We start from the raw sequence: 57,671 nt of genomic DNA, 5'->3' as shown, positions 1-57,671 counted from the left end.
GAAATGACGCTGGGCCTCATGGTACTCGGCGTTCCCCGCGTCATGACGAGCGAGCATTGCATCCTGCAGGTCGCCGGCGCCTGCATCCACGATTGCGCGAGCTGCCGCCTGCGCGCCCGCGACTTCAAGCTCAAGAACATCGACGGGCGCATGCTGCCCGTCCGAACGGGCCTCAACGGCCGTAGCCACCTCTACGACGGCGTTCAGCTCGATGCCACCCCACAGATTCCGCAGCTGCTTCGCGCCGGCGTTACGCGCTTCCTCGTTGACGGCACATTGATGAATATCGATATGTTATCGCGCTCTGTTGCGCGGACCAATCGCGCCCTGGAAGCCGCTCGATCCGGGCGCACGCCCGACAAGCGTCTTCCTGGTACAAGCTCTGGCTGCCTGTTCCAAGGCGTTGAATAGGAGCACCTCGATCGCATGTCAAAGGGGAGCGGGACTTCACACCCCGCTCCCCTGTTTTTGTAGCTGCCTGTATTTGACCTATATGCAGCGGTCGGTTTGGACCACATATCGATACTTGTCGATATGTTTTGATTGCCCTCTGAGTCGCTGCTCGAAGCACGATGACATCCTGCTCGCACGCCCTTCAGCACAAGGCTCAACCCGTGTGGCAGCCCATGCGAACAGCGCATTCCCCCGCACTACTCCTCCTCGGGGTACACAACGCCCCAATCACGGCGCAGACGGGTCATCGTCTCCATCACGTCCGAAGCGCAATCGATAAGCTTCAGCTTTGACTCATCCCCGGCAACTGCCTTCTCCAGGTCGGCGATCTCGTAGCACAGCGCATAAGCCTCAACACCAGCCGTGACCTCCTCGCGGCGACCGTCGGCCGTCCAAGTGATCGTCGCTCGGTCCGCGCGCGGGTATGCCATGATCTCAACGTAGCAATCGTCGAAGCACAGGTCGGCGCGCTTGGGCTGCTTGGCGTGCATGGTGAGGGAGAACACGCCGAGCTGTCCCTGCGCATTGCGCGTGATAAAGCCGCTCTCTTCATCCACCCCCGTCTTGAAGAGGTTGGCGAGCGATACGACCTCATCAGGTTGGCTCTCCATGAACAGTCGGGCGACCGAGAGCGCATATACACCAATATCCAGCATGGCGCCGCCCGCAAGAGAGCGATTCCAAAAGCGGCTCTGCACGTCCTCATAGTCGTGAAAACTACCGAAGTTGACCTGCGCAAGACGAAGTCGGCCAAACTCTCCGGAGCGCGCACGACGCATAAGCTCGACATAGAGGGGCATGTGCAGGACCGTCGTTGCGTCCATAAGCACAACGTGATGCTCATCGGCAATAGCACGCGCCTCGACCAGCTCATCAGAATTAAGGGTGATCGCCTTTTCGCAAAGCACGTGCTTTCCAGCCGCGAGCGCCCCGCGTAGGTACTCGATATGTGTGTTGTGAGGCGTGGTGATGTAGATGGCATCGACCGCAGGGTCCGCATACAGCTCTTCGACCGTGCGATACACGCGCGCAACGCCATATTCGGCCGCGAAGGCCTCGGCCTTTGCAAACGTGCGATTTGCCACGCCGTAAACCTTGCGCCCCGCGAGCGCAAGGGATTGGGCCATCTGATTTGCAATTACGCCACAACCAATAACCGCCCACCTCAGCTCAGGTGCGGTGAAGATATCATCTGGGAACGGCAATCCCTCAACAGCGGCAAACGCGGCCTTTGCTGCCGCAGCGGCGTCCAAGGGCGCAGCATTGAGAGTGTTCTGTGTATCCATGTGTACCCCATTTCCATAATTGATCACTACGATGCAATTTTGGCACAAGGAGCAAGTCTCAACACGGTCTATGTAAGAAGAAGCTCTTAGTGAACCCTCTCGTTAGAAGGGTCGATTCATTTTTGTAAAAGTGTACGTTTTGGGGGAGGTTTTACCCTTAAATCAGAGATTGGGATCGGATCACTTGATGTTTGCCCAGGATAGGATTTGGCATCGACCCTGATTTCGACCGAACAGCCCCAAAACTTCCCCCAAAACGTACACTTATCAATTTCAGGCATAAAAAACGAAATACCCCCTGAACTGCCCGAGGCAGTCCAGGGGGTACGAAGGCGCTCTAGATGCTAGATCTTAGAACTTGTGACCGCACTTCTTGCAAATGCGGAGCTTGGTCTTGTGACCGTCGAGCTCGCCAGCCTCGTGGCCAACACGGGTGCGCTTGCCGCACTCGGGGCAGATAAGCTGGACGTTGGAGACGTCGATCGGCATCTCCTTGTCGACGATGCCGCCCTGCTGACCGGCAGCGTTGGGCTTGACGGCCTTCTTGGCGACGGCGACGCCCTCGACGATGACCTTGCCCTCGGAAGGCAGCGCGCGCAGGACGACGCCCTGCTTGCCGCGATCCTTGCCGGAGAGCACCTCGACCTTGTCGCCCTTCTTGATGGACATAGACATAGTGGTCTCTCCCTTACGTTAGAGGGTCTCGGGTGCGAGCGAGACGATCTTCATGTACTTCTTGTCACGAAGCTCGCGAGCGACGGGCCCGAAGATACGGGTGCCGACAGGCGAACCATCCTTGTTGATGACGACGGCAGCGTTGTCATCGAAGCGGATGTAGGAACCGTCCTTGCGGCGGACCTCCTTCACGGTGCGCACGATAACGCAGCGGACAACATCCTTCTTCTTGACGTTCGCGCCAGGCGTGGCCTCCTGGACGGCGGCCATGACGACGTCACCGATGCCGGCGTAACGGCGCTTAGAGCCGCCCAGCACCTTAATGCAACGAACCTTGCGCGCACCGGAGTTGTCGGCAACGTTCAGCATGGTTTGCATCTGAATCATGGTTGGAACCTTTCCGAACCTAGGCCAGTGAGAGGTGCGACCGCCCTTGGTGAATACCCGAGGCATCCAAGCGGGCGCACATCACCGGAAAACTTACATCGACAAGCTTACTTGGCGCGCTCGATGATCTCGACGAGACGCCAACGCTTGGTGGCGGACAGCGGACGGGTCTCCATGATACGGACGGTATCGCCGACACCAGCGGTGTTCTCCTCGTCGTGGACGTGGAACTTCTTGGTGCTGGTCATCATCTTGCCGTACTTGGGGTGACGCTTGCGCTCCGTGGTGGTCACAACAATGCTCTTGTTGCCCATGATGGAGGAAACGATACCCTGGCGGACCTTGCGCGCGTTGCGCTCAGTTGCTTCAGCCATTATCTACTCCTGTGCTACTCGGTGGCAGCGGACTTCTCCGCTGCGATCTGACGGGCACGCTGCTCGGTGAGGACACGAGCGATGTCCTTCTTCACGGTGGTCACGCGAGCGGTGTTGTCCAGCTGGCTGGTGGCCATCTGGAAACGAAGGTTGAAGAGCTCGGCGCGGCAATCCTTCAGCTTCTCAGCCAGGGCCTCGTCGGAAAGCTCACGAATCTCTGCGGGCTTCATTACTTGTCCTCCCCGTTCTTAGCGCGGGTAATGATCTTGGTCTTGATCGGCAGCTTGTGCTGGGCAAGACGCAGGGCCTCGCGTGCGATCTCCTCGGACACGCCGGCGATCTCGAACATAACGCGACCCGGCTTGACGACGGCCACCCACTCCTCGGGGTTACCCTTACCGGAGCCCATGCGGGTCTCCGCGGGCTTCTTGGTGATGGGCTTGTCGGGGAAGATGGTGATGTAGACCTTACCGCCACGCTTCATGTAGCGGGTCATGGCGATACGAGCGGCCTCGATCTGACGGTTGGTGATCCAGTGACGATCGAGAGCGACGATGCCGTACTCACCGAAATGGAGCTCGGTGTTGCCCTTGGCCTGGCCCTTCATGGAGCCACGCTGCACCTTGCGGTGAAGAATACGCTTAGGAGCGAGCATTACTGATTCCTCCTATCGTTGTTGCGACGACGCGGACGGGAGGTACCCTCGAGAGCCATGTTGGGAACAGGCTGGCCCGGGAGCTTCTCGCCCTGGTAGATCCAGACCTTGACGCCGCAGGAGCCCATGGTGGTGCGGGCGGTGGCGGTGCCGTAGTCGATCTTGGCGCGGAGGGTGTGCAGCGGCACGCGACCCTCGCGGTACCACTCGCGGCGACCCATCTCAGCGCCGCCGAGACGACCGGAGCACTGGATACGGATGCCCTTGGCACCGGCCTTGCGAGCGGACTGAACGGCCTTGCGCATGGCGCGACGGAAGGCGACGCGGCCCTCGAGCTGCTCGGCGATGGACTGAGCCACCAGCACGGCGTCGAGCTCGGGACGCTTGACCTCGATCACGTCGACGGACAGGTTGCCCTTGGAGACGCCGGCGACACGCTCGAGCTCGGTGCGGAGACCGTCGATCTCGGAGCCCTTCTTGCCGATGACGACGCCAGGACGAGCGGTGAGGATGATGACCTTCACCTTATCGCCGGCGCGCTCGATCTCAACGCGGGAGACGGCGGCGCGGGCGAGACGCTTCTCGAGGAAGCGACGGATCTCGATATCGTTGCCGAGAGTCTTAGCGTAATCCTTCTCAGCGAACCAGCGGGAGCGCCAGTTCTCGGTGATGCCGAGGCGGAAGCCAGTGGGATAGACTTTCTGACCCATGACGCTTAAGCCTCCTTTCGAGGAGCAACGATGACGGTGATGTGGCTCGTGCGCTTCAGGATGCGGGAAGCGGAGCCCTTGGCGCGAGGACGGATGCGCTTGAGCGTCGGGCCCTCGTCGACATAAGCGGCCTTGACGACCAGGTCGTCGGCGCGCATCTGGTTGTTGTGCTCGGCGTTGGCGACGGCGGAGCGCAGGACCTTCTCCACGTCCACGGCGACGGAGCGCGTGCAGAAGTGGAGGATATCGAAGGCCTGAGCGACGTTCTTGCCGCGGATCAGGTCGATCACGAGGCGAGCCTTGCCGGGGGAAACGCGCACGTACTTAGCCGTGGCGCGGACCTCGCGGGTCTCGGTGGAAGTAGTAGCCATTTACCTAAACCCCCTATTTGGCCTTGTGCGCACGGAAGGTACGGGTGGGCGCGAACTCGCCCAGCTTGTGACCAACCATGGACTCGGTGACGTACACGGGAACATGCTTGCGGCCGTCGTGAACGGCGATGGTGTGACCGACCATCTCGGGGAAGATGGTGGACGCGCGGGACCAGGTCTTCACGACGTCCTTCTTGCCAGCCTCGTTCATCGCGATGATACGCGAGAGGAGGCGCGCCTCTACGAACGGGCCCTTTTTGAGACTTCTGCTCATAAGTGCTTTCTCCTAACGGGTATCGATTACTTCTTGCGACGACGGATGATGAGGTCGTTAGACGTCTTCTTCTTGTTGCGGGTACGGTAGCCCTTGGACGGGGTGCCCCACGGAGAGACGGACGGACGACCGGAGGTGTGCGAGCGACCCTCGCCACCGCCGTGCGGGTGATCGACCGGGTTCATGACGGTACCACGGACGGTCGGGCGGACGCCCATCTTGCGATGACGGCCGGCCTTACCGATCACGATGTTGGCGTGCTCGGAGTTGCCGACCTCACCGATGGAGGCGCGGCAGGTCACGAGAACACGACGCATCTCGGAGGAAGGCATGCGGATGATCGCGTACTTGCCCTCCTTACCCATGAGCTGGCAGGCGGTACCAGCGGAACGGGCGATAGCAGCGCCCTTGCCAGGCTGAAACTCGATGGCGTGGATGAGGGTACCCACGGGAATCTCGGACAGCGGCATGGCGTTGCCCGGCTTGATGTCGGCGCCGGCACCGGAGATGACGGTGTCGCCGACCTTGAGGCCCTTGGGGGCCAGGATGTAGCGCTTCTCGCCGTCCACGTAGTGGAGCAGGGCGATGCGAGCGGAGCGGTTCGGGTCGTACTCGATGGTAGCGACCTTGGCCGGCACGCCGTCCTTGTTGCGCTTGAAGTCGATAACGCGGTACTGGCGCTTCACGCGGCCACCCTGGTGGCGCATGGTGATGCGACCGGCGTTGTTACGACCGGCCTTGACCGGCAGCGGCTCGAGAAGAGACTTCTCGGGCGTGGTGCAGGTGATCTCGGAGAAGTCCGCGATCGTCTGCCAGCGACGGCCGGCGCTGGTCGGCTTAAGGTGCTTTACAGCCATTCCTTATCCCTTTCATATCGGTCCGTTGGCCACTGCAAGCCGGGATCGTGGATGCAGTGACACCGGATTACCACGGCTCCGGGCGTTTCCTTTTAATACGCACGGAGCACTTGAGCTTGCCTCCCCTATTCGAAGAGGCAAGCGTCAAGAACTAACAGAGGCGTGAATTACGCCTGAGTGCCGAAGACCTCGATGGTCTGACCCTCGGCCACGGTGACGATGGCCTTCTTCCAAGAACGGGTCTTGCCAGCGACATAGCGAACGCGCTTGGTCTTGGGCTTGACGTTCAGGGTGTTAACGCGAACAACCTTCACGCCAAAGATCTCCTCGACGGCGTCCTTGATCTGGAACTTGTTGGCGTCCTTGGCAACCTCGAAGGTGTACTTGTTCTCCTCCATGGCGGAGTAGGAACGCTCGGACACGATCGGGCGGATGATGATCTCGTGAGCGGTCATTTAGGCGAGCACCTCCCCGAAGTGAGCGGCGATGTCGGCGGGCATCAGCAGAGCGCCGTTGTTGACGAGGTCATAGGTGTTGGCCTCGGCAGGCGTGATGATGAACGTCTTGGGGATGTTGCGGAAGGAGAGGTAAGCGTTGATGTCATCCTCGCGAACGATGATGGTCAGACGCTTGCCCTCGATGCCCAGAGCCTTGAGCATGGCAACGGCGGCCTTGGTGGAAGGCTTCTCGAAGCCGTAGTCGTCAACGAGAACGAGCTCGTTGTCGCGAAGCTTGGCGGACAGGGCGGAGCGCATGGCGAGCTTGACCTCTTTGTTGTTCATGCGCTTCACGTAGGTGCGGGGCTTGGGCCCGAAGATCACACCGCCACCACGCCACTGAGCGGCGCGGATGGAGCCCTGACGGGCACGGCCGGTGCCCTTCTGACGCCAAGGCTTCTTGCCGCCACCGGAGACCTCGGAACGGCCCTTGGTGGACTGGGTGCCCTGACGCCAGCAGGCCTGCTGGCACTTGACGATGTGGTGCATGACGTGGATGTTCGGCTCGATGCCGTACACGGCGTCGGCGAGCTCGGCCTCGGCGACCTGCTTGCCCTCGGCGTTCTTCACTTCAAACTTAGACATAGCGACGGTCCTCCTTTACGCCATGCGGATGGCGACCAGACCGTTCTTGCCACCGGGCACAGCGCCCTTGACAAGCATGAGGTTCTGCTCAGCATCAATGCGGACAACGGAGAGGTTCTTCACGGTCACGCGGGCGTTGCCCATGTGGCCGGCCATCTTGACGCCCTTGAGGACGCGGGCCGGGTAAGCGCACTGGCCGATGGAGCCGGGGTGACGCTGGATGTGGGAACCGTGGGTCATGGGACCGCGGCGCTGGTTCCAGCGCTTAATGCGACCCTGGAAGCCCTTACCCTTGGAGGTGCCGATGACGTCGACCTTGGCGACGTTCTCGAAATCAGCGACGGTGACGACGTCGCCGACCTTGTGCTCCTCGCCGTTCTCGACGCGGACCTCACGAAGGTAACGGACGGGCTCGACGCCAGCCTTAGCGAAGTGACCAGCCATGGGCTTGTTCACGTGCTTGGACTTGATGTCGCCGAAGCCGATCTGGACAGCGTTGTAGCCGTCGGTCGCCTCAGTTTTAACCTGCGAGACGGTGCAGGGGCCAGCCTGGATGACCGTGACGGGGACGACGTTATCGTCCTCGTCCCAAACCTGGGTCATGCCGATCTTGCGGCCGAGAATCATGTTGATCATTCGATCTCCAACTCTCGGTGGTCTTGGGACATTGCACGCGCCCCTTGCGCGTGCCCCTAGAGGACCACATACGGACTTGCGTGCCACTCCTTGCATTCGCTTTGACCTCTTGTGCGCGGCAACCCATTTGCGCAGGTAGATGGCCTAGGCAGAATCCTCCTAGTGAACACAGCTTGATTAGTATACACGCCCGCGGGCGTCTCCATATTGTCTTCGCAATGTTTTTGCAGGTGAAGGGCGTTGCCCGCTCCGCCGAGGGGCAGCGTCGGATTTCGCTCGGTCAAGTCCTGCTCGCGACGAAGCGTCCGCTGGACGCTTCTGCTCGTGCGGAATCTACGAAATCCGACGCCGCCCCTCGCGGAACCCAAGCTGCCATCCCCTTGCCGAACCTCAATTTAGGGACTGTCCCTAAATTGAGGCTACTCGCTGCGGAGAGCCTCCACGGGGTCGCGGCGGGCGGCACTGCGACTGGGAATGAGCCCGGCCATGACGGTGAGGGCCACGCTGATGAAGATGAGGATGAGAGCCGATGAGATGGGCAGGCGCATCACGTTCTCCACGTGGTGCACGGCCAAGGCCCACGCGTTCACGGGGAATGAGACGGCCACGACCACCGCTATGGCGAGCACGCCCGCGATGAGGCCCTCGATGAAGGTCTCGGCGTTGAAGACGTTGGCGATATTGCGCTTGGAGGCGCCCATCGCGCGCAGGATACCGATCTCCTTCTTACGCTCGAGCACGCTGATGTAGGTGATGATGCCGATCATGATGGAGCTCACCACGAGCGAGATGCTCACAAAAGCGATGAGCACGAGCGAGATCATGTTGACGATGCTCGTCACGCTGCCCATGAGCACGCCCATGTAATCCGTGTAGACGATGACCTTATCGTCCTCCCCCGCGGCGCGCATATCCTCGTTGTAACGGTCGATCGCCCCGAGCACCGCGTCTTTGGCCTCGAAGTCAACGGGATAGATGCTGACCGCCTGCGGGTCGGCCGCATCGGCGTAGCCGAGCGTCGAAAGGTTATTGTCGTAGGTGAGCCTGCTGGCGTTGGCGTAGCTCCCCATGAGGGACGCAAGATCCTCCGCATCCATGTTGAAATGGATGGCACGCGCAAAGGCCCCGCCGTCGACCGAGAACGCCTGCTGCATGTTGGCAGCAAGACGCTGGGCGAGCTGAGGCGCGGCCGCGGCGAAGGTGCGGCCGAGACCTTCCTGAAGCTGCGTGCCAATCGCGGCAGCGAGCTGGTTGGAAACCTGACCCGCCACGTCCTTGAGCGCGCTTGCCATGTAGGGAGCCAAATCGTCACGCACATAGGCGCGCACGATCTTGTCCAGGCGCTCGGCCACAGGCTTGCCCGCCACGGCCGCCACCTCGTCAAGCAGGGCTGCGCCACCTTCCGGCGCCGTGGATCCGGCATATGCGACGAACTGCTCGACGAGCTTTTCGCCAAAATCGGGCTCACTTGGGCGCAACCCCTCGCCATGTGCGGGCAACCACGCTGTGAGGAAGCGCTCGACAAAGGCGCCCGAGAGTTTTGACACCTGTTCGAGCTGTGCCTTGTCGAGCACGGGATCGCTCGCAAGATCGCCCAGGATGCCCTTGAAATCCGGCATCGGCGCGCCCGAGAGGATACCGGCAAGGTCCACTCCCTCAAGAGCGCTCGATATGTCTATGTCTACCCCGCCCATGTCGAGCCCCGCAAAATCGAAGCCCGAAAGATCGAGCCCTGCACCGAGTTTGGACGCATCGACCTTGAACGCCGCACGCAACGCCGCCTCGTCCACGGAGAACAGGCTCGCCAAATCAACGCCGCGCTTGGCCTCCTCCTGCAACGTTGCGAACGGTTTCCCGGTGAAGACATCAACCTCGGGCTCGGCGAGCTGTGCCCGCACGATCTCCGAATTCGCAGCGCGCTTCATGAGCTCGTCGGTCAGGCCGCTGGTATAGGCGATGCCCTGCGAGAGCGCGGCGGACTTTGCCGTGGGACTCGGCTGGACGATACCCACGATCTTGAGGTCCAGGCCCTGGCTCACCTGGTCCGCCATGAACGAGGCGTCGTCGGACATGTCGGTCCAACCACCCGTCTCGGCGTTGCGGCGATACGAGTCGGAAGCGGCGAGAACCTTGAACGTCGTGCCGAGCGCGTCGTCGTAGGTGAAATCCGCATCGACCTCGGGGACATGCACCTCCCCCGAGCCGCTCATGGTGCGCTCGACCATGCGATCGAGGGCGGCGGGGTCGAGCACGCCCATGCTGTACAACGTGAAGTCCGATATCTTGCCACGAGGCGAAAGCACGAGGACGCACTCATCGGCCGCCTTGGCCCATCGGCCGGCGACCACGTCGTACTGCTCGTCGAGCAGCTTGGGATTGTCGATCATCTCGTTGAACGCCGTAGTGCCCGTCATCATGGTGCCCGCCATCGCGGCGCTCGACGCCCCGCCGGTCATGGCGGTCGTCATTGCGTTGGGCGACAGGCGCACCGGCCCCTCCGAGGTATCGGATCGATACACGAGCGGTGTGATGCCGTAGTCATACTGGATGGCCGAAACCTCGCCATCGAGTTCCTTGGCGTCCTTATCCAAAAAGCCCTTGAAACTCGCCATATCGTTGGATTTCACGCTCGCGAACATATCGGAGAGCATCGTGAATATCGGAATAGGCTCCTTCAGGTCGACTTTGCGGCCTCCGTCGGCGTCGGCAGACGGCGCCTCGGAGCCGTCGGCCCCATCCCCGGACACCTCTTCCTCAGGTGTGCCGGCATCCCCCGTCATCATGCTCGTGAGGTCGTAGCTCTGCCGCGCGATCGTGAGCGGATAACTCGACAATGTGTCTTGCTCGACCTTGGCGATGTAGCCGTTCACACCGTTGGAGAGCGCCAAAATCGCCGCGATGCCGATGATGCCGATCGACCCGGCGAAGGCCGTCATGATGGTGCGGCCCTTCTTGGTCATGAGGTTGTTGAAGGACAGGGAGAGCGCCGTGAGCAGACCCATCGACGAGCGGTGCGCGGGACCCTCGTCGGGATGGGCGACGGCGGCCGCACGCACGACCTCGACCTCATCCTCCGGCACGGGGCACGTGTCCCCGGCAAGACGCCCGTCCTTGATGCGCACGATGCGCGTCGCGTAATCTTCGGCGAGCTGCGGGTTGTGCGTGACCATGATCACGAGCCGCTCGCGCGCGACCTCCGCGAGCAGATCCATCACCTGGATGCCCGTCTCGGTATCGAGGGCGCCCGTGGGCTCATCGGCGAGCACGATCTCGGGGTCGTTCACCAGCGCGCGTGCGATGGCGACACGCTGCATCTGGCCGCCCGAGAGCTGCGATGGCTTCTTGTTCACATGCGCGCCCAGGCCCACGCGCTCGAGCGCGGCACGGGCGCGACGCTCCCGCTCAGCGCGGTCCACGCCCGCCAACGTGAGCGCGAGCTCCACGTTGGCCAGAATCGTCTGATGCGGAATGAGGTTGTAGCTCTGGAAGATGAAGCCCACACGGTGGTTGCGGTATGTGTCCCATTCCGCATCCGTATAGTCACGAGTCGAGGTTCCGTTCACCACGATGTCGCCCGAGTCGGCGTGGTCGAAGCCGCCCAATATGTTCAAGAACGTGGTCTTGCCGGAACCCGATGGGCCCAGAACCGCCACGAACTCGCTCTCCCTGAAGGTGACGGAGACGCCGTCCAGGGCGCGCTGGACCAGGTCCCCGGTCTTATATGTCTTGGTGATGTCGCGAATCTCGATCATGCGCAGCCTATCCACGTGATGTCATATTCGCTTTTCGTACCCACATTCCCCGCGTTTAGGCGAACGTGGGGACGCGATACAAAGACCTTATGTGGCATCGGCGAGACGGGCCGCCAGGAGATCGCGAACCGCTGCACCGGTAGTGCCAGCGGGCGAATCAGCCCAAAGGCCTATTCCGAGAGCTCGCCCGCGGCCATGCGCTCGGCGAGGCGGGTGTTGGTCCACTGGCGGACGAGCTCGTAGAGCACCGCCACGATGGGAATGAAGAATACGATGCCCACGATGCCGAAGAGCTTGCCGCCCACGAGCGCGGCGATGAGGGTCCACAGCGCGGAGAGGCCCACGGAGGAACCCACCACATGGGGATAGATAAACTGATTCTCGACGAACTGGACGGCCAGGTACACGATCACGCAGATGATCGCCTGACCGGGCGAAGCGAGCAGGGTGAGGAACGCGCCGATGGCGCACGACGCGAAGGCGCCCACATACGGCACGAAGGCGAAGACCGCGGTGAGGAAGCCGATGAGCCCGGCATACGGCAGGCGGAAGAGGGAGAACGCGATGAAGATAAGCGTGCCCAAGATGCACGCCTCCAGGCACTGCCCCGAGAGGAACTTGGAGTACGTATCGGTTGCCAACGCCGCGACGTGGCGGATGCGCGATGCGTGTCGCGGGGCGAGATGGGCATCCATCATACGGTTGACCTGACGGCCGAGCACGCGCTTGCTCGCCAGAACGTACACGGCGATGACGAAGGCGAACACCGTGCTCGAGACAACCGAGACGGTGGAGCGCGCAGCGGCGAACACCGAGGTGGCGATGGAGCCGAGTCCGAAGTTCATCAGGCCCTGCAGGCCCTGCGAGCGGGAGGCAGAACCGGCGGCGGGCTGTAGCCAGGCCATGAGCTTGTCCACGTCCACGCCCTCGGCCGCCAGGACGCGCTCGATCTCGGGCAGGCGCTCGGCGAGCAGGGGCGCGACGGTGCGAGCGGAGGCGATGAGCTCGGGCACGAGCATCGTGACGGCCATGACGGCCACACCAGCGATGGCGATGAGCACCAGCACGATGCTCACCACGGTCACAAGACCAGGCTGAGGACGCTTCTCCTTTGGAAGGCGCTCGACCAGGCGGCCGAGCATGCGCTCCATGCCCGAAACGGGCACGTTCAGCACGAAGGCGAATCCAAGGCCGAGCAGCACCGGGAAGAAGATGTTGATGACGGCGGACAAGGCGCCGATCACCACGTCGAGGTGCATGACGGCGGCATAGAGACAAACGCCGAACGCGATCAGCGAGGCGGCGCGGCGCGATTTCTCGTCGAACATGGGCATCCTTACATGAGGGCGGCACCCGCGGTCCATCGAGACCTCGGGTGCCACACGGTTTTGGGCCTTATACCCAATCTTTTGAACCCATCACACGGCCGCTCGCCCTCCCGTGCACGCTCAAACACCCGCCAACAGGACGTCTCCGGACGGGCTGGTGTCGGCATAACCGGTTTTCAGGAAGGTGTAAATGGCCTTCGAATAGTACGCCGACCCGAGCTCCGAGGGATGGGAGTAATCGCGTAGGAAATATCGGTCGTACTCATGGCCGGAGAAATCCGCGACCTGAAATCCCGCATCGGCGGCCGCATCGCGCACCATGCGATAGTACTGCTGACGGACCTCACACGTGTAAACGGTCTGGTCGTAGGCCGCTCCCTTGACGGGTTGGATCACGATGAGCGGTTCGACCCCCGTCTCGCGGCACACATCGAGAACCATCTTGAAGTCCTCGAACTCCTGCGAGCTGAAGTACTCGTCACCCCGCACCTTCCAGCTCTTGTTCGCGCCCTCCAGCCACGTCTTGAAATGCTTGCCGTACCAGGCGTCGCTCATTCCAAGGTCGTTGCCCGTCGCCTGGGCCCGGGCGGCGCGATCGGCCTCGGTGAACACCGCGTCCCAATCGGGACCGCCGGTCGCGCGGGGCGGACGCGGGGCGGTCGCGTCGCCTGCAACACCAGAACCCCGACCGTCGAGGGCCAGGTCGTGAGCGAGGCGTACATCGGATGCAAGGGTTTTCGCCGCCTCATCCACATCGCGCACGATGCGCTCGACGGACCCCTCGTTCGCCGGCTCTCCGGCGCCGTACTCGGCCGCGCGCTGAGCCACGCGACGCTTCAACCCGTCGGATATATCGCCATTCGCCATGAACGCCTCGAAAGCCCCGGATGAATATACGTCGGGAAAATCACGCGCGGGGCGGCGGTACGTCATGAACCATTGGATGCTCGGGAAAAGCACCACGCGGCGCGGGGCATCCGCCACCGAGGCAAAGGCACCGATCTCGATTGCCTGCCACAGGTCCGCACAACCCGCGCGGCCCGCCATCAGCGCGCCCACATCGTAGGTACCGGGAGCAAGCAGGTTGCCCGGATGAGAGAAGCCCGCCGGCCCCGGGTTGAGCTCCGAAGACCCGAACACCGGGGCGACCGACTCGCCGCGGTCGACGCTGCGTTCGTATTGACCCCGCATGAGCTGCCAGCTCGACACCTCTTGCGCCGTGGGATAGCCCACGAAAGGCGCATCTTCATCTGTCAGCCGACTCTCCCAGGCATACGCGCCGCCGCCGCCGACGGCGAGCGTCGCAGCCAGGGCCAGGGCGATGATGCGTCTTCTCATGACAACCCCCTAGAACTCCGCATACACCGGGCTTGCCGGTGCCCCATACGGGGAGAGCACGAAAAACCACCCGAGCACTGCCACGAGCACCACGACGGCCGCAAACCAAGCGACGGCCGCCGAAGTCGCGTCCGAGTAGAACCATGTGCGCACGCGCTCGGGCGTCAAGGCACGCAGGCGCGCAAACGCAGACGCGCTATGCCCCGCGGCGCGCACGGCCTCGCCCGGACGGCCCTCGGCGCTCATCACAGTCTCACCGCGATCTGCTCGATGATCTTGTTCACCGTGTTCATTTCCGAGCGCTCGACCGCGGTGGGCGCGATGTCCACACCGAAGCGCTCCTCGATCTCGACGAGCACTTCGATAGCGGCGAGGGAGTCGAGCAGACCCGCCGCGAACAGATCGATGTCGCGCTCCTCGCGCACGGCCTCGTCGTCGCAGATGTCTTCCAGCATGTCGAGGACCTCTGCCTCGAGTTCGTTCCTATCCATTGATGATCCTTTCGATGATGTGGGTGAGCTGACCGGAGAAGAGCGCGAAGCCGATGACCACGAGCTGCATCGTGACGAACCACGACAGCGCCTGGTACCAACGCTTGCGCTTGTTCCGCTTGTAGAAGGCCGACCGCTTTTGGTAGACCTCGGTGAGCGCGAGCAACACGCCGTGATACAGGCCGTACGCGAGGTAGTCGAGGGTCAGTCCATGCCACGCGCCCATGAGCAGCATGTCGACCAGGTAGGCCGCGCACGCCGTGTGCAGGCGGCTCGAGAAGAGCTTTCGCTTGGAGGCCATGCGCACGAACCTCATGAAGACGAAGTCGCGCAGCCACGTGGACAACGTGATGTGCCAACGGTTCCAAAAGTCCTTCATGTCCTGCGCCGCAAACGGGGCGCGGAAATTCTTGGGCGTGGCGATGCCGAAGCAGTAGCTCGCCCCCACCGCCATGAGCGAATAGCCGGCAAAGTCGAAGAAGAGGTACAGGGCGTAGACGTACGCGCGGGCGATGGTGCGCACCGGCGCCGGCCCGGGAATCGAAATCACCGCCGGCACGCCCGCAAGCTGCGCGGTGGCGGAAGGGTCGAGGGCCGTCTGCGCAATCGTTGCCAGCACCAGTTGCGACACGGCTCCGGCGAGCAGGAACAAGATGCCCCGACTGAAGAGGTCGGCGTACTCGGATCGGGAAAGCCGTCTGTCGGCGTCTTCTCGGAACCGACGCGACCGATCGATCGGCCCCGAGGTGAACGTCGCGAAAAACGTCAGGAAGTACAGGTAGTCGACGACACCGAGGTCGTCGATGAGGCCATCGCGGATTTCGATGAGCACCTGCACCGCCTTGAAGGTGAGGTAACTGATGCCGATGAAGCCCAGCAGGTTCGCATCGAACACCGCCCCCACCTTGTAGATGACGAGCGGGGCGATGGTCGCGACAAGCGATGCGCGGTACACCGTCATGCTCTTGCAGCCGCTCTTCCAGCTGGCGAGCGTCGCGCGCATGGACGCGAACGCCACCGTGAGAAACACCGCGAACGCGACGGCACCGGCGGGGCTGCCCGCGAAGAGCAGACCGACCATCACGCATGAGGCCGCGAAGCCGTAATACTTGATACGCCTCTCCATGAAGCCGAGCACTGCGGCGGGAACCACCGCCGCGGCGAGCGCCATGAAAAACGACGGGGAGGTATAAAAGCCCATCGGTGCCTATTTCTTCTCGGTGAGGGCACGGCGGTCGAGTTTGCCATTGCCGGTCATGGGCAAGGACTCATGGAACGCGACCTTCTTCGGAACCATGTAATGGGGCAGGAACTCGGCCAGGCGCTCCTTAAGCACGAGACCCGCGCGAAACGGCGTGTCCCCAAGCGGTTCGGACGGCACGACATGCGCCACGAGGTGCGAGATCTTCCCGTCCCGATACACCGGGGCGACCGCGGCGGCGGCGATCTCGGGCAGGCGACGCAAATGACCCTCGATCTCGCCGAGCTCGATGCGAAAGCCGTTGAGTTTGACCTGCAGATCGAGGCGGCCGCGGAAATGCAGCATGCCCTCGGCGTCGAGATAGCCCTCATCGCCGGTTCGATAGGCACGCACGGGGGCGCCGTCGAGCACAGCATTGTCGAAGACGCGCGTCGTGAGGTCGGGCCGCCCAAAGTAGCCGCGGGCGACCGTATCGCCCTCGATAACGACCTCGCCGAAGGTGCCGGCGGGAACGGAACGCCCCTCCTCATCGACGATACGGAGACGCGTGCCGAGGCGCGGGGCGCCCACGGGCAAGGGCTCGGGGCTCGCCGCCATCTCGGCCGTCACCTCAACCGAGGTGACGGCGACGGTCGACTCGGTCGGACCGTAGGTGTTGACTACGCGAGCCCGCGGGAAGCGCTCGAGCAGGCGCGCGGCCGTCGCGTTCGGTAGCGTCTCGCCGCAGAACAAGAAGAGCCTGAGCTCGGGCATGGCGCTCTGGTCGAAATCGGCATTCGCAAGGCAAAGCTCGGCAAACGACGGGGTCGAGACCCAGATATCCGCGCCGCTCTCCTTGAGCGCGGCGAACTGAGCCGCCATGCTGAGCTGCGTCTCGGCGGCCAGCGAGTACAACGTGCCGCCACCGCCGAGAGCGCCGGCGAGCTCGAACACCGACAGGTCGAACGAGAAGGGCGCCTGATCGAGCCACACGCGACCATCCGAGCGCTCAGGGGTGTTGCCGTGGGCGAGTTCGAGGTCCCATGCGCAGAAGTTGTCAAAGCAGGCCGCCGTGACCTCGACGCCCTTGGGCGCACCGGTCGAACCGGAGGTGAACAGGATGTACGCAAGGTCCTCCCCATCGATCCAGCGATTGCGGTCGGAGTGGCCCGTGGCCGCCACGAGGTCGCCAATGGTGCGATGCTCGATAACGGTGACGGGCGGCATGTCGTCGCATGTGGGGAAGCTTCCCACCGCCAGCACGAGCGGGGCCTCAATGCCCGCGTCGCCCGTCATGGAGGCACGGATCTGCGTGGCGATCGACGCGGTGCGCTGCGGCGGCACGGAGTTGCCGTCGATGGGAACGTAGGGGCACCCGGCCTTCATGCAGGCGAGAAAGCATACGACCATGAACGGGTCCTTGTTGCCGTACACGATGACGGGCATACCGCGCTCGACAAGCTTGCCCACCTGCTCGGCGAGCGCCTCAGACGCCGCCCACAGCTCTCGATAGGTCAGGCTCATCCCCGTCGATGTGCGCACGGCGGTCCGGCAGGGCCACTCGCGGGCGACTCGCTCGATGTTCTCCAAGTACTTCACGTGTCATCCCATCTCTTCGGTTCCACACGGGCGCCATGGGCGCCGCGTCCGAGAGCCTACCCCCCCCCGACGCCGTTTTGGCAAGCGCTACTTTTGGGAGATACGGGGAGGCCTCGTCTTGATACTGCGCCCCATTGTGCCCGTCGAAGCTTTGCGCATCCTTACCGCCGGGTGACGTTTGCGTAAGAGTGGTTATGAAGTACTGAAGTCGCGGACGAATCATCCATTCGCGTGGAGGAACGCGGGCGCGAGCCCGCGCGTGTAAAAACGCACCCGTCCCCAAATTGCACACATACGCACGGCAGATAGGCCTGGACGGTGGCGTATTATTGAAGGGTTAGCAAACCGTTCGGCTCAAGGTCGTGCAACCGCCGCCGACGGACCGACCCGTACAGAAAGAAGGGCAGGACTCAATGGTCTCTCGCGTGTACGTAGAGAAGAAACCCGGGTTTGACGTCGAGGCGCAGCAGCTGCTCGCCGAGCTTCGCGACACCCTGGGCATCGAGGCGCTCACGGGCCTGCGCGTCATCAACCGCTATGACGTCGAGGGTATCGACGGGGAGCTGTTCGGCTCCTGCGTGCCCACCGTGTTCTCCGAGCCGCAGGTCGACTTCGCCTATGACGAGCTCCCCGAGGAGCCCGGCGCGACCGTCTTCGCCGTCGAGGCGCTGCCCGGCCAGTTCGACCAGCGCGCCGCCTCCGCCGCCGAGTGTGTGCAGCTGATCTCCCAGGGCGAGCGCCCCACCGTTCGCTCCGCAAAGGTCTACCTGCTCTCCGGCGATCTTTCCACCGAGGACTTCGACGCTATCAAGGGCTACGTGGTGAACCCGGTCGAGTCCCGCCTCGCCGAGCTCGAGCGCCCCGAGACCCTCACCCAGGAGATTCCCGACCCCGAGCCGGTCGAGATCATCGACGGCTTCCGCGAGATGGACGAGGCCGCCCTCGCCTCCTTCATCGCCGAGCGCGGTCTTGCCATGGACGAGGCCGACATCGCGTTCTGCCAGCAGTACTTCAAGGATGAGGACCGCGACCCCACCATCACCGAGATTCGCGTGATCGACACCTACTGGTCCGACCACTGCCGCCACACCACCTTCGGCACCAACCTCGAGAACATCGAGATCGACGACGCCGCCGTCGAGGCCGCCTTCAACCGTTACATGGAGATGCGCCACGAGCTCGGCCGCGACGAGAAGCCCGTCTGCCTCATGGACATGGGCACCATCGGCGCCAAGTGGCTTAAGAAGCAGGGGATCCTCACCAACCTCGATGAGTCCGAGGAGATCAACGCCTGCACCGTCAAGGTGACCGTCGACGTCGACGGCGAGGACCAGGACTGGCTGTTCCTCTTCAAGAACGAGACCCACAACCACCCCACCGAGATCGAGCCCTTCGGCGGCGCGGCCACCTGCGTGGGCGGTGCGATCCGCGACCCGCTCTCCGGCCGCTCTTACGTCTACCAGGCCATGCGCGTCACCGGTGCGGCCGACCCGACCGTCCCCGTCTCCGAGACCATCGCCGGCAAGCTGCCCCAGCGCAAGATCGTGACCACCGCAGCCGCCGGCTATTCCTCCTACGGCAACCAGATCGGCCTTGCCACCGGCCAGGTCTCCGAGCTCTACCACCCCGGCTACATGGCCAAGCGCATGGAGGTCGGCGCCGTGGTGGGCGCCACGCCCGCAAGCCACGTCCGCCGCGAGTGCCCCGCGCCCGGCGACAAGATCATCCTGCTCGGCGGCCGCACCGGCCGTGACGGCATCGGCGGCGCCACCGGCTCCTCCAAGGCCCACAACGTCGAATCCATCGAGAAGGACGGCGCCGAGGTCCAGAAGGGCAACGCCCCCATGGAGCGTAAGCTGCAGCGCCTGTTCCGCCGCGGCGACGCCTGCCGCCTGATCAAGCGCTGCAACGACTTCGGCGCGGGCGGCGTGTCCGTCGCCGTGGGCGAGCTGGCCGACGGCCTCTACATCGACCTCGACATGGTCACCAAGAAGTACGACGGCCTCGATGGCACTGAGCTCGCGATCTCCGAGTCCCAGGAGCGCATGGCCGTGGCCGTGGCCGAGGCCGACGTCGAGGAGTTCATGGGCTACGCCGCCGAGGAGAACCTCGAGGCGACCGTGATCGCCGAGGTCACTTGCGAGCCCCGCGTCCGCATGGCTTGGCAGGGCGATGCGATCGTCGACCTCTCCCGCGACTTCCTCAACTCCAACGGCGCGCCCAAGTACCAGGACGTCCACGTCGTGGCCCAGGGCATCGCCCCCATCGATCCCGAGAGCGAACTGGCCGAAGCCGCGCTCGAGGAGTTTGGCACGCTCGACGGCATCTACGAGAGCACCGTCCCCATGGTGCCGGGCGCCGAGACCTGCGAGTCTTTCCACGACGCCATGGTCGAGCTCGTGAGCGACCTCAACGTGTGCTCCAACAAGGGCCTGTCCGAGCGCTTCGACTCCACCATCGGCGCCGCCACCGTGCTCATGCCCTTCGGCGGCGAGCGTCAGCTCACCCCGAACCAGGCCATGGTCGCCAAGTTCCCGGTCGACGGCGAGACCACCACGGTCTCCGGCATGGCCTGGGGCTTCAACCCCTACATCATGGACGCCGACCAGTATCGCGGCGCTTATCTCTCCGTCGTCGAGAGCATCTCCCGCCTCGTGGCCACCGGTTTCGACCATGAGAAGGTCTATCTGTCCTTCCAGGAGTACTTCGAGCGTCTGCGCGACGTGCCCGAGCGCTGGGGCAAGCCCATGGCCGCCGTCTTGGGCGCCCTCATGGCCCAGGTCGAGCTCGGCGCCGGCGCCATCGGCGGCAAGGACTCCATGTCCGGCTCCTTCGAGGACCTCGACGTCCCGCCGACGCTCGTCTCCTTCGCCGTGGCCGTGGACAAGCTCGCCAACGTGGTGTCGCCCGAGTTCAAGGGCGCCGGCCACCGCGTCGCGCTGATCCAGCCCACCTATCAGGTCGACGACCTCCTGCCCGAGTCCGCTTCCCTGCTCACCGCTTTCCGCACCGTCGAGAGCCTCGTGCGCGAGGGCAAGGCGCTCTCCGTGTCCACCGCGGGCTTTGGCGGCCTGGCCGAGATCCTGTTCAAGGCCTGCCTGGGCAACCGCTTGGGCTTCGAGGTGTCCGAGGCCTACTACGAGGCCGACACCCGCGACCTGTTCGACCACTCCTACGGTTGCTTCGTCGTTGAGCTCGACGAGGGCGCTGCCCTGCCCGAGGCCGACGGCGTGTGCATAGTCGAGCTCGGCGTGACCTGCGAGCCCTACGAGTTCACCGCCTACGGCGAGACGCTCGATCTGGCCGAACTGCAGGAGGCCTGGGAGAGCGCGCTCGAGGGCGTGTTCCCCTACCGCAGCGCCGCTGACGATGTCGATGCCCCCGAGGAGCTCATCCCCGAGGAGCGCTACCGCTGCGAGGAGGAGGGTCGCATCCGCGCGACCTACGGCGGCCTCCAGATTGCCAAGCCCCGCGTGATCATCCCTGTCTTCCCTGGCAACAACTGCGAGTTCGACTCCGCGCGCGCCTTCCGCGCCGCCGGTGCCGAAGCCGATGTCTTCGTGATCAACAACCTCACGCCCGAGAACGTCGCCGAGTCCACCCGCGAGCTTGCGCGCCGCATCCGCGAGTCCCAGATCGTCATGATCCCGGGCGGCTTTTCCGGTGGCGACGAACCCGACGGTTCCGCCAAGTTCATCACCGCGTTCTTCCGCGCACCCGAGGTCACCGAGGCCGTCCGCGACCTGCTGCAGTCCCGCGACGGCCTGATGCTCGGCATCTGCAACGGCTTCCAGGCGCTCGTCAAGCTGGGCCTCGTGCCCTACGGCGACATCGTGGACGCCACGCCTGAGGCCCCGACGCTGACCTTCAACGAGATCGGCCGTCACCAGAGCCGTCTGGTTCGCACCCGCATCTGCAGCGACCTTTCGCCTTGGCTGTCCCAGTGCGACCCCGATGAGCTCTACACCGTGGCCATCTCCCATGGCGAGGGCCGTTTCGTGGCCAGCGACGAGGTCCTGGATCAGCTCCGTGCCGGCGGCCAGATCGCCACGCAGTACGTCGATGTGGCGGGCATGCCCTCCATGGACCTCGACGTGAACCCCAACGGCTCCGTGGCCTGCATCGAGGGTATCACCAGCCCCGACGGCCGCGTGTTCGGCAAGATGGGCCACGTCGAGCGTCGCGGCGACGGTCTGTACAAGAACGTCCCCGGCGAGAAGTTCATGCCCCTGTTCGAGAGCGGTGTGGCCTACTTCGGCTAAACGCCTCGCAGCCCCTCCGTCTGCTCACTGACGCTCAAGCGCCGTCGGCCATCACGGTCGGCGGCGCTTTTGCCTTCTCGCCGACACGGCAAACTCCGCTGTCCGCCATATCATCGAGACGCCACGAACAGCTTTGCGCTCGCAGATAAGTTGCCTGATACGTTTGCTCGCGGACGGGTATCCTAGCCGTAACCCACTCGGCATCGATCAGAAGACGAGTCGTGGCGCATGCCCGCGACTCTCCCCCGCATCCCCCTCATGTTCTCAATCGTAGCCCGCAAAAGCTTGTAAACAGCTCTCACAACCACACTCCGGCCACCCTCTCAACCCTGAAAGGCACATCCATGGAGCTCTTCTCCACCCGCCTTGCCCTGCGCCCCTGGGTAGACGCCGACGCCCCGGCCCTCTTCGAGCTCGCACGCGACCCGCTCGTCGGAACCGCTGCAGGCTGGCCGCCACACACGAGCGAAGAACAGAGCCTCGACATCCTTCGTAATGTCCTACAAGGGCCCGAGCAATACGCCATTACATTGCGCGAAAGCGGCGAGCTCATCGGCGCAATCGGTCTTTTAACAGGCGATGCCTGCGATTATCTCGATGCGGACGATGAGTATTCCGTCGGCTATTGGATCGGTGTGCCCTATTGGGGTCAAGGCTTTGCCGCCGAGGCCCTTCAGCGCCTCATCAACCACGCTCGCGATTCCCTGGGCGCTCGGGCCATCTACGCGGACCACTTCCTCGATAACACCCAGTCACACCGCGTCATGGAGAAGTGCGGCCTTTCGCCTGTCCGCACGCAAACCACCGACGTCCTTTATCCGGCAGGCAAGCGTGACGTGCTCATCATGCGGCGCCTCCTTGTTCCGCATATCGAAAGGAATGACATGAACCATCCCATGAAACAACTCCCCGAGCGCGCCATTGACGAACAGGAAGCCCGCGACATCCTCCGTATGGGCGAATACTGCGTCGTCGCCACCGTCGATGAAGACGGCCATCCTTACGCCACGCCTCTCTCCTACGTCCTCGACGGCGACTCCCTTCTTATCCATACCGGTATCGCCGGCGGTCAGAAAACGGACAATTGGAAGCGCGACCCACGCGTGTGCGTGACCGTGGCCATGGATATGGAGCCCGTCTATGTGAAGGAAAACGGCGAGCCGGGGTTCTTCACCACGCGGTATGCCAGCGTCATCGCAACCGGCACGGTTCGCCGCGTCGTTGAACCAGCCTGCGCACGCCGCGCGCTCGCCCAGTTCTGCCTCAAATACTGCCCCGAGCATCGAGACAAGATCGGAGATGCCATCGAATGGGAGCTGCCCGCGACCGCCGTCTGGGCTATCGACCTCGAGCATATCTCCGGCAAGGCGGGGCGGCGCATCCCGAACGGCAAAGGCGCGGTAAACCCGCACTAGCCACGATGTCCACTTCGTCCCGGATCCTTACCAGCGATCGCCCCACAGATCGACGATTGCTTTCATGGCGATAGAGTCGTCGCGCATTCACGACGCAGACTTTGGGGTATAGACTACCCGTTCAGTAGTATTTCAACGAAAGGAAACCGCATGAACGCCAATCATGAACTCGCCCTGTATTATCGCCCGACCTGCCCCTTCTGCATCAAGGTGCTCGACTTCATTGACCGCAAGAGCGTGACGATTCCCCTGATCGATATCTCTCTAGATCGCGATGCGGCAGCCACCCTGATTGAAGTCGGCGGCAAACAGCAGGTGCCCTGCCTGTTCATCGACGGCAAGCCGCTTTATGAATCCAGCGACATCATCTCCTGGATCGATGAGCATCTTTGCCGATAGCTCAGATACGATACGCTGACGCAGACAGGCACCGACGCGCCCTTCCACCCGACGGCATGAGCCCGCAGCTCATCTATGCGAGATGAGCATTCAGAGCCCCTCAAGCAATGCGCCCTAAACCACAAGGCCCTCTCTTACGAGAGGGCCTTGCTGTATCAGGTGTTCACGGGACGCGATCGATCGCGCGCCTAGTCCGTCGACACAGCTGCATAGGTGTTGTAATTCGTCGCGGGCTGCATGGGCGCCATCATGATGCGCCCGGTGCCGCGATACACGTTCACCAAGCCCTCGCCGCCCACGGCAGAGCCAATCAGACTCTTGCCCGACCGCTCGACGGTGAACTCAAGTCCGGACGTCCAGACCAAGGCGTAGTTGCCGTCGATCTTGAGCTCGTCATTGTGCAGATCGATGTAGATGACTTCCTCTACCGGGCAAGGTGATTCAAGCGCAAGCACGCCCGAGCCGTCGAGTCGCAAGTTGAACAGCCCCTCATTGCCCGCCACGGCGGAAGACATATTCGAACGCCGCTGTAGTGAATCCTGGATTGTGCTATCGCATGCGAGGAACAGCCCATCGTTAAGCACGACGGAGTTGCCCCACTCGGCGAGATCAATGAGGAGCAAATGCTGCCACGTAGGTTCACACACGAGCATACCCGTACCGGTATATTCAGGCTTGATCATCGAATCCTGGCTCACCGCCCCGCGGAACATCTTTCCCATAAGGTCGCCCGCGCCCTTTACGCCCGTCGTTGACTGCACACTGCCAACCGTCCACTGCATGGCCCCAGCCTGCAGCGCAACACCCGTGCGCCCATCCAGATTTGCGATGAGCTGACGACGGCGAACGTTCATTTCCGAGCTGAACCACGCGGTCTGAGCGCTCCAGGGAGAAACCGAAAGGTCGCGCTGCCACTCGACGACCGAGAACTGACCCTTCTCGGCAATCTTCTTGACGTCGTTATTGTCCTGAAAGTTGTATACGGTGTACGCCATGGCAAGCTCCTCGTCTCGATATTTCGCCTGCGTTGGCGGTAATGGTAGCAAACCCCTTCAAGCTCATATCATGCACTCGCTCTACGGCGCCTCGCTTCGGCAAACGGTACCGGGCGCTTCGTGATACGCACTCTTACTGCTCGGCGCTCACATAGTCTTCGTCGACGGTGATTTTTGGAACCGCGTCGGGATACTCCTCAACGACCATGTCGCCGAGCTTTCGTTTGAACTCAGACGGGCTCAATGCGCACTCAACCGGATGCAGACAGTCGAAAATCACATTCGTGTGAGTCGGGCCGGGAACGCATCTTAGATCATGGATACTCGCCTCGCTATCGAGGCTCTTCGCCATAGCGTCGATCTTATTACGCATATCAACAACATGTGGATCGTTCGTAACGATCGGGTCGTAGTGCAGCGTGACAATGAGGCCGTCATCGTCTTTAAACGCCTGTTCAATGTTATCCAGCGTGTCGTGGCTCTCCATGGGATCGGTCTCGGCGGCCATTTCCACATGGGCGCTCGCAAACTGCCGACCCGGGCCATAGTCGTGAACCATGAGGTCATGAGTGCCCAAGACACCTGGATAGGACATGATCTTCGAGCGGATGTGGGCAACGAGCTCGGGATCGGGAGCCTGGCCGAGAAGCGGGTTGACCGTGTCGCGAATGAGCTCGATGCCGCTCCAACCGATATACAGGCCGACCGCGAGTCCGACCCACGCATCGAGCTCGATGCCCGCCACATAAGCGATGATGGCACACGCAAGCACCGCGCCCGTGGCGATAACGTCGTTCTTGGAATCCTGAGCCGTGGCAAGAAGCGTCTCCGATTTGATGCGCTCACCGAGCACGCGGTTGAGATGCGCCATCCAAAGCTTAACCGCCATGGACCCCGCGAGGACCACCACCAAAGCGAGAGAGAACTCGACCGGACTTGGATTCAACACCTTCTCGATTGAAGATTTGACGAGCTCGACACCGATCATGAGGACGAGCACGGCAACGACGAGACCAGATAGGTATTCAAAGCGACCATGGCCGTAGGGATGCTCGGGGTCAGCCGGCTTGCTGGCGAGCTTGAATCCGAGAACGCTCACGATGTTAGAACTCGCGTCGCTCAGATTGTTGAGCGCGTCGGCAACGATCGAGACCGACCCTGACAGGATGCCAACCAGGGCCTTTGCGATGCAGAGCAGCACATTCAACGAGATACAGACAACCCCAGCCAAGGCGCCGACCCTACCACGGTCGCCTTCGGATCTGGCGATAATCCATTCGATCAAAGGTACCCCTTCCTTCGATAAGAGAAACTACGGCAAAACGTTCGCCAGAGGCGAGGCCTGTGAGCACATATCCGCCAGGAACATTCGCTTCTGGCGAACGTTTTGAGTCATATCCGCAGCATCAGGCATTCTGTGGCAATGGCAAATGGCCGCCACCCCATGGGCAGCGGCCATTTCAAAAGCGCGATACGCGATTCAAGCGTTAAGACTGGACCTTAGAGCTTGATCTCGATGTCGACGCCGGCAGGCAGGTCGAGACGCATGAGGGAATCGACGGTGCCAGGCGTGGGATCGAGGATGTCGATCAGACGCTTGTGAGTGCGCATCTCGAACTGCTCACGAGAGTCCTTGTTCACGTGAGGAGAGCGGATGACGGTGTACAGGTTGCGCTCGGTCGGCAGCGGAATGGGGCCGGAGACGCGGGCACCGGTCTTCTGAGCGGTGTCGACGATGAGCTTGGCGGACTGATCCACGACCTCGTGATCATAGCCCTTCAGGCGAATCCTGATCTTCTGGCTGGACAACTTAACCTCCAACAATGGATAGCGAGGGCAGCCTCGCGGTGTGTTTACAAGTACAGGCGACAGACCTTAGTTGGTGCCGTTCTTGGCCATGACCTCGTCCACGATGGACTTGGGAGCCGGCTCGTAGGAGTCGAACTGCATGGTGTAGGTAGCACGGCCCTGGGTCTGGGAGCGAAGGTCGGTAGCGTAACCGAACATCTCGCCCAGCGGCACCTTGGCACGGATGAGCTTGCTGTTCCTGCGATCCTCCATGCCCTCGATCTTGCCGCGGCGACCGGAGAGGTTGCCCATAACGTCGCCCATGTACTGCTCGGGGGTCTCGACCTCGACAGCCATGATCGGCTCGAGCAGCTGCGGATCGGACTTCTTGAGGGCGTCCTTGATAGCCATGGAACCGGCGATCTTGAAGGCGGCCTCGGAGGAGTCGACCTCGTGGTAAGAACCGTCGAACAGGGTGACCTTAACGTCGAGGACCGGGAAGCCGGCGATAACACCGGTGTTCAGGGCCTCCTGGATGCCCTTATCGATGGACGGGATGTACTCCTTGGGCACGACGCCGCCGACGATAGCGTTGACGAACTCGTAGCCGAAGCCCTCCTCCATCTTCTCGAGCTTGATGACGGCGTGGCCGTACTGACCGCGACCGCCGGACTGACGGACGAACTTGCCCTCAGCCTTCTCGACGTCGTGACCAGCGGTCTCGCGGTAGGCAACCTGGGGCTTACCAACGTTAGCGTCAACCTTGAACTCGCGGAGCAGACGGTCGACGATGATCTCGAGGTGCAGCTCGCCCATGCCGGCGATGATGGTCTGGCCGGTCTCGTGGTTGGTGGACACCGTGAAGGTCGGGTCCTCCTCGGCGAGCTTGGTCAGGGCCAGGGACATCTTGTCCTGCTCGGCCTTAGTCTTGGGCTCGATGGCAACGTCGATAACGGGCTTAGCGAACTCGATCTTCTCGAGGACGATCTCCTTGCCCTCGGAGCACAGGGTGTCACCGGTGGTGGAGTTCTTGAAGCCGACGCAAGCGACGATGTCGCCGGCACAGGCGTCGTCACGATCGATACGCTCGGCGGCGTTCATCTCGAGGATGCGGCCGAGACGCTCGCGCTGACCGTTGGAAGCGTTGACCACGTAGGAGCCGGACTCGGCGCGGCCGGAGTAAACGCGAACATAGGTGAGCTTACCGACGAACGGGTCGGTCATGATCTTGAAGACCAGGCCGGAGAAGGGCTCGTCGAAGGAAGGATGACGCTCGATCTCCTCGCCGGTGTCCGGATCGGTACCGGTGACGGCCTCGACGTCGATCGGGCTGGGCAGGTAGTCGACGACAGCGTCGAGCAGCTCCTGAACGCCCTTGTTCTTGTAGGCGGAGCCCACGAAGACGAGGTTGAGCTCGTTGGCCAGAACGCCCTTGCGCAGAGCAGCCTTGAGCTCCTCGACGGTGAAGTCCTCCTCCATGAGGATCTTCTCCATGAGCTCGTCGTCAAAGCTGGCAGCAGCGTCGAGGAGCTCCTCGCGCTTGGTGGCAGCGATGTCAGCGAACTCAGCCGGGATCTCGTCCATCGGCTCGGGGTAGGTCATGCCCTTCGCGTCGGCCTTGAAGTCCCATGCAGTCATGGTGACCAGGTCGATGACGCCCCAGAAGTTGTCCTCGGCGCCCATCGGGACCTGAGCAGCCACGGCATTAGCGTCGAGACGATCCTTCATGGTCTCGATAGCGTTGAAGAAGTCAGCGCCCACGCGGTCATACTTGTTGATGAAGGCGATGCGGGGGACGTTGAAGGTGGAAGCCTGACGCCAAACGGTCTCAGACTGGGGCTGAACGCCGGCAACGGCGTCGAAGACAGCGACAGCGCCATCGAGGACGCGCAGGCAGCGCTCGACCTCGGCGGTGAAGTCAACGTGGCCCGGGGTGTCGATGATCTGGATGCGGTAGTCCTTACCGTCCTTGTTCCAGAAGCACGTGGTAGCAGCGGAGGTAATGGTTACGCCGCGCTCCTGCTCCTGAACCATCCAGTCCATGGTGGCAGCGCCCTCATGGACCTCACCGATCTTGTGGGTCTTACCGGTGTAGTAAAGAATACGCTCGGTCGTGGTGGTCTTACCGGCATCGATGTGAGCCATGATGCCGATGTTACGGGTATCGGAAAGCTTGTACTTGGGCTTAGCCATGTCTTAAGTCCCTTCCCTGAATTACCAGCGGTAGTGAGAGAACGCGCGGTTGGCCTCGGCCATCTTGAAGACGTCCTCGCGCTTCTTCACGGAAGCGCCAACGCCGTTGGAGGCGTCGAGGATCTCGGCGGCCAGACGCTCGGCCATGGTCTTCTCCTTGCGGGCGCGGGAGAAGTTGACCATCCAGCGGATGCCCAGCTGGGTGGAACGGCGGGCGTTGACCTCCATGGGGACCTGGTAGGTGGCGCCACCGACGCGCTTGGGCTTGACCTCGAGCGTGGGCTTGATGTTGTCCATGGCCTTCTTGAAGACGGAGAGGGCGTCCTCGCCGGTCTTCTCGGCAACCATGTCGAAGGCGGTGTAAACGATGCGCTCAGCGGTGGCCTTCTTGCCGTCAAGAAGGACCTTGTTGATGAGCTGCGTCACGAGGCGGTTGTTGTAAACAGCATCAGGCTGAACCTCGCGGCGGTGATTCTTAGCTGCACGACGCGGCATGTTATATCTCCTCTATCTGAATATGATCGGGTCTACTCGCGAGACTACTTCGGGCGCTTGGCACCGTAGTGGGAACGAGCCTGCTTGCGGTTGGCAACCGGGGCGCAGTCATAGCAGCCGCGGATGATGTGGTAACGCACACCGGGCAGGTCGCGAACACGGCCGCCGCGGACGAGCACGATGGAGTGCTCCTGCAGGTTGTGACCCTCACCGGGGATATAAGCAGTGACCTCGATGCCGTTCACGAGGCGCACACGGGCGACCTTGCGAAGAGCGGAGTTCGGCTTCTTAGGAGAGGTGGTAAACACGCGGGTGCACACACCGCGCTTCTGAGAGTTGCTCTTGAGAGCGGCGTTCTTGGACTTCTTGGGGACCGAGCGACGGCCCTGGCGAACCAGCTGGTTGATAGTAGGCAAAGCGTACTCCTTCTCGAAATATCCAGCTTCCATTCCATGTGCAACGGCATATTAAGGGGCGTCAGCATCCGCCCACAAAACACGCAATTCGCTATGTTACGCGCGCGTACCTGGACGGTCAACAGACCACGCGCCCGGGCGTTTCCTATTTTGGAGCATATTCCGTAGAGTCTCCATAAACCACAAATGAGACGGCCATCGCACTGACAGTTTTGAATGGCTCTGCCCGATTGCCTATGACAGCTTTGAGATTGCCTATGCTTGCATGCCGTTTGATCAATTCCTAACGGAAGATTTCCATAGGCAATCTTCGTCGATGTTCGGGGTGGCGATAACGTTGCCCTACGATGGCGATCACCACGGTACCCATACATCGACACGCGCAAGTATCCCCATATATACGCACATGCAAAAGCCCGCCCTCCCCTTTCGGGAAAGGCGGGCTCTGCAATCAGGATTGCCGGCTGCAGGCGGAATCGCCTACGTACGCCGGGAAGCCGGGCCGGGAACTAGTCCTCCTGCTCCTCAGGATAGACCTCATCGGTGTCGACGAGCTTGTTCAGCAGCTCGTCGAGGGAGGCCATGTCCTCGTTGATGACGCCGTTGCCATCCTTGGACTGGGCCGGGGCACCGATCATCTCCTCATCGGTGTCGAGGTGATGACGCGGGGCGCTCGTGCCGAGCAAGATGTCGTCGGGGCCATCCGGGGAGAAGACCATCTGCAGCAGCTGGGAGAGGTCTTCCTCGTCGGCGACGTCCTCGGTGTTCTCGAGGATGTAGAGGAGGTTGTGCTCCTCCAGGCCGTCGCGGAGCTCCTCGATGGCCTTGGCGCCGATGCCGTCGATGCGGAGCAGGTCCTCCTCGGACTTGCCAACCAGGTCACCGACGACCTCGATGCCGACCTCGCTGAACTTGTTGGTCCAGCGCTGGGACACGCCCAGGTCGTCGAAGAGGTACAGACGGGCATCCTCGGCGGAGATGGTGCGGCCGTTACGGGTGATGTGACCACCGTCGGCCGAGAAGTCGCCACCGCCGAAGTCAAGCTGCTGAGGCAGGACGGTGTCGAGCTCCTTGAGCTCCTCCGGGGCCCACTCGGGCAGGACCTTGGCGTGCGGGGAGGACGGGTTGTCCACCGGGACGTAGCCCTCCTCGGTGCGGTAGGTCATGCCGGCCTTGGCATACGGCTTGAGGCCGGTACCCGCCGGGATCTTCTTGCCCACGATGACGTTGGACTTGAGGTCGAGCAGGTGGTCGACCTTGCCCTCGATGGCGGCCTCGGTGAGGACGCCCGCGGTGCGGATGAACGACGCGGAGGACAGCCAGGAGTCGATCGAGGAAGCGACCTTGAGGGTACCCAGGATCGCGGGCTCGGCCGCAGGCGGGTTGAGGCCCTCGCGAGCCACGCGCTCGACCTCGTCGGCGAACTCGTAGCGGTCGACGTACTGGCCGAGCAGGTACTTGGAGTCACCAGGGTTGGTGATCTGGACACGGCGCAGCATCTGGCGAGCCATGACCTCGATGTGCTTGTCGTTGAGGTCGACGCCCTGGGAGTTGTAGACCTCCTTCACGTTCTCGACGAACGTGTGCATCGTGGACTCGATGTCGGTCAGCTGGCGCAGGTTGCGGAAGTTGACGAAGCCCTTGGTGATCTGGTCACCGGCGCGGACCTCGCAGCCATCCTCGATACCGGGCATGAACTGGACGGCAGCGGGGACGCGCTTCTCGTCCAGGATGCGGCTCGGGTCGTCCGTGTCGGTGAGCGTGAGCACGTACTCGGACTTCTCGGGCTTGATGGCGAGGTGACCGGAGAACGGGGCCAGATCGGCCTCGCGACCGAGGATCTTCTCGTTGACGTTGCCGACGATGTCGAACATACGGGAAACGGTCGGGAGACCCTGGGTGATGTCCGCAACGCCAGCGACGCCGCCGGAGTGAATCGTACGCATCGTAAGCTGGGTGCCGGGCTCGCCGATGGACTGGGCGGCGATGATGCCGACCGCGGTGCCGATGGCAACCGGGCGACGGGTGGACAGATCCCAGCCGTAGCACTTCTGGCAGACACCGTACTTGGAGCGGCAGGTCAGCAGCGCGCGCAGGGAGACCTTCTTGAGGCCGGCGTCGACCATCTTCTGGAGGTCGTCGACGCAGGTGATGTAGGCATCCTTCTCGAAGAGCACGGTGCCATCCGGGGCGACGACGTCGTCCAGGAAGCAACGGCCCACGAGGTCGGCGTTGAGGTCCTCGGTACCGGGGATGATGAGGTTATACGCGCAGCCCTCGGTGGTGCCGCAGTCCTCTTCGCGCACGATGACGTCCTGAGCCACGTCGACGAGACGACGGGTAAGGTAACCGGAGTCGGAGGTGTGCGAAGCGGTATCGACGAGGCCCTTACGAGCGCCGTAGGTGGAGATGAAGTACTCGAGCGGGAGCAGGCCCTCGCGGAAGTTCGCCTTAATGGGAAGGTCGATGGTCTCACCGGACATGTCCGCCATCAGGCCGCGCATGCCGCCGAGCTGACGCAGCTGGGCCTTGGAGCCTCGAGCACCGGAGTCGGCCATCATGTAGATGGGGTTCTCCTCGTCGAACATGGACAGCATCTTGGAAGCGACCTCGTCGGTGGCGGCGGTCCACTCGTTAACGACCTCGATATGGCGCTCCATCTCGTTGAGGAAGCCCTCCTCGAAGTACGCGTTGATCTGGTCGACGTTGCTCTGGGCGCGGTCGAGGACCTGCCACTTGTCGTCCGGGATCAGGGCGTCCCACACGGAGATGGTGAGGCCGGACATGGTGGCGTAGTGGAAGCCGGAGTACTTGATGGCGTCGAGGATCGGAGCGACCTCGGCCTCGGGGTAGCGATCGCAGCAGTCGGAGACGAGCTTGGCGATATCGCCCTTGACCATCTTGTAGTTGATGAACTCATAGTCGGCCGGCAGGCACTGACGGTTGAAGATGATGCGGCCGATCGTGGTCTCGAAGCGAGCGGTCTTGGAACCGGTCACGTCGTAGTCCTCGATGGAGTTCTTGCCGGTCTTCACGCGGAAAAGCTTGGTGCCGTCCTCGAGCTCGACGTTGGCCTCGGCCTCGGAAACGCGGACCTGGACCTTCGCCTGCAGGTCGACGCCGGCCTCGGCGCGGCAATCGTAGGCGCGCAGGGCGTCGTCGAAGCTGGCGAAGACATGGCCCTCGCCGGACATGCCGTCGCGAGCCTGGGTCAGGTAGTACACGCCGATGATCATGTCCTGGGAAGGAATGTTCACGGGCTTACCGGAAGCCGGGGAGCGCAGGTTGTTGGAGCTCATCATCAGGATGCGAGCCTCGGCCTGGGCCTGGACGGACAGCGGGACGTGGACGGACATCTGGTCGCCGTCGAAGTCCGCGTTGAACGGGGCGCAGACGAGCGGGTGCAGGTGAATGGCCTTACCCTCGACCAGCACGGGCTCGAAGGCCTGGATGGAGAGGCGGTGCAGCGTCGGTGCACGGTTGAGCAGCACCAGACGGCCGTCGATGACCTCTTCCAGGATGTCCCAGACGAAGGAGGCGCGACGCTCGATGGCGCGCTTGGCACCCTTGATGTTCTCGACCTTGCCGAGCTCGGTCAGGCGCTTCATGACGAAGGGCTGGAACAACTCCAGGGCCATGGTCTTGGGCAGGCCGCACTGATGCAGCTTGAGCTTCGGGTCGGTGACGATGACCGAACGGCCGGAGTAGTCGACGCGCTTGCCGAGCAGGTTCTGGCGGAAGCGGCCCTGCTTGCCCTTGAGGGCCTCAGCCAGCGACTTCAGCGGGCGACCGCCACGGCCGGAGACCGGGCGACCACGACGGCCGTTGTCGAACAGGGCGTCGACGGCCTCCTGAAGCATGCGCTTCTCGTTGTTCACGATGATCGCAGGGGCGTCCAGGTCGAGCAGGCGCTTGAGTCGGTTGTTACGGTTGATCACGCGACGGTACAGGTCGTTCAGGTCGGACGCGGCGAAGCGGCCGCCGTCGAGCTGGACCATCGGGCGCAGATCCGGCGGAATGACCGGGATCACGTCGAGGATCATGTTTGCGGGGCTGTTGCCGCCCTTGAGGAAGGCATCGACGACCTCGAGGCGCTTGACGGCCTTCTCGCGCTTCTGCTTCTGGCTGTCCTCGTCGGCGATGATGGCCTTGAGGGTCGCGGCCTCCTGCGGAAGGTCGATGGCGTCGAGCAGGTCACGGATGGCCTCGGCGCCCATGCCGCCCTTGAAGTACATGGAGTAGTAGCGCTTCATCTCGCGGAACAGCGGCTCGTCGGAGACGAGATCGCGCTCATTGAGCTGCATGAACGCCTGGAAGGCCTCGGAACGGAGGTCCTTCTCGTCGCGACACTCCTCCTCGATGTCGACGATGCCGGCAGCGATCTCCTCGGGGGTCAGAGGCTCCTCATCGGAGAACTCATCGAAGTTCTCAGGGTTGCCCTGCTCCTTCAGAGACTCGATTTGACGGGCGCACTCGGCGTCGATCTCCTCGAGGTCGGCGGCGAGCTCCTCGCGCAGGTCGTCGGCGTCGGCCTCACGGGCCTCATAGTCGACGTGGGTGATGATGTAGCTCGCGAAGTACAGGACCTTCTCAAGATCCTTGGACTTGATGTCGAGCATGCGGCTCATCGGGAACGAGGTCGGGCTCTTGAAGTACCAGATGTGGCTGACGGGGGCCGCCAGCTCGATGTGGCCCATGCGCTCGCGGCGCACCTTGGCCGTGGTCACCTCGACGCCGCAGCGCTCGCAGACGATGCCCTTGAAACGGATGCCCTTGTACTTGCCGCAGGAGCACTCCCAGTCCTTCGCGGGACCGAAGATCTTCTCGCAGAACAGGCCGTCCTTCTCGGGCTTGAGGGTACGGTAATTGATGGTCTCGGGCTTCTTGACCTCGCCGCGCGACCACGAGCGGATCTTGTCGGCGGAAGCAAGCGAGATCTTTACCGAGTCGAAATCAGTAGCTTCGAAATCTGCCACAGTCAACTACTCCTTATCGGTCGTGGTGGCGGCGAGCTCATCGAGGATGGCGTCGGCCGCGTCGGCGGAGGTGTCGGCCTCATCGATGGAGGGCAGGTCGAGCTCGGAGTCCTCGGCGGCGGGAGCCGGCGCAGGCGCGGGCTCGGCGTCGCGGATGGGCTCGATGTCGAGCGCGAGCGAGCGGATCTCCTTGACGAGAACCTTGAAGGACTCGGGGATGCCGGCCATGGGGACGTTCTCACCCTTGGTGATGGCCTCGTAGGTCTTCACACGGCCGACGGTGTCGTCGGACTTGACGGTGAGGATCTCCTGGAGGACGTTGGCGGCGCCGTACGCGTACAGCGCCCAGACCTCCATCTCGCCGAAGCGCTGGCCGCCGAACTGGGCCTTACCGCCCAGCGGCTGCTGGGTGACGAGGCTGTAGGGGCCGGTCGAGCGAGCGTGGATCTTGTCGTCGACCATGTGGCCGAGCTTCAGGATGTAGGAGGTGCCGATGGTGATGGGCTCACGGAACTGCTCGCCGGAGCGGCCGTCGTAGAGCACGGTCTTGCCGCGCTCGTCGAGCTGGGTCACGAACGCGGGGTTCATGTGCTCGCCGAAGCGCTCCGTGGCCAGGTTCACCATGTTGCGGTTGGCGCGACGGATGACCTCGGCGATCTCGTCCTCGTGGGCGCCGTCGAAGACGGGCGTCGCGGTGAAGAACGGACCGGGGACGTACCTGTCGGAATCCGCGGACTCGGTGTCCCAACCGCAGGCGGCAGCCCAGCCGAGGTGGCACTCGAGGAGCTGGCCGACGTTCATACGGGAGGGGACGCCCAGCGGGTTCAGGATGACGTCGACCGGGGTGCCGTCGGACATGTAGGGCATGTCCTCCACGGGCAGGACCTCGCAGATAACACCCTTGTTGCCGTGGCGACCGGCGATCTTGTCGCCCTGCTGGATCTTACGACGCTGCGCGACGTACACGCGAACCTGCTCGTTCACGCCGGGGGCGAGGTCGTCGCCATTCTCACGGCTGAAGCGCACGACGTCGATGACGCGGCCCTCAGCGCCGTGGGGCATCTTGAGGGAGGTGTCGCGGACATCGTGGGCCTTGGTGCCGAAGATGGCACGGAGCAGGCGCTCCTCGGCGGTCAGCGCGGACTCACCCTTGGGAGAGACCTTACCAACCAGGATGTCGCCGGCCTTGACCTCGGCACCGATGCGGATGATGCCGTCCTCGTCGAGATTGGCGAGCATGTCCTCGGACAGGTTCGGGATCTCGCGGGTGATCTCCTCGGGGCCGAGCTTGGTGTCACGGGCATCGAGCTCGTAGCGGGAGATGTTGATGGTGGTGAGCAGGTCCTCGGAGACGAGGCGCTCGGAGACGATGATACCGTCCTCGTAGTTGAAGCCCTCCCACGGCATGTAGGCCACGGTCAGGTTCTGGCCGAGGGCGAGCTCGCCGTGATCGGTGGAGGGGCCGTCGGCCAGGGGCTGGCCCTGCGTGACCTGATCGCCCACGCGCACGAGCGGGCGGTGGTTGATGCAGGTGGACTGGTTGGAGCGCTGGTACTTGGGCATCTTGTAGGTGTCCAGGCCCTCGGCGGTCTTCACCGTGATCTTGGCGGCGTCGGCGAAGATGACCTCACCGGCGCGCTTGGCCAGGGTGACCTCGCCGGAGTCGATGGCGGCGCGCTTCTCCATGCCGGTGCCGACGTACGGGGCGACCGGGTGGACCAGCGGCACGGCCTGACGCTGCATGTTGGCACCCATGAGGGTACGCTTGGCGTCGTCGTGCTCGAGGAACGGGATGAGCGTGGCCGCGACGGAGAGCATCTGACGCGGGGAGACGTCCATGTAGTCGACGTCTTCGACCGGCACGTCGGCGGGAGCGCCGAAGGAGCCGTCGAAGTCGCGCGTACGAGCGACGACGGTGTGGGGACGCACGAGGTTGCCATCGGCGTCGACGGTCACGAGCTCGTTGGTCTCGGGATCGATCGGCGTGTTGGCGGGAGCGATGATGTGCAGCTCCTCCTCATCGGCGGTCATCCAGTCGATCTGGTCGGTGGCGACACCGTTCTCGATCTTGCGGTAGGGAGCCTCGATGAAGCCGTACTCGTTCACACGGGCGTACAGGGCCAGCGAACCGATCAGGCCGATGTTGGGGCCTTCGGGCGTCTCGATGGGGCACATACGGGAGTAGTGCGAGTTGTGGACGTCGCGGACGGCGGTCGGCACGTTGGTACGGCGGCTGGAGCCGGACTTGTGACCGGCCAGGCCACCGGGGCCGAGTGCGGACAGACGGCGCTTGTGGGTGAGACCCGTCAGCGGGTTGGCCTGGTCCATGAACTGAGAGAGCTGGGAGGAGCCGAAGAACTCCTTGATAGAGGCCACGATCGGGCGGATGTTGATGAGGCTCTGGGGCGTGATCTCGTCGACGTCCTGGGAGCTCATGCGCTCACGCACGACGCGCTCCATGCGGCTCATGCCGATGCGGAACTGGTTGGCCACCAGCTCGCCCACGGTGCGGATGCGGCGGTTGCCGAAATGGTCGATGTCATCGACCTTGAAACCGTGCTCGCCCGCGGCCAGGGACAGCAGGTAACGCAGGGTGGCGATGATGTCCTCATCGGTGAGGACGGTGACGTCCTCCTCCGTGGTGAGGTTGAGCTTCTTGTTGACCTTGTAGCGGCCGACGCGGGCGAGGTCGTAACGCTGCGGGTTGAACAGCAGGCCCTCGAGCAGGCTGCGGGAGGCGTCGACGGTCGGCGGCTCGCCGGGGCGCAGACGACGGTAGATCTCGATGAGGGCGTCCTCGCGGGTGAGGGCGGTGTCGCGCTCGATGGTGCGCTTCACGACGTCGGAGTCACCGAGGAGCTCGAAGATCTCGTCGTTGGTGACGGCGATGCCCAGCGCGCGCAGGAACATGGTGGCGGACTGCTTGCGCTTACGGTCGATGGAGACCACGAGCTGGTCGCGCTTGTCGACCTCGAACTCGAGCCAAGCACCGCGGGCCGGGATGACCTGGGCCTTGTAGACCTGCTTGCCGCCGTCCATCTCGGAGCCGTAGTACACGCCCGGGGAGCGGACGAGCTGGGAGACGACGATGCGCTCGGTGCCGTTGATGATGAAGGTGCCCTGGTCGGTCATCATGGGGAAGTCGCCCATGAAGACGAGCTGCTCCTTGATCTCGCCCGTCTCGAGGTTGGTCAGACGGACCTCGGTCAGAAGCGGGGCCTGATAGGTCATGTCCTTCTCACGGCACTCGTCCACGGTGTGGGACGGGTCGCCGAACTGATGGTGACCGAAGGTCACCTCGAGCTGGTGGTTCTGGCTCTGGATGGGGCTGGACTCCTTGAAGGCGTCGCGCAGGCCCTCGTCCATGAAGCGCTCGAAGCTCTCCTTCTGCACGGAGATGAGGTTCGGCAGCTCCATCGTCTCCGGGATCTTCCCGAAGTTGACGCGTGTGCGCTCGGTGGCGGTCACGGTCTGTGTGGCGTTTGCTTTCGGCACCAGGTGTTTCCTCCTTCTTGGGAAAGGCGGTTGATCCGACGGAATCCGTGCCCCTCGCCCTGCGATGTGCAATTGGGGACGGGTGCAAATTTCACATGCGACCGTCCTCGCACGCACATACACCGGCAATAGGCATAGCTCCGCCAGGTAATGCAACCTACTAGTTTATCAGGTCAATTTCGTTCGGCAATAAAAGTCTTGACTATGGATTCTTTTTGGGTTAAAGAAAATCTTTTCGACAACTCTGCAGGTAGATGAGCCAAATCGAACACCTGTTCATGTGTTTTGAGTGAACGGGTTTTGCATGACACCGCCGAACGGACGAACGGCGCACGAAAAAGGCCCCACGGCGCGCAGCCGCGGGGCCTACTGCATCTCATTGAGGGACATGCAAGGCGAGAGCGGAAAAGCGACTATCGCTCCAAGCCGCCGCGCTCATCGACGGCCGCCCAGAACTCGCCGGCGAAGCGGGGGTCGGACGCGGCCATGAGGGCGTTGGTGGCGATCCAGCCGGAGGGGGTGCCGGTGTCGTAGCCGGACAGCGGGTCGATGACGACGGCGTACATGGCCTCGCGGTCCAGGCTGCGCGCCATGGCGTCGGTCAGCTGGATCTCGCCGCCCTTGCCGGGCTGCTGGTTGGCGAGCAGCTCCATCACGAGCGGGCTCAGCAGGTAGCGGCCCACGATGTAGAGGTTGGAGGGGGCCGCCTCGGGGCTCGGCTTCTCGACCAGGCCGCCGACGCGCCACACGGCGCCCGGCTCGGTCTCCCCCGCGCCCTCGTATCCCTCGAGCGTGCCCACGAAGTCGCCGGCGATGACGCCGTAGCGGTCCACCTGGTCGGGCTCGCACGGGGCGACGGCGATCACGGACGCGCCGCCGTGGGCGCGGGAGACCTCGAGCATCTTGCCGCAGATGTCCTTGGCGGGCACCACGTAGTCGCCCAGCAGGACCAGGAAGGGCTCGCCGGCGCAGGCGTCGGCGGCGGAGCGGATGGCGTGGCCCAGGCCCTTGGGCTCGTACTGGTAGCGGAAGTCCACGGGCATGTTGCCGGCGTGGGCGACGGCGTCGGCGTAGCCTGCCTTGCCGCGCTCGCGCAGCAGGGCCTCCAGCGAGCGGTCGGGCTGGAAGTAGCTCAGCAGCTCGGGCTTGCCGGGGCTCGTCACGATGATGGCGGCGTCGACCTCCTCAGGGTCGAGGGCCTCCTCCACCACGTACTGGATGACCGGCTTGTCGAGGACCGGCAGCATCTCCTTGGGGGTGCACTTGGTGGCGGGCAGGAAGCGGGTGCCGAGGCCGGCGGCGGGGATGATAGCCTTCATGAACTGTCCTTTCAGCACGACCACGCGCTCTAATCGCACGCGGTTCAAAATGCGCAATGTGTATACATTTGGCTATGTTACTCGTCTGAGAACGATTTATCGAATTCCACACGGATATCCCGCAAGTATTTTGCAATACCCCGTCACGGGCCGCCGTTTTACGAAAAAAGCGGGACCCACAAGCGTGGATCCCGCCTATATGAGCGCGATATGGCTCAAGCAGTCCGCAGGTGATGCACCTGCGTGGAAACTACTTCAGGGTAACGGCAGCGCCGGCAGCCTCGAGCTTCTCCTTGGCGGCCTCGGCGTCCTCCTTCTTGGCACCCTCGATGACGGCCTTAGGAGCGTTCTCGACGACCTCCTTGGCCTCCTTCAGGCCGAGGGAGGTGAGCTCACGGACGACCTTGATGACCTGGATCTTGTTGTCGCCGAAGCCCTCGAGCACGACGTCAAACTCGGTCTTCTCCTCGGCCTCCTCAGCGGCGGCGACAGGGCCGGCCACGACGGCGGCAGGAGCAGCGGCGGAAACGCCGAAGGTGTCCTCGATAGCCTTGACGAGCTCGGAAGCCTCAAGCAGGGTCATTTCCTTCAGAGCCTCGATGATCTCATCGGTGGTAAGCTTAGCCATTTCTAAGTCCTTTCGGTTTCCCTGCGTTTGGCAGGGAGATCAAAACTAAAGTACGGCGCGTTGTGCGCCAGGGGTCGCGACCGTCAAGCGGCCGCGGGAAGGCCGCCGACTAGGCTGCCTTCTGCTCGGAGATCTGCTGAACGGTGCGGGCGAGACCAGAGGAAACGCCGTTGACGCAGACAGCGATGTCGCGAGCGAAGCCGTTGATGAGACCGGCGATCTGACCCAGGAGCTGATCCTTGCTGGGAAGCTCGGCGATGGCGTCGACCTCGGCAGCGGTAACAGCCTGACCGTCAGAGATACCGCCCTTGATCTCCAGGACGCCCTTGGACTTCTTAGCGAACTCCTTGAGCACCTTGGCGGCGCTGACGGGCTCCTCCTCGAAGAACACGTAGGCGAGCGGGCCGACCAGCATCTCGTCCAGGTTCGGCTGCTCCTTGTTCTCCAGGGCGATGCGGACGAGGTTGTTCTTGTAAACCTTCATCTGAGCGCCAGCCTCACGGAGCTGCTTGCGAAGCTCCTGAGCCTGAAGAACGGTGAGGCCGTTGTAGCTCACGACGTAAACGCCGGCGTTGGACTCGATCTTGGACTCGATCTCGGCAACTGCATCGATCTTGTACTGCTTTGGCATGTGGTACACCTCCTTCTTTTTCTTTTCCGGGCACGACCGCCAGGATGTGGGCGGGGGCATGCCTCAAAAAAGAAAGCCCCCGCGCTGCTTGAGCGACGGGGGCGAGAAGACAAGTGCTACTCAACCACCTCGGCTGGCGGGTTTCCCCTTTACTCCGTGGTGCTCGCTTGCGCGGGCACGCTGGAACCGGCTGTCTCTGGCAGCAATCGTGCGTGTGCGATTTGGTAGTATCGCAGCCGCTGCCGTTCGCGTCAAGACGGCCGACGTGATCGAGAACGTATGCACAGCTTGCACACATGCGACGCGCCCACGACGCGCCATGTGCAATTTACACCCGTCCCCAATTACACAAAGCCGAGGGCGAGGCCGACGAGGCGCACGATGAAGGCGACCACCCATGCCACGACGCACTGCAAGGCGAAGACGGCGACCGCCCAACGGGGGCCGAGCTCGTTCTTCACAGCGCCGATGGCGGCGACGCACGGCGGATAGAGCAGGGTGAATACGAGGAACACGTACGCGGTGAGCGGGGTGAACAATCCCGTGAGCGTGGCGGCGGACTCGGTGCCCAGCAGCACCGCCAAGGTAGATATCACGCTCTCCTTGGCGAGCAGGCCCGTCACGAGGGCGGTGCTCGCACGCCAATCGCCGAATCCCAGCGGCTCGAGGACCGGCGCGATGATGCCGCCCAAACCGGCGAGCAGGCTGTGCGACTGGCCGGCTACCACGTTGAGCTGGCCGTCGAAGGTCTGCAGGAACCACACGACGATGCTCGCCGCGAAAATGATCGTGAACGCCCGCTGGAGGAAATCCTTGGCCTTATCCCAGGCGAGCATGACCGTCGTCTTCGCACTCGGCAGGCGGTAATTCGGCAGCTCCATGATGAAAGGCACCGGCTCGCCGCGGAAGGCCGTCCGTTTGAATATCAGCGCCATGACCGCCGCTACGACCACGCCCAGCACATACAGCGAGACCATGGCCAAGACGCTCCCCCGCGCGAAGAACGCTGAGGTGAGCAGACCGTAAACCGGGAGCTTGGCTGAGCAGCTCATAAACGGGGTGAGCATGACGGTCATCTTGCGGTCGTGCTCGGATGGAAGGGTCCGCGTGGCCATGATGGCCGGCACGCTGCAGCCAAATCCCACGAGCATGGGCACGAAGCTGCGGCCCGACAGGCCGAAGTGACGCAGCACCTTATCCATCACAAACGCGACGCGCGCCATATAGCCCGAATCTTCGAGCATCGACAGCAGCAGGAACAGCACCACGATCAGGGGTAGGAAGGACAACATGCTGCCCACGCCGGCGAAGATGCCATCGATCACGAGCGAGCGCACCACGGGGTTGACCCCCATCGAAACGAGGCCATCGGAGACCATCGTCGTGACCTGCGCCACGCCGACTTCCATAAGGCCCTTGAGCCACGCGCCCACCGAGCCGAACGACAGCCAAAAGACAAGCGCCATGATGAGGAGGAACGCCGGGAACGCCGTGTACCGGCCGGTGAGGATGCGGTCGATCGCCACTGAGCGCTTGTGCTCGCGGCTTTCGCGCGGTTTGACCACGCACGCACGGCAGACGCCGCCGATGAAACTGAAGCGCATGTCGGCCAGCGCGGAGAGGCGCTCCTTGCCCGACTCCCCTTCCATCTGGCTGATGACGTGCTCGAGGGCCTCGAGCTCGTTTTCGTCCAGGCCCAGCGCCTCGCGCACCAGCGCATCCCCCTCGACGAGCTTGGTCGCGGCGAAACGGGGCGGAAAGCCCGCGCGCACCGCATGATCCTCGACGAGATGGATGACGGCGTGGATGCAACGGTGCAGGGCTCCGTGGTCCGGACCGTCGGCGGGGCAGAAATCCTGACGCCCGGGCAGCTCGCGGTGGCGCGCCACGTGCAGGGCGTGCTCGACGAGCTCGGATATCCCCTCGCCCTTTGCAGCGGAAATGGGCACCACCGGGATGCCGAGCATGCCCTCGAGGCGGTTCACGTCGATGGTGCCGCCGTTCGCGGCCACCTCGTCCATCATGTTGAGAGCGAGCACCATGGGACGGTCGAGCTCCATGAGCTGCAAGGTGAGGTAGAGATTGCGCTCGATGTTAGTCGCGTCGACGATGTTGATGATGGCGTCGGGTTCCTCCTCGAGAATGAACCGACGGCTCACGACCTCCTCGCTGGTATAAGGGGAGAGCGAGTAAATCCCAGGCAGATCCGTGATGGTCACATTGTCGTGCCCCAGTATGCGGCCGTCCTTGCGGTCGACGGTCACCCCGGGAAAGTTGCCGACATGCTGGTTCGAACCGGTGAGCTGGTTGAACAGGGTCGTCTTACCGCAATTCTGGTTGCCGGCAAGCGCGAACCGCAAAGGCTCGTCGGCAGGGGTGCATTGCCGGTCTGCGCGCGGCCGACAGACGCACTCTCCGATGGCGGGATGTTCGGATGCCGCAGGGGCGGGATTCTCACGCGGGGCGTTATGGGCGTCGTGCACGTCGACGAGCTCGATGCGCGCGGCATCGGCGAGGCGCAGCGTCAACTCGTAATCACGAAGCCGAATCTCCACCGGATCGCCCATGGGGGCGTGCTTCATCATGGTGACCTCCGTGCCCGGAGTCAGGCCCATGTCCAAGATATGCTGATACAGCGCCGCGTCATCGGAGTCGACCGATGCCACGATGGCGTCCTTGCCGATCTCAAGCTTGTCGAGCCTCATATCGCACAATCCCCTCACGGGCGCATCGCCCCGATGCGCCCCATGGTCGATCAGCCGCAACGGGCGGCCAAATTCCAACAGCCTTCATACTACCCACGCATGCAGACGATGTCACGCATGGCAAACTTTCCATATTGGCCGCACTCGACGGGCGGACGAACGATCCGGCATGACAAGCCCCCATCGAAAGGCGGCCATCCGACACGTCGCGCATCAGCTAGATGGGCAGCCCCTCCCCGCCCAGATGCGCCGCCGGGTCGGCGACCTCGACCAGCGTGAACGACGAACCGTCGAAGCGATACACCAGCACGCAGCAATTGGGGAAGGGACTGGGGAGCTCCACCTCGGCGGTATGCTCCCAGGCGCGGGCGAATGCCTTGCAAGCCGCACCATGACTCACCGCGAGCACGTTACCTGAACACGGGGCACCCTCATCGAGCGGACGTACCGCGCAGGACTCGACCGGCGCATCCGTGCGGCCGGGCACGGGGTTGCGCGGACCGATCGACTGGCCTGACAAAACGCCTTTCGGCGCGGAGACCGGCCTCGCCTCGTAGTCCCCGCGCATCACCGCCGCGAGCGTCGAGGTCAGGCGCGCCTCGAGCTTCGACTCCGGCTCGCCTCCAAACGACACGGGATAATCCCCCATGGGTTTGGGCAGGGCCAGCACGTCGGTGCCCTCAAGATCGCCGAACGAACGCTCACGCAATCCCTCGAGACGCTGATACGCACCGCCCCACAGCAGCTCCATCGTGCCGCACGCGCGCTCGGCAGGCGAGCTGAACGCCGCATCAAAGCGCGCGCCGCGCTCACCCAGCCACAATGCCGCGGCGCGGGCCTGCTCACGGCCCAGATCCGTGAGCGGAGAATCACAGCGACCCTGGATGAGCAGCCGGGTGTTGAACACCGTCTGACCATGACGCACGAGATACAACGTTGTAAACATGGATGCTCCTCCAGGATTCGACTATGAGGTGCCGCAGCGGGCGAGCGACACAGCGGATGAGAATCGACACGTCCAACGGCGCGCATCGGCCGCGTTTGCAAAGCCCCGCCGCGAGGGCGAGAACTCGTGATTCCGCGGCAACGTTCTCCCAACCGCGTGCGACCGTATATTTTGGTCGCAAAGTGCCAAGCTGTCACAGAATGGCATTTTACGACCGTTTTCCAGCCCAATTGCCCTCAGAAATGGCCGTAAAATGCCAGGCTGCATCAGATTGGCACTTTACGACCATTCCCTTGCGCGCTCATGATGCTACGTGCGCGTACCCGCCCCGCTGCACCTCTGCACTCCGCCGCACCTGCTCCGTCGTACCTTTGCACTCCGCCGCACCTTCACATCGGTTCGAGCATGCGCGTAGCACGGGGAGTCGACACGGGGTACAGTACTCCGTACGGCTCTCGGGATAGAAAGGGCGAGACCATGGCACACACCCCCATCGAACGCGAGGAGTCGCCGTGCGAGCGCACCGCGCTTCCCGTCCGACTCGCCCTCGTTGATGCGGGGCTGTCCGACCCCCACGCATGTCTCGACCATCTCTCCCACGACCTGCTTGAAGCGCTCGATGTCTACGAGCACCACATCCCCCTGCCCGCTTACGGTGCCGCGCGTGCCATCGACTCGCGTGTCTACACCCTCTCCCCCGCCGATGCAGACACCTCCCGCACCTGGACATCCCTTTGCGCGCAGCTACACAGCGACGAGCATGCCGGTCACGCACGCACGCCGTTGCTGTACGCGATTGCATGCGCGGATGAGCACGGCTTCATCCAAGCCCGCATGGCGCTTGAGCACCTCGATTCCGCCTGCCGTGCGGAGGATGTTCCCTGGGGCGGAGGTATCGCCGTGGGCGGAGGCCTGCTCGTGAGCGCCTCCGTGCGCAGCCCGCGTATGGGCCGCATGCGCCGACGCCGCTCCGAGGCGATCGACATGCTCATTGCCGCCATACGCTCGAGCTGCGGCGTGAGCGCCCTGCCCAATCAAAACTCATCGGACCTCATCATCGCGCCATGCCCGGTCCCGCGCTTCCTCTACGCCCCCACCTGCAAGGCCTACCGGCACTATCGCTGGGAATAATCGGACCCCTGCCTTTTCATCCAGACCATATAGACGATTAGAAGTTTGTCTAAATACTTCTTGACTTCATTATTAGATGAGTGTCTAATTGTCTAACGTTCAACCGCGAGTCGATTTGTCCGTACAACCGCTTGGCACATGTGCACGGTGCCAGCGCATCGCCGACGTGAGACCGCGCACACCTACGAACCCTTAAGGAGGAAATATGGGAGGAGAGGCCTTCAAGGCGCTTGCCGATCCAACACGCAGGCACATCCTTGAATTGTTACGCACCAAGGACCTTGCCGCCGGCGAAATCGCCGAGCACTTCGACATGACCAAGCCTTCGCTCAGCCACCATCTGAACACCCTCAAAACGGCCGGCCTGGTCGAAGCCGAGCGAGACGGCCAAAACATCATCTACAGCCTGAACACCTCGGTCCTGCAGGACCTTATGAGTTGGTTTTACACATTCACCGATAGGAGCGAAGATCATGAGCGATAAACACCTCAACCCCTCGACGACATCCAGCGAGCAGGCGGCAAAGACCCAGCGGACGGCCACGACCAAGATAAACCCCGTCGGTCGTCGGACGTTCCTCGTGCTCGTTGCCATATGCGTCGCAAGCTTCATCGGTCATCTCGTGCTCCTGCCCCATATGCCCGAGATGATCCCCACGCACTGGGACAGCGCCGGCAACGTCAACGGATACACCGGGCGCGTCGCGATCATCGGTCTCGATGCGCTGCCGCTCCTGTTGCTCGCCATGCTTCGCTATCTCCCCGGCATGGATCCACGGGGCCAGGCCTATATGCGCATGGGGTCGTTCTACAACGGCTTTGTCGTCCTGTTCACGCTCTTCATGGTCGGGATGACCTGGACCTCCGAGCTCACCGTATTCGGTATCCTGCCCGAAAACGGCAGCCCCATAGGCACGATCACGACTTTGGTGGTCGGCATGGGCTTCATTCTCTTGGGCAACTACATGCCCAAGATCAAGCGCAACTACACGTTCGGCTGCAAGACCCCCTGGGCACTCCACGACGAATGGAACTGGCGTCTTACCCACCGCTTCTGCGGCACGGCGTTCGTCATCTCGGGCTTCGCCACCATCGCAGGGGGCCTGATCTCGATCTGGCATGGCCAGGCCTCGCTGTGGATTCTCCTGGGGTCGGTGCTTGCCTCGAGCATCGGGACCTACGCCTACAGCTATCTCGTATTCCGCAACGGCAACAAGCCGCTCCGCAGCCGCTGAGCATCCCCCAACATTAACGACAAGGCGCCGACCCCCCGCGGGGCCGGCGCCTCTTTCATATCGATAGTTATCTATGCGATAAATCGATGCGCTTGTTAGACCGGGATCGGCGCATCATCTCGAATGACCGAACGTGCGATGAGGGCGAGTAGGACCATTTCAATCACATGGTCTTCGTCAAGCACCTCGATATCGTATACATCCCCTCGCAGAGCCGGGACCTGCTTGGCGCGGACGAGCACCTTGCCGTCCTCGGAATGCACTTCAAACCGGCTGCTCCACGCACGCTGCGTGAGGACCGTCCAACCCGTCTGGCCCACCTTGATGATCGCCTCGCACGTACTGCTGGAGACGCGGAACGAGCGCTTGGTCGTGAAGGAGACGCCGCCGTCGATCGAGACCGAATAGGCGCGGTCCTTCTCGTCCGTGCGCGTGGTCTCGTAATGCGCGAGCTCGACGCCTTCGGCATCGTAGAGACGCGTGCACCGAGGCGCCGAAAGCGGGTCGGTCTTGGTGGTGAACACCGTCTTTTCCTCGAGATCGGTCACATTCACCTCGCTGTGCACGCTGGCAAGCTTGGCTGATATGCGGAGCTTCATGGCCCCTCCCCTAGTCGTACCCCTTAGATACAACGCTGTATACCCATTTTCAGCCATGGCAGGGCGAACATCACTCGGCCGGCGCAGGAGCGTCGAGATCGCGCAGCGCGCGGGCGACGAGCGCGCACAGGGTCACGGCGATCCAGACTCCCGTCATAACCAGGCAGGCGGACCCGATATCCATGAGAGAGACGAGCACGGAGCCAAAGAACGCACCGGCGGGAGCGACGACGAGAAACAGTGCGTTCAGGGCGCCCATGGCCGCTCCGCGGCGAGACTCGGGCACGCGATCGTAGGCGAAGAAGCCAAGGAGCGCCGAAGCCGGGCCAGCGAAGAGCCCCACGATGCCCGCGGCGAGCATGAGCACGGGAACAGAGGGCAGCGTGCCCATGACGACCATGCCGAGCGCCATGCCCGACAAAGAGATGACGAACCACGTGCGACGGGGCATGCGCGGAGAGAAGGCGGTGTAGAGCAAGGAGCCGCACAGCAGGCCGGCACCCATGGAGGACACGACGTAGCCCACCAGTTCGGGCGCGCCCATGGCGGTGAAGTGGGCGGGCAGCACGATGCCCTGCCAGCTTCCCATCACCATGGAGATGCCAAAGGACAACAGCGTCGAGGCGCGCAGCAGCACGTCGGTGCCAAACAGGGCATGCAGGCCGTCGACGAGGACCGAACGGGAGGCGCGGGCCATGCGCTTGATCGCGCCCTCGTGGGAGGCGGCCATCTCGGTGGACTCGACGGCGGAAACGGCAACGACGCCGACCTCGCGCGGCAGGCTGGCGGTCACGAGCGCGGCGGCGCAAGAGCACGCGCCGGTGACCCAGAGCGCATCGACATCGCCCATGAAGCCCATGAGCAGTGCGGCGGCGGCCGGTCCGATGATGTTCACCATGGCCTTGAGCGACTGATTGGCGCCCACGAACTGCTGGAGGTTCGCACCGTCGCGTTCGCAGACCTCGGGCAGCAGCGCGTCTCGGGCGGTCATGCCGGGGACATCGCCCACGGCGCCAAACAGGCCGAGCACCACGAACCAGCCAAAGCTCAGGCCCCAGATCTCATCCACGATGGGCAACAGGGCGACGCTCAGCGCGGAAACGAGGTCCGAAGCCATGCACACGCGGCGGCGGTTGAGCTTATCGAGCGCGGCGCCGCCCACAAGGCCGCAAATGAACTGCGGCACCGCGCAGATGATGGCAAGCGAGCCCGCCGCAAGCGCGTCGCCGGTACGCGCAAGCAACACGAGCGGCAGCACGACACCGGCGATGCTGTTACCCAGCAGTGACAGCGCGTCGCTGATCAAAAATCGAAGAACCGAACCCTTCAGCTTCATATATGCACCCTTCGTCGTGGTTATCAACGAGGTGCATTACAAGCTATGACGTTACGTCTGGGTCAAATGCCAACTATGGCGTTGCGCCCGCCTCCATCGCGGTTCCATAGAACGAGGGGCGGCCGTGTCTGTCAACACGGCCGCCCCTCGGCATGCGTAGATATGAACTCCGGTGCGTATCGCCGGCGCTAACTCAGCAGCATGCGGTCGTTGGCGAGCTCGCCGCCGGAAACCTCCTCGAACTTCTGCAGCAGGTCGGGCACCGTAAGCGCGCGCTTCTCCTCCCCTGCCACATCGTAGATCACGTGACCCTCGTGCATCATGATCAGGCGGTTGCCAAGGCGGATCGCGTCATTCATGTTGTGGGTCACCATGAGCGTGGTGAGCTGACGCTCCGCAACGATCTGCTCCGTGAGCTCGAGGACCTTCGAAGCCGTCTTGGGGTCCAGCGCGGCGGTGTGCTCGTCGAGCAGCAGCACGCGCGGATTGGTGAGCGTTGCCATGAGCAGGGTGAGCGCCTGGCGCTGACCGCCGGACAACAGGCCGACCTTTGCCTGCATGCGCGTCTCCAAACCAAGGTCGAGGCGCTTGAGCAGTTCGGCGTACTCGGCGCGCTCGTCCTTGGTGATGCCCCAGCGCAGGCCGCGACGCTGCCCGCGGCGCTTGGCAAGGGCGAGGTTCTCCTCGATCTGCATATCAGCGGCGGTGCCGCGCATAGGATCTTGGAACACACGGCCCAGGTACTTGGCGCGCTTGGGCTCGGACAGACGCGAGATGTCCTCGCCATCCAACTCGATAGTACCCGAATCGAGCGGATACACGCCCGCGATCATATTGAGCAGGGTGGACTTGCCGGCGCCGTTGCCGCCGATGACAGTCACGAAATCGCCGTCGGCAAGGGTGAGATCAACGCCGGTGAGGGCGCGCTTCTCGGTGACGGTACCGCGGTTGAACGTCTTCTTCACGTGGGACAGCTTAAGCATCTGCCTCACCGCCCTTCGAGTAGCTCGCACGCAGCTTGAACTTCTCCCACACCACCGGCACGCACAGCGCCAGGGCCACGATGACCGCGGACAGGAGCTTCATATCGTTGGCGTCCATGCCCATCTGCAGCACGATGGCGCGGATGAGGAAGTACACCACAGAGCCGGCGACGGCGGAAACCAGGCGGCTCTTGAACCCCGTGAGCTTGCCGGGGGTGAGGCGACCGAGCACCTCGCCGATAACGATGGCGGCCAAGCCGATGACGATGGCGCCGGTGCCCATGCCGATGTCGGCGTACTTCTGGCTCTGGCAGATGAGACCGCCGGAAAGACCCACGAGGGCGTTCGACAGCATGAGGGCGATCATCTTGGTCTTGGCCGTGGAGACGCCGAGGGCGCGGATCATGTGCTCGTTGTTACCGGTTGCACGCAGGGCGCTGCCGATCTCGGTGCCGAAGAACCAGTACAGCGCGGCGATGATCGCAACGGCCACGATGACTCCCACGATGATGGAAGCGGTGGCCGAAGACAGACCCGTCAACTCGGTCATGCGAGAGAAGATCGTATCGCTTTGCAGCAGGGGCGTGTTGGACTTGCCCATGATGCGCAGGTTGACCGACCACAGGGCGATTTGGGTGAGGATGCCCGCGAGAATCGCCGGAATCTCGAACACCGTATGCAAAAAGCCCGTGACGGCGCCGGCAAGCATGCCGACGAGCATCGCCGCCGCGACCGCGATGAGCGGGTCGACGCCGGCAACCACGAGCACGGCGCACACGCTGCCGCCGAGCGCGAAGCTGCCGTCGACGGTGAGGTCGGCGATATCGAGAAGTTTGTAGGTGATGTACACACCGAGGACCATGATGCCCCACAGGATGCCCTGGGAAACGGCGCCGAGAAGCGCTCCGCTCATGTCGTCCCTCCTTTGTTCGAGCCAAATGAACCCCGGCGGTATGATTCGCCGGGGTTCATCGCGATTGCGATAGATAGTGTGTCGGCCAGTGTACCACGCCGACAAGGGGGTCCGAGCGAACACCCCGGTCAAAATGCGCCTGAAACGCGCTGTGGGACGGCTACTCGGCGGCACTCACGTCCGTGGCGCCATCCTCGACCAGCGAGGTGACGTCGATGCCGAGCGCCTCGGCGGTCTGCCCGTTGTAGACCAGGTCGCACTCGGCGGCGCCCATGGACTCGATTGGCATGGCGGCGGGCTCGGCACCCTCGGTGAGGATGCGCACGGCCATCTCGCCCGCGCGGCGGCCCAGCTCCTCGTAATTGATGGACAGGCTCGCCAGGCCGCCGGCCTCGACGTGTGCGACCTCGCCGCACACCGTGGGCACCTTGTGCTCGTTAGCGATCGAGGCGATCACCGTCATAGCGGAGGCGATGGTGTTGTCCGTGGGAGTGTAGATGGCGTCGACCTTGCCCGTCATGGACTCGACCACCTGCTGGACCTCGTTGGAGCTGGAGGCGGTGTACTCGACGCCCTCTATACCGAGCTTTTTGAGCTCGGCGGCGGCCAGCTCAATCTGGATCTTTGAATTGGACTCGGCGGTGCAGTAGAGCAGGCCGACCTTCTTGGCCTCGGGCGCGAGCTGGTGGAGCAGGTCGATCTGATCGACGACGGGGTTCATGTCGGAGGTGCCGGTGACGTTGCCGCCGGGGGCGTCATTGTCCTTGACCAGGCCGGAGGCGGCGAAGTCGGTGATGGCGGTGCAGACGATGGGGATGTCGGAGGTGGCACCCGCCACGGCCTGGGCGGCGGGGGTGGCGATCGCAAGGATAAGGTCGCAGCCCTCGTTCACGAGCGTGCTCGCGATGGTCTGACAGGCGGACTGGTCGTTCTGGGCGTTTTGCTGATTGATCTTCGCGCCGATACCGGCCTCTTCCACCGCGGCGACGAAGCCCTTGTTGGCGGCATCGAGTGCGGGGTGCTCGGTGAGCTGCAGGACGCCGATCTTGAAGGCGGCGTCAGACGGGGCGGAACCATCGGCCTTGGCGGCGGGGTCGCCACATCCGGCGAGGCCGAGACCGCCGACGATCGCGAATGCGGCGGCGCCGGCCATGCCCTTGACAAGAGAGCGACGAGAGCAGGTGGAGTTGTTCATGGAGATTCTCCTAACGTGCGCACAGGGCGCATGGGTGGCATATGGGACTGAGGGAGGTCGAATCGCGCGCGGCCTCACGCCCGACCGACCGCGTTAGACGATCTGGGCATCCTCGAGCATCGAGATGTCGACGCCGAGTGCATCGGCGGTCGCCTGGTTGACGATGAGCTGGCACTCATCGCACGACAGGTACTCGATGGGCATTTCGGCGGGATTGGCGTCCTCGGTGAGGATCTTCACGGCCATCTCGCCTGCCTTATAACCCAAGTCGTAATAGCTGATGCTATACGACGCCAGCCCTCCATCCTCGACCATGGTGTCGCATCCTACGATGACGGGGAGTTTATTCTCATTGGCGACCATGGAGACGGTCGCCATGCCCGCGGCGATGGTGTTGTCGGTGGGAGCGTAAATCGCGTCGACCTTGCCGACCATGGATTCGACCATCTGCTGGATCTCATTGGAAGAGGAGACCGCGTAGCGCTCGTGCGCGATGCCGGCGTCCTCGAGGACCTCCTCGGCGAGCTCGACCTGCACCGTCGAATTGGACTCGGCGGAGCAGTACAGGATGCCCACGCTCTTGGCCTCGGGCAGCAGCTGGCGAAGCAGCTCGATCTGATCCGCGACGGGCGTGAGGTCCGAGCTTCCGGTGACGTTGCCGCCGGGCTCCTCATTGGAGTCCACGAGCCCGCTCTCGGCGTAATCAGTGATGGCGGAGCCGACGACCGGGATGTCGGACGTGGCGCCCGCGACCGCCTGGGCAGCGGGAGTGGCAATGGCGAAGATCAGGTCGTCACCGTCGTTCACGAGCTTGCTCGCGATGGTCTGGCAGGCCGACTGATCGTTCTGTGCGTTTTGCTGATCGATCGTGTAGGCGATACCCGACTCGTCGAGCGCGGCGACGAAGCCCTTGTTCGTTTGGTCGAGCGCACCGTGCTCGACCAGCTGCAGGACGCCGACCTTGTAGCCGGAACCCGTCTTCCCAGAAGCACCGGTGCTGCCGGGGGCAGCCTTGCCGTCGCCACAGCCGGCCAGCGCTCCGGCGGCAAAAAAGCTCGCTCCGAGGGTGATAAGGTTCCTGCGCGAAATGCTCAGCATGGCGATCAACTCCGTTTCCTCTGTACGGGCCCCGCCATCCATCAGCGGGACGCTTTATCGCGTGAAAGCAACGCAAGGGATATACTAGCCCGCCCGGGTCATGGGGGCCAGAGCGTTAATGCCGTGTTAACAAGCGGGCAATATATCGGTCCAAAAGAAACGCCGCAGACATCTCGATATCCCGCAACTTGACTCCTCCACCAACTCAAAACCTCGGAGAATCCAACTCCAAGGCCTCGAAACAGCCGACTCAAAGGCTCAAAAGACCCGTGCGCAACGAAAACCGGCCGCAACCGTATCTGGTTGCGGCCGGTTATCAATCAAACCGAGTCAAACACGCCCGGCTTTAGAAGTCGCAGCTACCAACGGTGCGCGGGTGCGGCAGGACGTCGCGAATGTTGCCGACGCCCGTGAGGTACATCACCAGGCGCTCGAAGCCGAGGCCGAAACCGGCGTGCTTGCACGTGCCGTAGCGGCGCAGGTCGAGGTAGTACTTGTACTGCTCGGGGTCCATGCCCAGCTCGGCGATGCGACGCTCGAGCACCTCGAGGCGCTCCTCGCGCTGGGAGCCGCCGATGATCTCGCCGATGCCGGGAACCAGGCAGTCCGCGGCGGCAACGGTCTTGCCGTCGTCGTTCAGGCGCATGTAGAAGGCCTTGATCTCGGCCGGGTAGTCGGTCACGAAGGTCGGGCACTTGAAATGTTCCTCGGTGAGGAAGCGCTCGTGCTCGGTCTGCAGGTCGATACCCCAGCTCACGGGGTAGTCGAACTGATGACCGGCGGCGACGGCGTCCTCGAGGATCTTCACGGCATCGGTGTAGGTCACGCGGGCGAAATCGGAATTTGCCACATGCGTGAGGCGCTCGATGAGGCCCTTGTCGACGAACTTGTTGAGCATAGCGAGCTCATCGGGGCAGCGGTCCATGACGTCGCGGATGACGTATTTGAGCATGTCCTCGGCGAGGTCCATGTCGTCTGCCAGGTCGGCAAAGGCGATCTCGGGCTCGATCATCCAGAACTCGGCGGCATGACGCGTGGTGTTGGAGTTCTCGGCGCGGAAGGTCGGGCCGAAGGTGTACACGTCGCCAAAGGCCATGGCGAAGTTCTCGGCGTTGAGCTGGCCGGACACGGTAAGCGAGGCGGTGGTGCCGAAGAAGTCCTGGCTGAAGTCCACGTTGCCCTTATCATCCAGCGGCGGGTTGGCCGGATCGATGGTGGTGACGTGGAACATCTCGCCGGCGCCCTCGCAGTCGCTCGCGGTGATGATGGGGGTGTTCACGTAGACGAAGCCGCGATCCTGGAAGAAGCGATGGATGGCAGCGGCGGCCACGGAGCGCACGCGGAAGACGGCGCGGAACAGGTTGGTGCGCGGGCGCAAGTGCTGCTGAGTGCGCAGGAACTCCACGGTGGCGCGCTTCTTCTGCAGCGGGTAGTCCGGAGCGGAAACGCCCTCGACCACGATCTCGGTCGCGGCGAGCTCGAAGGGCTGAGGGGCGTCCGGCGTGAGCTTGAGCTCGCCGGTGCAGATGAGCGCCGCGGAGACGTTCTGATGGGCGATCTCGTCGTAGTTGGCGAGCGCCTCGCGGTTCATGACGACCTGCAGGTCCTTGAAGCAGCTGCCGTCGTTCAAGGTGACGAAGCCGAAGTTCTTCATGTCGCGGACGGACTTGACCCATCCGGCAACGGTCACTTGCTGTCCGCCGAGCGTCTCAGCATCGGCGTAGAGCTGGGCGATCTTGGTGCGATCCATGCCATTCCTTTCCCGCGTGCACCGCAAGACGGCGGCGCACGATACGCTTTTCTCACAATCGTCCATTCTAGCAGGTGTGCCGCGTATGGCCCTCTGGCAGAATAATGGCAAGAAACCTCACGAGAAAGGTCACACGATGGCTCAAAACTATTGGGGCGATGAGCTCCCCTCTCGCGTCGACCTGCCCCCTGCAGCCGATCCGGCGCGCCCGGGATACGGCCGCATCGACTTCGACAAGCTCCCCAACACCCGCGACTTGGGCGGCATGACAGGCGCCGGCGGTCGCCGCGTGAAGCACGGCCTGCTGCTGCGCTCAGGCACGCTCGGCTTTGGCTCTCCCGCCGACATCGACCGCCTGCGCGATGACTACGACCTGCGCCTCGTGGTCGACTTTCGCAACCTCATCGAGCTCTCCGAGCTGCCCGATCCCATGGATCTCATCCTCGCCGCGCGTTACTTGCATGCCGAGATCTTTTCCGACAGCCAGGTGGGCGTCACGCAGGAGCATGAAAAGACCGCATTCGAATACAAACTCGAGGCCATGGCCCAGGGAGACCCCGTCGAGTTCATGACACTGCTCTACCCGCACATGCTCATCGACGAGACGGGCATCAACGGTTACCGCTCCTTTGTGCGGGCGGTGCTCGATGTCGAGGAAGGTGCCGCTCTCTGGCACTGCTACGTGGGGCGCGACCGCTGCGGAATGGGCTCGGCGCTTATCGAGACCATGCTCGGCGTGAGCCGCGACGATATTCTCGCCGACTACCTCGCCACCAACCTCTACGCTCCCATCGACCTCACGCTGGATTCTCCCGCGTCCATTTGCTATTTCGAGGCGATGGAGCGTGCGTTGGAACCGCACGGCGGGTTCATGGGCTACCTCACCGGCACGCTCGGCATCACCGAGAACGAAATCGCCGCCTTCCGCGAGCGCTGCCTCGAAGATTAGATCGAGTGACCCATGCGGAGACGGGCGTTTTTCGTCCTTCCCCGCTCGTCGCCGCCTCGCATTTCACTGAAACATATCCAAAGTCACGAACTTCGGGTCTTATTCGTGTCTTTCATGCCATCTCGATGCGATGCCCGCTCGGCGGGGTAGCGCGAAAACCCGCGGCGCCCCGCCTTCCCCGTATCCGCATCCCTGGGCCTTTCCAATACTCAGCCCATCGCATGCTCATCACGCCTTTGAATCTCCGCGTTCGGGGTCGGCCACCAAATCGAGCAGCCTGCACGTGCGGTCGGCGAGCTCGTCGATGTCCTCGCGCATGTTCTTCGTCCAACGCTCCTGACTCGCGACCGTCTCCGCACTATTCGCCACCAGGGCGTCAAGATTTGACGAGAGGGAGGCCATGGGCGTCTTGAGCTCATGCGATGCCTTGATGAGAAACTCTCGCTGGCGCGCCTGGGACTCTGCCACCGGAACGAGCGCGCGATCGATGATTCTGCGGCACACCAGGACGAGCACGGCGCAGCCAACCACGCCGACCGCCGCGAGAAACATAGCCATCCGCCTCAGGTATATAACTGACGAGGTGATATCGACGAACGCATACACGCGAGCGGCCAAATACCCATCCTTTTCGTACCCCTCGAGGCGCCCGTCGCTGTACAGGGAAACCCCGCTGTCGCCCGTCGCGTCTTTCGAATAACGCGGACTCGTCACTGCGATCTCCGTCGCGCACTTCCACGTCATCCCATGAACCTTAATGTACTGCGGCTTCGGGCGCTTGCCGGCATCCGCCCGATTGGACAGAGCAATGTTCGTCAATTCTTCGAGTGCGGATTCACACCAATTGAACGCCCCATACAAAGGATCGCCATCGCCACTTATCACATTATGAGGGGGCACCAGGAACGCCATGGAGCCTCCTTCGAACACTGCGAGGGAGAACGGACTCTGCACGGGCCCAGAGAGCGAGTAGTAGGTGTCCGGCGCCGTTGCCGTCGGCTTCCAATCGCCCGCCTCCTCTTTCGATGATTCGATTAGGCCAGCGAACGCTTGAGGGACGTCGGGCTTCGCGCCCTCGTAGGCCTCCATCAGACTGCCCCGATTCAATGAGTCGGTCATCACGTTTTGCAGCGCCACGTTGTTGGCGTCTCGCGCCGAAAATGCACTGGCAACCCAAGCAGCCGCCAAAGCGAATACGAGGATGCTGCAAACAAGCATCGACGAGCGCAGCCACAGGCGCTTGCGCAGGGCCCTGAGATCACCGCTCCCCGCAGTCAAACCGTCTTTCTGCCCATTATTGAACACGGCGCTCATGAATCTTCTCCCCTCGTCGCATCTCAGCCTGCAAGCTGTCCGTTCATCAGGCGATATCCCACACCGCGCACGGTCTCGATCCGCGCCGGTGACTCCAGTTTTTCAAGCTTGCCACGCAGCGCGTGAACCAATACCTCGATACGATTGTCGACCAACGACACATGAGGTCCCCAAAGCCGAACGGCCAAATCGCTCTTGGAGACAGGGCTTCCCGAGCGCCCCATGAACGCCTCAAGGAGCAACGCTTCCTTCGGCGTCAGCTCAACGGCAACTGCGCCCCCACGGGCCTGCACAGACAACTTTTCCACATCAAGCACAAGTCCGCACGCCTCGATCGCATTGTTCGGCCGGTAGGTTGCCGGGCGGCGCGTGACCGCGCGAATGCGGGCGAGCAGTTCGCTTGCATGAAACGGCTTGGGAAGATAATCATCCGCACCGGCGTCGAGCCCCGCCACGCGGTCGCCAACGCCCTGTCGGGCGGTGAGCAGGATAACGGGAACCACGCTGCCCGCCTCGCGCAGCTTGCGCAGAACATCCATACCGCTCATGTCGGGCAGCATGATGTCGAGAAGAAGCACATCGTATGCGCCCGTAAGCGCCATGGCGAGACCATCGGCGCCAATGTGCGCGACATCGGCACCGTAACCGCTTTTGCGCAATATCTCGGCCACCGCCTCTGCCAGACGCGGTGTATCTTCAATCAGCAGCACGCGCATCGGAGCACCTCCCTTCGAGCGCAGCGCCTCTCGTATGAGGCGCATCCCACTCGTTGCCTAGAGAATACCCGAGCAAGCTGATAAGAACCTGAGAGACGCACAGGACAAACGTCTCAATTCGTACCTGTCCCCAATCGAAACGGTCGGGGGTGCGCCCCTGAACCTGGAGAAATAGTTCTCTAGGAGGAAGAGATGGCGTATCCGCAAGAGCTTGTCAACGAGGTGCTCGACTATCTGGATTCGGGCCATTCCGTCCGCGAGGCCGAGCGACGCTTCGGCGTCGGCCACGAGAGCGCTGCCAGATGGAGGCGCCTCCGCGACGGCAACCTCAGGGCCAACAG

General features: G+C 63.1%; 51 protein-coding genes (1 of these 51 running past the window's edge). 9 read left to right on the top strand and 42 right to left on the bottom strand.

Annotated features, from left to right (window positions below):
• Positions 1-411, top strand: partial view of a U32 family peptidase gene (locus tag AOBCEHNH_RS01410; RefSeq protein WP_152062872.1) — the final stretch only. 2,064 nt of this gene lie to the left of the window's left edge; 411 of the gene's 2,475 nt are visible here — the last part of the coding sequence; its start codon lies off the left edge, out of view; its stop codon occupies positions 409-411.
• 239 nt (positions 412-650) lie between these two features.
• On the opposite strand, the gene AOBCEHNH_RS01405 is transcribed toward AOBCEHNH_RS01410, so the two are convergent.
• From AOBCEHNH_RS01405 to dltA, 20 genes are all read right to left on the bottom strand, one after another.
• The gene (locus AOBCEHNH_RS01405) at positions 651-1,739 is read right to left on the bottom strand and encodes a Gfo/Idh/MocA family protein (protein WP_152062871.1); all 1,089 of its coding nucleotides are present in this window, start codon (positions 1,737-1,739) and stop codon (positions 651-653) included.
• 351 nt (positions 1,740-2,090) lie between these two features.
• Complete coding sequence (gene rplX / locus AOBCEHNH_RS01400) at positions 2,091-2,414, bottom strand: 50S ribosomal protein L24 (RefSeq protein ID WP_006723043.1); 324 nt, start codon at positions 2,412-2,414, stop codon at positions 2,091-2,093.
• An 18-nt stretch (positions 2,415-2,432) separates the two neighbouring features.
• Positions 2,433-2,801 carry a 50S ribosomal protein L14 gene (rplN, locus tag AOBCEHNH_RS01395; RefSeq protein ID WP_006720295.1) on the bottom strand — a complete coding sequence of 123 codons (369 nt, stop codon included), beginning with the start codon at positions 2,799-2,801 and terminating at the stop codon, positions 2,433-2,435.
• A 107-nt stretch (positions 2,802-2,908) separates the two neighbouring features.
• Positions 2,909-3,175 carry a 30S ribosomal protein S17 gene (gene rpsQ / locus AOBCEHNH_RS01390; RefSeq protein WP_006723044.1) on the bottom strand — a complete coding sequence of 89 codons (267 nt, stop codon included), beginning with the start codon at positions 3,173-3,175 and terminating at the stop codon, positions 2,909-2,911.
• 14 nt (positions 3,176-3,189) lie between these two features.
• Entirely contained in the window at positions 3,190-3,405 is a 216-nt protein-coding gene (rpmC, locus tag AOBCEHNH_RS01385) for a 50S ribosomal protein L29 (RefSeq protein WP_006723045.1), read from the bottom strand.
• A complete protein-coding gene (gene rplP / locus AOBCEHNH_RS01380; RefSeq protein ID WP_006720292.1) occupies positions 3,405-3,830 on the bottom strand; it encodes a 50S ribosomal protein L16 in 426 nt (141 codons plus the stop codon). The genes rpmC and rplP overlap by 1 nt, the downstream gene beginning before the upstream one ends.
• Positions 3,830-4,540 carry a 30S ribosomal protein S3 gene (rpsC, locus tag AOBCEHNH_RS01375; RefSeq protein ID WP_152062870.1) on the bottom strand — a complete coding sequence of 237 codons (711 nt, stop codon included), beginning with the start codon at positions 4,538-4,540 and terminating at the stop codon, positions 3,830-3,832. The genes rplP and rpsC overlap by 1 nt, the downstream gene beginning before the upstream one ends.
• A 5-nt stretch (positions 4,541-4,545) precedes the next feature.
• Complete coding sequence (gene rplV, locus AOBCEHNH_RS01370) at positions 4,546-4,911, bottom strand: 50S ribosomal protein L22 (protein ID WP_152062869.1); 366 nt, start codon at positions 4,909-4,911, stop codon at positions 4,546-4,548.
• A gap of 13 nt (positions 4,912-4,924) precedes the next feature.
• The gene (gene rpsS / locus AOBCEHNH_RS01365) at positions 4,925-5,185 is read right to left on the bottom strand and encodes a 30S ribosomal protein S19 (RefSeq protein WP_006723048.1); all 261 of its coding nucleotides are present in this window, start codon (positions 5,183-5,185) and stop codon (positions 4,925-4,927) included.
• A gap of 26 nt (positions 5,186-5,211) precedes the next feature.
• Positions 5,212-6,042, bottom strand: coding sequence for a 50S ribosomal protein L2 (gene rplB, locus AOBCEHNH_RS01360; RefSeq protein ID WP_006723049.1), 831 nt, complete (start codon positions 6,040-6,042; stop codon positions 5,212-5,214).
• 167 nt (positions 6,043-6,209) lie between these two features.
• Entirely contained in the window at positions 6,210-6,497 is a 288-nt protein-coding gene (gene rplW / locus AOBCEHNH_RS01355; protein ID WP_006723050.1) for a 50S ribosomal protein L23, read from the bottom strand.
• Complete coding sequence (gene rplD / locus AOBCEHNH_RS01350; protein ID WP_006723051.1) at positions 6,498-7,124, bottom strand: 50S ribosomal protein L4; 627 nt, start codon at positions 7,122-7,124, stop codon at positions 6,498-6,500.
• 15 nt (positions 7,125-7,139) lie between these two features.
• Positions 7,140-7,760, bottom strand: coding sequence for a 50S ribosomal protein L3 (rplC, locus tag AOBCEHNH_RS01345; protein WP_006723052.1), 621 nt, complete (start codon positions 7,758-7,760; stop codon positions 7,140-7,142).
• Between the two features lie 419 nt (positions 7,761-8,179).
• Positions 8,180-11,512 carry an ABC transporter ATP-binding protein/permease gene (locus AOBCEHNH_RS01340; protein WP_152062868.1) on the bottom strand — a complete coding sequence of 1,111 codons (3,333 nt, stop codon included), beginning with the start codon at positions 11,510-11,512 and terminating at the stop codon, positions 8,180-8,182.
• 170 nt (positions 11,513-11,682) lie between these two features.
• A complete protein-coding gene (locus tag AOBCEHNH_RS01335; protein ID WP_226803178.1) occupies positions 11,683-12,840 on the bottom strand; it encodes an AI-2E family transporter in 1,158 nt (385 codons plus the stop codon).
• 120 nt (positions 12,841-12,960) lie between these two features.
• Positions 12,961-14,178, bottom strand: a complete 1,218-nt coding sequence (gene dltD / locus AOBCEHNH_RS01330) for a D-alanyl-lipoteichoic acid biosynthesis protein DltD (RefSeq protein ID WP_152062866.1) — start codon at positions 14,176-14,178, stop codon at positions 12,961-12,963.
• Positions 14,179-14,187: 9 nt separating this feature from the next.
• The gene (locus AOBCEHNH_RS01325; RefSeq protein ID WP_118271681.1) at positions 14,188-14,424 is read right to left on the bottom strand and encodes a hypothetical protein; all 237 of its coding nucleotides are present in this window, start codon (positions 14,422-14,424) and stop codon (positions 14,188-14,190) included.
• The gene (dltC, locus tag AOBCEHNH_RS01320) at positions 14,424-14,669 is read right to left on the bottom strand and encodes a D-alanine--poly(phosphoribitol) ligase subunit DltC (protein WP_006723058.1); all 246 of its coding nucleotides are present in this window, start codon (positions 14,667-14,669) and stop codon (positions 14,424-14,426) included. The genes AOBCEHNH_RS01325 and dltC overlap by 1 nt, the downstream gene beginning before the upstream one ends.
• On the bottom strand, positions 14,662-15,870 hold the full coding sequence (gene dltB / locus AOBCEHNH_RS01315; RefSeq protein WP_152062865.1) for a D-alanyl-lipoteichoic acid biosynthesis protein DltB: 1,209 nt from the start codon (positions 15,868-15,870) through the stop codon (positions 14,662-14,664). The genes dltC and dltB overlap by 8 nt, the downstream gene beginning before the upstream one ends.
• Before the next feature lie 6 nt (positions 15,871-15,876).
• Positions 15,877-17,448, bottom strand: a complete 1,572-nt coding sequence (gene dltA, locus AOBCEHNH_RS01310) for a D-alanine--poly(phosphoribitol) ligase subunit DltA (RefSeq protein WP_152062864.1) — start codon at positions 17,446-17,448, stop codon at positions 15,877-15,879.
• 413 nt (positions 17,449-17,861) lie between these two features.
• Here dltA and AOBCEHNH_RS01305 point away from each other — a divergent pair, with 413 nt between their 5' ends.
• The 3 genes from AOBCEHNH_RS01305 to AOBCEHNH_RS01295 all read left to right on the top strand — a co-directional run bounded on the left by AOBCEHNH_RS01305 (position 17,862) and on the right by AOBCEHNH_RS01295 (position 23,524).
• Complete coding sequence (locus tag AOBCEHNH_RS01305) at positions 17,862-21,710, top strand: phosphoribosylformylglycinamidine synthase (protein WP_152062863.1); 3,849 nt, start codon at positions 17,862-17,864, stop codon at positions 21,708-21,710.
• Positions 21,711-22,054: 344 nt separating this feature from the next.
• Positions 22,055-23,125 (top strand): GNAT family N-acetyltransferase, encoded by a 1,071-nt coding sequence (locus AOBCEHNH_RS01300; protein WP_152062862.1) that lies wholly within the window; start codon positions 22,055-22,057, stop codon positions 23,123-23,125.
• A gap of 150 nt (positions 23,126-23,275) precedes the next feature.
• Positions 23,276-23,524, top strand: coding sequence for a glutaredoxin family protein (locus tag AOBCEHNH_RS01295; RefSeq protein ID WP_152062861.1), 249 nt, complete (start codon positions 23,276-23,278; stop codon positions 23,522-23,524).
• 188 nt (positions 23,525-23,712) lie between these two features.
• Here the strand turns inward: AOBCEHNH_RS01295 and AOBCEHNH_RS01290 are convergent, their stop codons facing one another.
• The 13 genes from AOBCEHNH_RS01290 to AOBCEHNH_RS01230 all read right to left on the bottom strand — a co-directional run bounded on the left by AOBCEHNH_RS01290 (position 23,713) and on the right by AOBCEHNH_RS01230 (position 44,111).
• Positions 23,713-24,519, bottom strand: a complete 807-nt coding sequence (locus AOBCEHNH_RS01290) for an AIM24 family protein (RefSeq protein WP_152062860.1) — start codon at positions 24,517-24,519, stop codon at positions 23,713-23,715.
• 133 nt (positions 24,520-24,652) lie between these two features.
• Positions 24,653-25,804: a cation diffusion facilitator family transporter gene (locus AOBCEHNH_RS01285; RefSeq protein WP_152062859.1), complete on the bottom strand. Its 1,152-nt coding sequence runs from the start codon at positions 25,802-25,804 to the stop codon at positions 24,653-24,655.
• Positions 25,805-26,019: 215 nt separating this feature from the next.
• The gene (gene rpsJ, locus AOBCEHNH_RS01280) at positions 26,020-26,328 is read right to left on the bottom strand and encodes a 30S ribosomal protein S10 (protein WP_039910332.1); all 309 of its coding nucleotides are present in this window, start codon (positions 26,326-26,328) and stop codon (positions 26,020-26,022) included.
• 66 nt (positions 26,329-26,394) lie between these two features.
• On the bottom strand, positions 26,395-28,500 hold the full coding sequence (gene fusA / locus AOBCEHNH_RS01275) for an elongation factor G (protein ID WP_006723067.1): 2,106 nt from the start codon (positions 28,498-28,500) through the stop codon (positions 26,395-26,397).
• 21 nt (positions 28,501-28,521) lie between these two features.
• Positions 28,522-28,995, bottom strand: coding sequence for a 30S ribosomal protein S7 (rpsG, locus tag AOBCEHNH_RS01270; RefSeq protein ID WP_006723068.1), 474 nt, complete (start codon positions 28,993-28,995; stop codon positions 28,522-28,524).
• Positions 28,996-29,039: 44 nt separating this feature from the next.
• On the bottom strand, positions 29,040-29,411 hold the full coding sequence (rpsL, locus tag AOBCEHNH_RS01265) for a 30S ribosomal protein S12 (protein ID WP_039910333.1): 372 nt from the start codon (positions 29,409-29,411) through the stop codon (positions 29,040-29,042).
• Between the two features lie 509 nt (positions 29,412-29,920).
• Complete coding sequence (locus AOBCEHNH_RS01260) at positions 29,921-34,387, bottom strand: DNA-directed RNA polymerase subunit beta' (protein ID WP_193221134.1); 4,467 nt, start codon at positions 34,385-34,387, stop codon at positions 29,921-29,923.
• A 6-nt stretch (positions 34,388-34,393) separates the two neighbouring features.
• Positions 34,394-37,882, bottom strand: coding sequence for a DNA-directed RNA polymerase subunit beta (gene rpoB / locus AOBCEHNH_RS01255; protein ID WP_152062857.1), 3,489 nt, complete (start codon positions 37,880-37,882; stop codon positions 34,394-34,396).
• Between the two features lie 413 nt (positions 37,883-38,295).
• Positions 38,296-39,201, bottom strand: coding sequence for a UTP--glucose-1-phosphate uridylyltransferase (locus AOBCEHNH_RS01250; RefSeq protein WP_152062856.1), 906 nt, complete (start codon positions 39,199-39,201; stop codon positions 38,296-38,298).
• Between the two features lie 250 nt (positions 39,202-39,451).
• Positions 39,452-39,829 carry a 50S ribosomal protein L7/L12 gene (gene rplL, locus AOBCEHNH_RS01245; RefSeq protein ID WP_006723075.1) on the bottom strand — a complete coding sequence of 126 codons (378 nt, stop codon included), beginning with the start codon at positions 39,827-39,829 and terminating at the stop codon, positions 39,452-39,454.
• 109 nt (positions 39,830-39,938) lie between these two features.
• Complete coding sequence (gene rplJ / locus AOBCEHNH_RS01240) at positions 39,939-40,460, bottom strand: 50S ribosomal protein L10 (protein ID WP_118102682.1); 522 nt, start codon at positions 40,458-40,460, stop codon at positions 39,939-39,941.
• A 344-nt stretch (positions 40,461-40,804) separates the two neighbouring features.
• The gene (gene feoB / locus AOBCEHNH_RS01235; protein ID WP_152062855.1) at positions 40,805-43,165 is read right to left on the bottom strand and encodes a ferrous iron transport protein B; all 2,361 of its coding nucleotides are present in this window, start codon (positions 43,163-43,165) and stop codon (positions 40,805-40,807) included.
• Between the two features lie 217 nt (positions 43,166-43,382).
• Positions 43,383-44,111, bottom strand: a complete 729-nt coding sequence (locus tag AOBCEHNH_RS01230; RefSeq protein WP_152062854.1) for a histidine phosphatase family protein — start codon at positions 44,109-44,111, stop codon at positions 43,383-43,385.
• A gap of 477 nt (positions 44,112-44,588) precedes the next feature.
• On the opposite strand from AOBCEHNH_RS01230, the gene AOBCEHNH_RS01225 reads away from it, so the two are divergent.
• The 3 genes from AOBCEHNH_RS01225 (at position 44,589) to AOBCEHNH_RS01215 (ending at position 46,477) form a co-directional block, all read left to right on the top strand.
• Entirely contained in the window at positions 44,589-45,242 is a 654-nt protein-coding gene (locus AOBCEHNH_RS01225) for a hypothetical protein (RefSeq protein WP_152062853.1), read from the top strand.
• Between the two features lie 205 nt (positions 45,243-45,447).
• Entirely contained in the window at positions 45,448-45,726 is a 279-nt protein-coding gene (locus tag AOBCEHNH_RS01220) for an autorepressor SdpR family transcription factor (protein ID WP_152062852.1), read from the top strand.
• Complete coding sequence (locus AOBCEHNH_RS01215) at positions 45,716-46,477, top strand: SdpI family protein (RefSeq protein ID WP_152062851.1); 762 nt, start codon at positions 45,716-45,718, stop codon at positions 46,475-46,477. The genes AOBCEHNH_RS01220 and AOBCEHNH_RS01215 overlap by 11 nt, the downstream gene beginning before the upstream one ends.
• Before the next feature lie 95 nt (positions 46,478-46,572).
• Here AOBCEHNH_RS01215 and AOBCEHNH_RS01210 read toward each other — a convergent pair whose 3' ends face one another.
• The 7 genes from AOBCEHNH_RS01210 to asnS form a co-directional block, all read right to left on the bottom strand.
• Complete coding sequence (locus AOBCEHNH_RS01210) at positions 46,573-47,076, bottom strand: LURP-one-related family protein (RefSeq protein ID WP_152062850.1); 504 nt, start codon at positions 47,074-47,076, stop codon at positions 46,573-46,575.
• A 70-nt stretch (positions 47,077-47,146) separates the two neighbouring features.
• Positions 47,147-48,412: an MFS transporter gene (locus AOBCEHNH_RS01205; RefSeq protein WP_152062849.1), complete on the bottom strand. Its 1,266-nt coding sequence runs from the start codon at positions 48,410-48,412 to the stop codon at positions 47,147-47,149.
• A gap of 188 nt (positions 48,413-48,600) precedes the next feature.
• Complete coding sequence (locus tag AOBCEHNH_RS01200; protein WP_006723089.1) at positions 48,601-49,395, bottom strand: ABC transporter ATP-binding protein; 795 nt, start codon at positions 49,393-49,395, stop codon at positions 48,601-48,603.
• Positions 49,388-50,308 (bottom strand): ABC transporter permease, encoded by a 921-nt coding sequence (locus tag AOBCEHNH_RS01195; protein WP_152062848.1) that lies wholly within the window; start codon positions 50,306-50,308, stop codon positions 49,388-49,390. The genes AOBCEHNH_RS01200 and AOBCEHNH_RS01195 overlap by 8 nt, the downstream gene beginning before the upstream one ends.
• 160 nt (positions 50,309-50,468) lie before the next feature.
• Positions 50,469-51,503 carry an ABC transporter substrate-binding protein gene (locus tag AOBCEHNH_RS01190; RefSeq protein WP_152062847.1) on the bottom strand — a complete coding sequence of 345 codons (1,035 nt, stop codon included), beginning with the start codon at positions 51,501-51,503 and terminating at the stop codon, positions 50,469-50,471.
• 93 nt (positions 51,504-51,596) lie between these two features.
• Entirely contained in the window at positions 51,597-52,601 is a 1,005-nt protein-coding gene (locus AOBCEHNH_RS01185; protein WP_226803177.1) for an ABC transporter substrate-binding protein, read from the bottom strand.
• A gap of 346 nt (positions 52,602-52,947) precedes the next feature.
• Positions 52,948-54,351 carry an asparagine--tRNA ligase gene (gene asnS, locus AOBCEHNH_RS01180; protein WP_152062846.1) on the bottom strand — a complete coding sequence of 468 codons (1,404 nt, stop codon included), beginning with the start codon at positions 54,349-54,351 and terminating at the stop codon, positions 52,948-52,950.
• 136 nt (positions 54,352-54,487) lie between these two features.
• Between asnS and AOBCEHNH_RS01175 the strand changes: the two genes are divergently transcribed.
• Complete coding sequence (locus AOBCEHNH_RS01175) at positions 54,488-55,300, top strand: tyrosine-protein phosphatase (protein WP_226803176.1); 813 nt, start codon at positions 54,488-54,490, stop codon at positions 55,298-55,300.
• 228 nt (positions 55,301-55,528) lie between these two features.
• Here AOBCEHNH_RS01175 and AOBCEHNH_RS01170 read toward each other — a convergent pair whose 3' ends face one another.
• Both AOBCEHNH_RS01170 and AOBCEHNH_RS01165 read right to left on the bottom strand, forming a co-directional pair.
• Positions 55,529-56,614, bottom strand: a complete 1,086-nt coding sequence (locus tag AOBCEHNH_RS01170; protein ID WP_152062844.1) for a histidine kinase dimerization/phospho-acceptor domain-containing protein — start codon at positions 56,612-56,614, stop codon at positions 55,529-55,531.
• Between the two features lie 23 nt (positions 56,615-56,637).
• The gene (locus AOBCEHNH_RS01165) at positions 56,638-57,330 is read right to left on the bottom strand and encodes a response regulator transcription factor (RefSeq protein ID WP_039910579.1); all 693 of its coding nucleotides are present in this window, start codon (positions 57,328-57,330) and stop codon (positions 56,638-56,640) included.
• A 192-nt stretch (positions 57,331-57,522) separates the two neighbouring features.
• Here AOBCEHNH_RS01165 and AOBCEHNH_RS08155 point away from each other — a divergent pair.
• Positions 57,523-57,671: IS630 transposase-related protein (locus tag AOBCEHNH_RS08155; RefSeq protein WP_152062691.1), on the top strand; the 149-nt coding region annotated here is incomplete at its 3' end.

The sequence above is a fragment of the Collinsella intestinalis genome (assembly GCF_902501455.1).
Taxonomy (GTDB): Bacteria; Actinomycetota; Coriobacteriia; order Coriobacteriales; family Coriobacteriaceae; genus Collinsella; species Collinsella intestinalis.
The sequence above is the reverse complement of the archived record's forward strand: the minus strand, read 5'-3'. Positions and strand labels throughout refer to the sequence as shown.

Excerpts from the sequence above, each read along its gene's own strand:
- rplP (WP_006720292.1), bottom strand. The coding sequence starts at position 3,830 with ATGCTCGCTCCTAAGCGTATTCTTCACCGCAAGGTGCAGCGTGGCTCC.
- rplC (WP_006723052.1), bottom strand. The coding sequence starts at position 7,760 with ATGATCAACATGATTCTCGGCCGCAAGATCGGCATGACCCAGGTTTGG.
- AOBCEHNH_RS01185 (WP_226803177.1), bottom strand. The coding sequence starts at position 52,601 with ATGCTGAGCATTTCGCGCAGGAACCTTATCACCCTCGGAGCGAGCTTT.
- AOBCEHNH_RS01225 (WP_152062853.1), top strand. The coding sequence starts at position 44,589 with ATGGCACACACCCCCATCGAACGCGAGGAGTCGCCGTGCGAGCGCACC.
- dltB (WP_152062865.1), bottom strand. The coding sequence starts at position 15,870 with ATGGGCTTTTATACCTCCCCGTCGTTTTTCATGGCGCTCGCCGCGGCG.
- AOBCEHNH_RS01230 (WP_152062854.1), bottom strand. The coding sequence starts at position 44,111 with ATGTTTACAACGTTGTATCTCGTGCGTCATGGTCAGACGGTGTTCAAC.
- AOBCEHNH_RS01215 (WP_152062851.1), top strand. The coding sequence starts at position 45,716 with ATGAGCGATAAACACCTCAACCCCTCGACGACATCCAGCGAGCAGGCG.
- AOBCEHNH_RS01250 (WP_152062856.1), bottom strand. The coding sequence starts at position 39,201 with ATGAAGGCTATCATCCCCGCCGCCGGCCTCGGCACCCGCTTCCTGCCC.
- AOBCEHNH_RS01175 (WP_226803176.1), top strand. The coding sequence starts at position 54,488 with ATGGCTCAAAACTATTGGGGCGATGAGCTCCCCTCTCGCGTCGACCTG.
- AOBCEHNH_RS01335 (WP_226803178.1), bottom strand. The coding sequence starts at position 12,840 with ATGTTCGACGAGAAATCGCGCCGCGCCGCCTCGCTGATCGCGTTCGGC.
- rpsS (WP_006723048.1), bottom strand. The coding sequence starts at position 5,185 with ATGAGCAGAAGTCTCAAAAAGGGCCCGTTCGTAGAGGCGCGCCTCCTC.
- AOBCEHNH_RS01290 (WP_152062860.1), bottom strand. The coding sequence starts at position 24,519 with ATGGCGTACACCGTATACAACTTTCAGGACAATAACGACGTCAAGAAG.
- AOBCEHNH_RS01340 (WP_152062868.1), bottom strand. The coding sequence starts at position 11,512 with ATGATCGAGATTCGCGACATCACCAAGACATATAAGACCGGGGACCTG.
- asnS (WP_152062846.1), bottom strand. The coding sequence starts at position 54,351 with ATGGATCGCACCAAGATCGCCCAGCTCTACGCCGATGCTGAGACGCTC.
- AOBCEHNH_RS01295 (WP_152062861.1), top strand. The coding sequence starts at position 23,276 with ATGAACGCCAATCATGAACTCGCCCTGTATTATCGCCCGACCTGCCCC.
- AOBCEHNH_RS01200 (WP_006723089.1), bottom strand. The coding sequence starts at position 49,395 with ATGCTTAAGCTGTCCCACGTGAAGAAGACGTTCAACCGCGGTACCGTC.
- rpsG (WP_006723068.1), bottom strand. The coding sequence starts at position 28,995 with ATGCCGCGTCGTGCAGCTAAGAATCACCGCCGCGAGGTTCAGCCTGAT.
- AOBCEHNH_RS01165 (WP_039910579.1), bottom strand. The coding sequence starts at position 57,330 with ATGCGCGTGCTGCTGATTGAAGATACACCGCGTCTGGCAGAGGCGGTG.
- dltD (WP_152062866.1), bottom strand. The coding sequence starts at position 14,178 with ATGAGAAGACGCATCATCGCCCTGGCCCTGGCTGCGACGCTCGCCGTC.
- AOBCEHNH_RS01305 (WP_152062863.1), top strand. The coding sequence starts at position 17,862 with ATGGTCTCTCGCGTGTACGTAGAGAAGAAACCCGGGTTTGACGTCGAG.
- dltC (WP_006723058.1), bottom strand. The coding sequence starts at position 14,669 with ATGGATAGGAACGAACTCGAGGCAGAGGTCCTCGACATGCTGGAAGAC.
- AOBCEHNH_RS01170 (WP_152062844.1), bottom strand. The coding sequence starts at position 56,614 with ATGAGCGCCGTGTTCAATAATGGGCAGAAAGACGGTTTGACTGCGGGG.
- AOBCEHNH_RS01195 (WP_152062848.1), bottom strand. The coding sequence starts at position 50,308 with ATGAGCGGAGCGCTTCTCGGCGCCGTTTCCCAGGGCATCCTGTGGGGC.
- rplV (WP_152062869.1), bottom strand. The coding sequence starts at position 4,911 with ATGGCTACTACTTCCACCGAGACCCGCGAGGTCCGCGCCACGGCTAAG.
- AOBCEHNH_RS01405 (WP_152062871.1), bottom strand. The coding sequence starts at position 1,739 with ATGGATACACAGAACACTCTCAATGCTGCGCCCTTGGACGCCGCTGCG.
- AOBCEHNH_RS01210 (WP_152062850.1), bottom strand. The coding sequence starts at position 47,076 with ATGAAGCTCCGCATATCAGCCAAGCTTGCCAGCGTGCACAGCGAGGTG.
- rplB (WP_006723049.1), bottom strand. The coding sequence starts at position 6,042 with ATGGCTGTAAAGCACCTTAAGCCGACCAGCGCCGGCCGTCGCTGGCAG.
- rplL (WP_006723075.1), bottom strand. The coding sequence starts at position 39,829 with ATGGCTAAGCTTACCACCGATGAGATCATCGAGGCTCTGAAGGAAATG.
- rplN (WP_006720295.1), bottom strand. The coding sequence starts at position 2,801 with ATGATTCAGATGCAAACCATGCTGAACGTTGCCGACAACTCCGGTGCG.
- rpsQ (WP_006723044.1), bottom strand. The coding sequence starts at position 3,175 with ATGGCTGAAGCAACTGAGCGCAACGCGCGCAAGGTCCGCCAGGGTATC.
- feoB (WP_152062855.1), bottom strand. The coding sequence starts at position 43,165 with ATGAGGCTCGACAAGCTTGAGATCGGCAAGGACGCCATCGTGGCATCG.
- rpsC (WP_152062870.1), bottom strand. The coding sequence starts at position 4,540 with ATGGGTCAGAAAGTCTATCCCACTGGCTTCCGCCTCGGCATCACCGAG.
- rplJ (WP_118102682.1), bottom strand. The coding sequence starts at position 40,460 with ATGCCAAAGCAGTACAAGATCGATGCAGTTGCCGAGATCGAGTCCAAG.
- AOBCEHNH_RS01190 (WP_152062847.1), bottom strand. The coding sequence starts at position 51,503 with ATGAACAACTCCACCTGCTCTCGTCGCTCTCTTGTCAAGGGCATGGCC.
- AOBCEHNH_RS01300 (WP_152062862.1), top strand. The coding sequence starts at position 22,055 with ATGGAGCTCTTCTCCACCCGCCTTGCCCTGCGCCCCTGGGTAGACGCC.
- rplX (WP_006723043.1), bottom strand. The coding sequence starts at position 2,414 with ATGTCTATGTCCATCAAGAAGGGCGACAAGGTCGAGGTGCTCTCCGGC.
- AOBCEHNH_RS01205 (WP_152062849.1), bottom strand. The coding sequence starts at position 48,412 with ATGAAGCTGAAGGGTTCGGTTCTTCGATTTTTGATCAGCGACGCGCTG.
- AOBCEHNH_RS01325 (WP_118271681.1), bottom strand. The coding sequence starts at position 14,424 with ATGAGCGCCGAGGGCCGTCCGGGCGAGGCCGTGCGCGCCGCGGGGCAT.
- AOBCEHNH_RS01220 (WP_152062852.1), top strand. The coding sequence starts at position 45,448 with ATGGGAGGAGAGGCCTTCAAGGCGCTTGCCGATCCAACACGCAGGCAC.
- rplD (WP_006723051.1), bottom strand. The coding sequence starts at position 7,124 with ATGTCTAAGTTTGAAGTGAAGAACGCCGAGGGCAAGCAGGTCGCCGAG.
- rpmC (WP_006723045.1), bottom strand. The coding sequence starts at position 3,405 with ATGAAGCCCGCAGAGATTCGTGAGCTTTCCGACGAGGCCCTGGCTGAG.
- fusA (WP_006723067.1), bottom strand. The coding sequence starts at position 28,500 with ATGGCTAAGCCCAAGTACAAGCTTTCCGATACCCGTAACATCGGCATC.
- rplW (WP_006723050.1), bottom strand. The coding sequence starts at position 6,497 with ATGACCGCTCACGAGATCATCATCCGCCCGATCGTGTCCGAGCGTTCC.